Here is a 57,671-nt window from a genome sequence, read left to right as displayed (position 1 = left end):
ACCGCGGCAATCGCATCCAGCTCATATCCCGTACCCGCCGTCGGCTGCGCAGAAGAGAGACGCGCCACTTCGATGATGCCCGCCAGCGACGCCAACAGGCCGCACAGGGAATAGACGATAATTTTGACTTTATTGACGCTGATGCCGGAAAGACGCGTCGCCGCTTCGTTACCGCCCAGGGCATAGATATAACGGCCCAGACGGGTGTGGTGCAGCATGTACCACGCCGCCAGGAAGACGATGCCCATAATCCACACCGGCGTAGGAATACCCAGCGGACGACCGATACCAAACCAGCCAAACAGATCGGCGTTGTCGGTAAAGCCGGTATTGACGGGGCTGCCGTTGGTGTAGACCATCGTCACACCGCGCAGCAGCAGCATCATCACCAGCGTGGCGATGAACGCCTGCACGCGGCCTTTTGCCACAATCATTCCGGTGACCGCACCGACAGCCGCACCTAACGCCAGCGCCGCCGCAATCGCCACCAGCGCGTTGACCTCAATCCCTACAATCGAGGCCGCCACCGCGCCGGTGAGCGCCAGCAGAGAACCGACGGACAGGTCGATTCCCGACGTCAAAATCACCAGCGTCATGCCTACGGCCATAATGGCGTTAACGGATGTCTGCTGAAGAATATTGAACAGGTTATTAACGGTAAAAAAGTTCGGGCTCATGGTCGACACAATCGCGATCAGCACCAGCAGGGCGATCAGCGATTTTTGTTCCAGCAGCCACGCTTTAGTGAAATAGCGGCGACCAGCAACAGCCTGGGTAGTCATCTTCTTACTCCTGATTCACGCGATTAAGCTTGCCCACAGCGGCAGCCATCAGAACTTCCTGGGTGGCCTGCTCGCGAGTGAATTCACCGCCGAGATGCCCTTCATGCATAACCATAATGCGATCGCTCATGCCTAATACTTCTGGCATCTCGGAAGAGACCAGAATGATGCTCAGACCGTCAGCCTTGAACTGGTTAATCAGCTGATAAATCTCTTTCTTTGCGCCGACGTCTACGCCACGGGTTGGCTCGTCGAGGATCAGCACTTTCGGACGCGTCATCAGGCCGCGGGCAATCGCCACTTTCTGCTGATTACCGCCAGAGAGCAGGCCAATCGCCTGTTCCATCGATGGGGTTTTCACGTTAAACAGGCGGATAAAATCACTCACCGCCTGCTGTTCGTCTTTGTGCTTTAAGCTACCGCCGCTGCGGCTGAAGTAGCGCAGCGCCGTCAGGGACATATTCTCTTTCACCGACATCCCGAGTACTAAGCCGTCGCGCTTACGGTCTTCGGAGATATAAACGATGCCGTTTGCCAGCCCATCCTGCGGAGAACGGGTGACCACTTCATGACCGTCGAGAGTGACGTACCCGCTGGCACGCGGCAGTGCGCCATACAGCACTTTCATCAGCTCGGTACGACCCGCGCCCATCAACCCCGCTACGCCCAGAATTTCGCCCTGATGTAGAGTGAAAGAGACGTCATGCACGCCCGGCCCACACAGGTTGTCGACCTTCAGGCGAACAGCACCCGGTGCTTTGTCGAGACGGGGATATTGTTCTTCGAGCTTACGTCCCACCATCATCTCGATCAGCGAATCTTCGGTCAGAGACGACACTTCGCGTTCGGCAATAAACTGGCCGTCGCGGAATACCGTCACGTCATCGCAAATTTCGAAGATCTCTTTCATGCGGTGGGAGATATAGACAATCCCGCGCCCCTGGGCTTTTAGCTCACGAATAACGCGGAATAAAGATTCGGTTTCGGTATCAGTCAATGCATCGGTCGGTTCATCCATGACGATGACTTTCGACTCGAAGCTCAGCACCTTGGCGATTTCAACCATCTGCTGATCGCCGATAGACAGGTCGCCGACCAGACGGTCGCTTTTGAAGCGCAGGTTCAGCTTCGCCAGCAGAATGTCGGCTTCGGCGTACATCTTTTTCCAGTCGATTTTGCCGAAGCGGTTAACGAACTCGCGGCCGAGGAAGATGTTTTCCGCAATGGTGAGCTGCGGGATAAGGTTCAGTTCCTGATGGATGATGCCGATCCCGGCTTCCTGAGAGGATTTCGGCCCGGTGAAGGTGGTCTCTTTCCCCAGCCACAGCAGCGTGCCGGCGTCACGGGCGTAAATGCCGGTCAGCACTTTCATCATCGTGGATTTGCCCGCGCCGTTTTCACCCACCAGCGCCATGACGCGCCCGGAGTAAACATTTAACGCCGCGCCGGAGAGGGCTTTTACGCCCGGGAACGATTTATCGATCCCTTTGAGTTGCAATAATGCGTCCATGATGGCCTCAGAAGGTGACGCCAGCACAGAGAATGATATTCGCATACGGGGAGCATTCCCCGCTGCGAATCACCGCCTGACTGTCTGCGGTTTGTTGTTTGAATTGTTCGTGCGTTGTGTAACGAATTTCTATGGTGTTTCCCTGGTGTTGTTGCAGTTGCTCGATGTGGCTAAGCAACGTTTCGTGGAGCTGCGGATTATGTTGTTTGATTTCCGTCGCGAGAATGGCCGTCTCAACCTGCATCTCCGCCGTCACCACGTTCAGTACCTGCATAAACGAGGGCACGCCCTGTGTTAATGCCATATCAATACGGGTTGTGCTGCGCGGAACCGGTAAGCCTGCATCGCAAACCACCAGCGTATCGGTATGCCCAAGACGGGAAATAACCGACGAGATTTCAGAATTGAGTACCGTACCTTTCTTCATTTTCTTGCTCCACTAGCGAAACGTTTCGCTGAATTAAGTTTAATCTCAACGGTGTTCAGAAAACCATCATGACGTAACAGAATTGTGATCAACGTCGAAACGTTTCGCTAAGTGAAATGGGGAGCAACAGAATTGCCCTGCGGCGCTACGCTTGCGCGGGCCTACGGGTAAAGTAGGCCGGGCAAGCGTAGCGCCACCCGGCATTTTTGGAAGGTATTGCGGATGTTAAATCTCGACCTGCGTCCCTAGCTCAATCACGCGGTTAGGCGGGATTTCGAACTGGTCGGGCGCGCGCAGGGCGTTACGTTGCAGAATGAGATACAGCTTGCCGCGCAGACGCAGATACCACGGACGTTTGCCGACGATCAGTGACTCGTGCGACATAAAGAACGAGGTTTCCATCATTCGACAGCTCAGCCCCTCAAGACCACAGCGGTGGAATACCTCTTCCACGTTTGGCGTTTCGCGCCAGCCGTAGCTCGCCACCACGCGCCAGAAGGTCGGCGAAAGCTGCTCGATCTGTACGCGGCGAACGTTATGCACATAAGGCGCATCTTCGGTGCGCAGCGTCAGCAGAATCACGCGCTCGTGCAGCACTTTGTTGTGCTTGAGGTTGTGCATCAACGCAAACGGGATAACGTTCAACGCACGCGACATATACACCGCGGTGCCCGGCACGCGTACCGGCGGGGATTTTTCCAGCGAGGCGATCATCGCTTCAAGAGAGTTACCGTGCTCATGCATACGGCGCAGCAAGCGGAAGCGCTCGCTCTTCCAGGTGGTCATCACCAGGAACATCACCAGACCCAGGGTCAGCGGCAGCCAGCCACCGGAGACGATTTTGTCGAGGTTTGCGGAGAACAGCGGCACATCGATACACAGGAAACCGACCAGAATCAGCGCCACCAGGAACTTGTTCCAGTGCCAGTTCCGGTACGCCACCGTCGTGGAGAGAATCGAGGTCAGCACCATCGTGCCCGTCACGGCGATACCGTACGCCGCCGCCAGGTTGCTGGAGTGCTCGAAGCTGACAATCACGATCACCACGGCAAAGTAGAGCAGCCAGTTAATGAACGGAATGTAGATCTGCCCGGATTCCATCTCCGAGGTGTGAATAATACGCATCGGCGACAGATAGCCCAGACGAACCGCCTGGCGCGTCAGGGAGAAGACGCCGGAAATTACCGCCTGTGAGGCAATCACCGTCGCCAGGGTTGCGAGGATCAGCATCGGGACCAGCGCCCAGTCAGGGGCCAGCAGGAAGAACGGGTTCTTGATCGCTTCAGGATGTTTGAGCAGCAGCGCGCCCTGGCCAAAGTAGTTCAGTGCCAGAGACGGCAGCACCACGGAGAACCAGGCCAGACGAATCGGCAGCTTACCGAAGTGGCCCATATCTGCGTACAGCGCTTCCACACCGGTAATCGACAGCACGACAGCACCAAGCGCGACAAACGACACGGTTTTGTATTCGAGGAAGAAGTGGACCGCCCACATTGGGTTCAGCGCCTGCAGCACTTCCGGGTTGGAAAGAATACCGCGCAGCCCGAGCGCCGCCAGGATCAGGAACCAGGCCAGCATAATCGGCGCAAACAGCTTACCCACCAGCCCCGTACCGTGCTTCTGAATCGCGAACAGCAATGTCAGCACAATAATGGCGAGCGGCACCACCCAGGTATCCAGCTGCGGCGCGATAATCTCCAGCCCCTCTATCGCTGAGAGGACCGAAATCGCCGGGGTGATAACCACTTCTCCATAGAAGAAGCTGCCGCCAATCAGGCCGATAATCACCAGGAACGAGGTCATTTTTGCCGAGGTATTGCGCCCGGCAAGGGACATGAGCGTCAGGATCCCACCTTCACCGGCGTTATCTGCACGCATGACGAAAGAGAGATATTTAACCGAGACGACCAGGATCAGCAGCCAAAATATAAGTGACAAAAAGCCAAAAACGGCGTCACGTTCAACACCAAAACCAAACTGACCGGATAGACATTCGCGAAGCGTATAGAGCGGGCTGGTACCGATATCACCGTACACAACCCCAATGGCCGCAAGCGTTATAGCGCGTAATGATTGCTTATTATCAGTGCTCATAGACTAGTCTTTTCGTTGTATAACAAATGTGTGCTTAGTCCCTTGGCCCACAAAAAGGCGCACAGTATGCACGATTAATCGCAAGATCGTACCCCTAAATGCAACCACATTAATGTAGCGCAAAGAAAATAGTGCCGCACTTCAGTCTATTACCAGCCCATGCTGAAACGTCTATACTCGCATCAATTAGCTGCGACGACGCCGAAAGGATGCAACACAATTATGGCTCACTCACATTTATTAGCAGAAAGAATTTCCCGCCTCAGCGGTGCGCTGGAGAAAGGCCTTTTCGAACGCAGCCACGCGATTAGGCTCTGTTTGTTGGCAGCGCTCAGCGGTGAAAGTGTGTTCCTGCTCGGTCCGCCCGGCATTGCTAAAAGCCTGATTGCTCGCCGACTTAAATTTGCTTTCCAGAACGCGCGCGCCTTTGAATATCTGATGACCCGTTTTTCCACCCCGGAAGAGGTGTTTGGCCCGCTCTCGATTCAGGCCCTGAAAGATGAGGGGCGTTATCAGCGCTTAACGGCGGGCTATCTACCCGAAGCTGAAATCGTTTTTCTGGATGAGATTTGGAAAGCTGGCCCGGCGATACTGAACACCCTGCTTACCGCTATCAACGAACGCCGTTTTCGTAACGGCGCGTTCGAGGAAAAAATCCCGATGCGTCTGCTGGTGGCCGCATCCAACGAACTTCCTGAAGCCGACAGCAGCCTCGAAGCGCTGTATGACCGAATGCTAATTCGCCTGTGGCTGGATAAAGTGCAGGACAAGTCGAACTTCCGCTCTTTATTGATAAGCCAGCAGGATGAGAATGAAAATCCGGTTGCGCCGTCGCTACAGGTGACAGACGAAGAGTATCAACAGTGGCAGCAGGATATCGGTAAGGTGAAACTTCCCGACGCCGTTTTTGAGCTCATCTTCATGCTGCGCCAGCAGCTGGATGTATTACCTGCTGCGCCTTATGTCTCGGATCGTCGCTGGAAAAAAGCCATTCGTCTGTTGCAGGCCAGCGCATTATTCAGTGGACGGGATGCTGTCGCCCCTATCGATCTTATCCTGTTAAAAGATTGTCTGTGGCACGACGGCGAAGGTATGCATTTGATGCAGCAACAGCTGGACGTTTTGATGACCGGGCACGCGTGGGGGCAGCAGGCGATGCTCACCCAGTTGGACGCTATTACTCAGCGACGCATTCAGCTTCAGCAGCAGCAAAGTGATAAAACGGCGCTGAAGGTCAGCCGCCTCGGCGGGATGTTTTCGCGTAAACCTCACTACGAGTTACCCACCGAACTGACGGAAACCTCGCTGACACTCTTGCTCCAGCAACCGTTAAAACTCCACGATATGCAGGTGGTGCACATCACCATTGAGCGCGACGCGCTGTCACAGTGGCTGGACAAAAACGGCGAAATCCGCGGAAAGCTAAACGGTATTGGCTTTGCCCAGGTACTGAATCTGGAAGTGGATACCAGCTTGCATCTGGTAATCCGCGATGTGAGTTTACAAGGCTCTCGTCTCGCGTTGCCTGGGAATGCCTCGGAGAATGTTCCGGAAGAGATAAAACAGCAGCTCGAAGCACTCGATACTGAATGGCACCAGCAGCACACGCGCTTCAGCGAACAACAAAAATGTCTCTTTATTCATAGCGACTGGTTAGGTCGTATCGAAGCCAGCCTGCAGGATGTCAGCGCGCAGATCAAACAGGCGCGTCAATGCTAACTCTGGATACGCTCAATGTGATGCTGGCAGTCGGAGAGGAGGGGATGATCGAGGAGATCCTGCTCACCTTGCTCGCCTCGCCTCAGCTGGCAGCATTCTTTGAAAAGTTTCCCCGTATAAAAAAGGCTGTCACTGACGATCTTCCGCGCTGGCGGGATAATCTTCGCCGCCGGCTAAAAGAGACCGAAGTCCCGCCGGAACTGACTGAAGAAGTGGTGTGTTATCAGCAAAGCCAACGGCTCTCGACCGCACAATTCATCATCCAGCTCCCGCAGATCCTGACACTACTCGATAAAGTGCATTCTCCTTATGCAGCCCAGGCTCATCAGTTGGTCACGGACAACGCCAGCTTTACACCCGCGCTGCATACACTCTTTTTACAGCGATGGCGACTGAGCCTGGTGGTACAGACTACTTCGCTCAATCAGCAGCTTCTGGAAGAAGAACGCGAGCAGTTGCTCAGTGAAGTTCAGGAGCGGATGACCCTAAGCGGCCAGCTGGAGCAGGTGCTGGTGGAAAACGAAAACTCAGCCGGGCGTCTTTGGGATATGAGCGCCGGGCAGATCCGGCGCGGCGACTATCAGCTGATCGTTAAATATGGCGATTTTCTGGCACAACAACCCGAGCTGATGCAGATCGCTGAACAACTTGGCCGTTCGCGGGAAGCAAAGTCAGTGCCGAAGAAAGATGCGCCGATGGAGACCTTCCGCACCCTGGTGCGCGAACCGGCGACGGTGCCGGAACAGGTCGACGGCCTGCAGCAGAGCGATGATATCCTGCGCCTTCTGCCGACGGAGCTGGCGACGCTGGGCATCACCGAGCTGGAATATGAATTCTACCGTAGGCTGGTGGAGAAACAGCTCCTGACCTATCGCCTGCACGGTGAGTCCTGGCGCGAGAAAATCAGTCAGCGCCCGGTCGTTCATCAGGATTTTGACGAGCAGCCGCGTGGGCCATTTATCGTCTGCGTCGATACTTCCGGGTCGATGGGTGGCTTTAACGAACAGTGCGCCAAAGCCTTTTGCCTGGCGCTGATGCGCGTGGCCCTCGCCGATCGGCGCCGCTGCTTTATTATGTTGTTTTCCAGTGAAGTGGTGGGATACGAGCTGACAGGAGAGCAAGGTATTGAGCAGGCGATCCGCTTTTTGAGCCAGCGTTTTCGTGGCGGCACCGACATCGCCAGCTGTTTTCGCGCCATCGCAGAACGCATGCAGGGCGGAGACTGGTATGACGCGGATGCGGTGGTGATTTCCGATTTTATTGCCCAGCGGCTGCCGGATGATGTGGTCGCGAAGGTGAAATCGTTACAGCGGGATCAACAGCATCGTTTTCACGCTGTCGCCATGTCGCAACATGGAAAACCCGGCATCATGCGCATCTTCGATCATATCTGGCGCTTTGATACCGGGTTGCGTAGCCGCCTGGTCAGACGTTGGCGGCGTTAGGATTACAGCAAGGAACCGACGCTTTCACGAACCTGCTGCGGCCACACGCCACATTGTACTTGTCCGATATGGGAAAGTTGCAGCAACAACATTGTCAGACGCGACTGGCCGATACCGCCACCGATAGTTTGCGGCATTTCGCCGCGCAGCAGGGCCTGGTGCCATTCGAGCTTCAGGCGATCTTCATCCCCCGTTGTCGCCAGCTGGCGCTTCAGCGCGTCGGCGTCCACCCGAATGCCCATTGAAGAAAGCTCGAACGCATCTTCCAGAATCGGGTTCCACACTAAAATATCGCCGTTCAGACCAGCCAGTTCACGCTCATCGCGGGTACTCCAGTCATCATAGTCTGGGGCACGGACGTCGTGGCGTTGACCGTCAGACAGCTTGCCACCGATACCGATCAGGAAGACGGCGCCCAGCTCTTTAGCGATTGCGCGCTCACGGCCTTTGGCATCGAGATCCGGGAAACGGCTCAGCAGATCCTGACTATGAACAAAATGGATCGCGTCTGGCAGGAACGGTGCCAGACCGAACTCTTCACTCACCGCCGCTTCGGTCGCTTTGATCCCCGCGTAGATCGCTTCTACGGTAGATTTCAGCGTACCCAGGTGGCGTTCACCATCACCCATAACACGTTCCCAGTCCCACTGGTCAACGTAAACGGAGTGAATGGCCGTCAGGCGGTCTTCATCGGGGCGAAGGGCTTTCATGTGCGTGTAGAGCCCTTCGCCCGCGCTGAAGTCGTGTTGTCCCAGTGTCTGACGCTTCCATTTCGCGAGTGAATGAACCACTTCGAACTGAGCGTCTGGCAAGGTTTTCACTTTTACCTGTACCGCTTTTTCGCAACCAGACAGGTTGTCCTGCGTCCCATCGCCGACACGGCTTAGAATCGGAGCCTGGACTTCAATCAGGCCAAGCTTCTCTTCGAGCTGACGTGAGAAATGGGATTTAACGAAACTGATCTGGCGTTGTTTTGCGATGTAAGCGGTTTTCATTTTTATACTCCTGCGTCCTGTTGATATTGATTAAGCAACAAAAACGGCACTCAATTCAATATTCAAACAACAAAAAGGCAGCTTAACTTTTGATTCGCTAAAATAAGGCGCTAGAATAGAAGGATTACTCAATCTTCATAAGAAAAATCTATGGAAAATTATCAGATCGACAATCTGGATCGCGGCATCCTGGAGGCGTTAATGGCCAATGCCCGTACCGCCTATGCGGAACTGGCCAAACAATTCGGCGTCAGCCCAGGCACAATTCACGTTCGCGTAGAGAAAATGAAACAGGCGGGGATTATTACTGGGGCGCGGATCGACGTCAGTCCAAAACAACTTGGGTATGACGTGTGCTGCTTTATTGGCATTATTCTGAAAAGCGCAAAAGATTACCCCTCCGCACTGGCCCGCCTCGAAAGCCTGGAAGAAGTCACTGAAGCCTATTACACCACCGGGCACTACAGCATCTTTATTAAGGTAATGTGCCGGTCGATCGACGCCCTCCAGCAGGTACTTATCAACAAGATCCAAACAATTGATGAAATTCAGTCCACCGAGACGCTGATCTCCCTGCAGAACCCTATCATGCGTACCATTCGCCCTTAGCGGGGCAATTTAATTACCACATTTTCCACAGGTAGATCCCAGCTCGCTCACAGCGTATGATGTTCCCCTCTTTATATGAGCGAGCGATCATGGCAGATATTACTCTTATCAGTGGCAGTACTCTTGGCGGCGCGGAATATGTTGCAGAACACCTGGCGGAAAAGCTTGAAGACGCCGGATTCTCAACCGAAACACTGCATGGTCCGTTACTGGAAGATCTCCCGTCTGATGGGACCTGGCTGCTTATCACCTCCACGCACGGTGCCGGTGATATCCCGGATAACCTGCAGCCTCTCTATGATGAGCTTCTCGAACAGCTTCCAGACCTGTCAGCCGTGCGTTTTGGCGCGATTGGGATTGGTAGTCGTGAATACGACACATTTTGCGGTGCGGTAGAGAAAGTAGAAGCCGCGATCGCATCCTGTGGGGCAAAACAGATCGGCCAAACGCTGAAGATCAACATCCTCGATCACGATATTCCAGAGGATCCAGCAGAAGAATGGCTGGGTGAATGGAAAAATTTACTCAATAACGATTAAAGATCACGCGATCAGATGTGGATAAGTCTGGTTAAAAGCTTGGATTAAGCGGTAGTTATCCAACGTATAACTCTTGCTCGGTTTTTGAGCTGTGTATAAGTACCGGATCTAACCCCAGCTTATACGCGGCAGGATCACCGATCATTCACAGCAAACGATCCTTTCTAACCTTATGATCTTTCTTACGAGATCCCGCTTATCCACAGAAGATGGCGATCCTAATAAGAGATCATAGTAAAACAGATCTCTAAATAAGAAGATCTTCTTTTTAATAGCCAAGATCCCAATGCTTTCTCGAAAGACTAAACTTGAGTAGAATCCACGGCCCGGGCTTAAATCCATTTTCAAACCGCTTTACGCAAGGCAGGAAAGCATGTTTTATCAGGATCCTTTTGACGTCATCATCATTGGCGGGGGTCATGCAGGCACTGAGGCAGCAATGGCCGCAGCGCGTATGGGTCAACAGACTCTGCTTTTGACACACAATATCGACACGCTGGGACAAATGTCCTGTAATCCGGCGATTGGCGGCATTGGGAAAGGACACCTGGTAAAAGAAGTCGATGCTTTAGGCGGCTTGATGGCGAAAGCGATCGATCAGGCCGGTATTCAGTTTAGGATACTAAACGCCAGCAAAGGCCCCGCTGTACGAGCCACTCGGGCTCAGGCAGACCGCGTGCTTTACCGCCAGGCTGTGCGTACCGCACTGGAAAACCAACCGAACCTGATGATCTTCCAGCAGGCGGTTGAAGATCTTATCGTTGAGAACGATCGTGTCGTGGGTGCCGTTACCCAGATGGGCCTGAAGTTCCGCGCTAAATCCGTTGTACTGACGGTCGGGACGTTCCTCGATGGTAAAATTCACATCGGCCTGGATAACTACAGCGGTGGCCGTGCAGGCGATCCGCCATCCATTTCGCTGTCTCGCCGTCTGCGTGAACTGCCGCTGCGCGTCAGCCGTCTGAAAACCGGTACGCCTCCGCGTATCGACGCACGTACCATCGATTTTAGCGTGCTGGCTGAACAGCACGGCGACAACCCGATGCCCGTCTTCTCGTTCATGGGTTCTGCTTCTCAGCATCCTCAGCAGGTGCCGTGTTACATCACGCACACCAATGAAAAAACCCATGACGTGATCCGTAATAACCTCGATCGAAGCCCGATGTATGCAGGTGTGATCGAAGGGATCGGGCCGCGTTATTGTCCGTCGATCGAAGACAAAGTCATGCGCTTTGCCGATCGTAACCAGCACCAGATCTTCCTGGAGCCGGAAGGCCTCACCTCCAACGAAATTTACCCGAACGGCATCTCCACCAGCCTGCCGTTCGATGTACAGATGCAAATTGTTCGCTCAATGCAGGGCATGGAGAACGCAAAAATCGTTCGTCCTGGCTACGCTATTGAGTACGATTTCTTCGATCCACGCGATTTGAAACCAACGCTGGAAAGCAAATTTATCCAGGGTCTGTTCTTTGCCGGACAAATCAACGGCACCACCGGATACGAAGAGGCCGCTGCTCAGGGTCTGCTTGCAGGTCTTAACGCTGCGCGCTTCTCGGCGGAAAAAGAGGGTTGGGCACCACGTCGCGATCAGGCCTATCTGGGCGTGTTGGTTGACGATCTCAGCACTCTTGGTACCAAAGAACCGTACCGGATGTTCACCTCACGGGCGGAATATCGTCTGATGCTGCGTGAAGACAACGCCGATTTGCGTCTGACTGAAATGGGCCGCGAGCTGGGTCTGGTCGACGACGAACGCTGGGCGCGTTTCAACCAGAAGCTGGAGCGTATCGAAAGCGAACGCCAGCGTCTGAAAACGTCCTGGGTGAATCCTTTGACTGAATCCGTAGCCGAAGTGAACGCTCACTTGACTGCGCCACTCTCACGAGAAGCCAGCGGGGAAGATCTGCTGCGCCGCCCGGAAATGACCTATGAGAAGCTGGTGCAGATGACACCGTTCGCGCCAGGTCTGGACGACGCCGAAGCGGCCGAGCAGGTCGAAATCCAGGTCAAATACGAAGGTTATATTGCGCGTCAGCAGGATGAAATCGAAAGACAACAGCGTAACGAGAACACGCTGCTGCCTGCGGTGTTGGATTACCGTCAGGTGACGGGGCTGTCCAACGAAGTGATCGCCAAGCTGAACGATCATAAACCTGTGTCGATTGGTCAGGCATCGCGCATCTCAGGTGTGACGCCCGCCGCGATTTCTATACTGCTGGTGTGGCTGAAGAAACAAGGTATGCTGCGCCGCAGCGCTTAATTCCTTGAAAAATTGCCCGGTGGCGCTACGCTTACCGGGCCTACCTAATTCCGTAGGGCGGGTAAGCGCAGCGCCACCCGCCAGTCAGTCCTTCAACAGGTATTCACCGTGCTCAACAAACTCTCTCGTCTGCTGGATGAAGCAGGTATTTCGCTCACCGATCACCAGAAAAATCAGCTGGTGGCCTATGTCGATATGCTGAACAAATGGAATAAGGCGTACAACCTTACGTCAGTACGCGATCCCAACGAGATGCTGATTCGCCATATTCTCGACAGTATTGTGGTTGCACCTCACTTGCAGGGTCAGCGTTTCATTGATGTGGGTACCGGCCCTGGTTTACCGGGTATTCCATTGTCCATCGTGCGGCCTGAGTGCCAGTTCACGCTGCTGGACAGTCTGGGGAAACGTGTTCGCTTCCTGCGTCAGGTACAGCATGAATTGAAGCTCAATAACATTGAGCCGGTCCAGAGCAGGGTAGAAGAGTTCCCGTCAGAGCCGCCGTTCGACGGGGTCATTAGCCGCGCGTTTGCCTCGCTCAACGATATGGTCAGTTGGTGTAAGCATTTGCCCGCGCAAGAGGGGCGTTTTTATGCGCTCAAAGGCCTGGTTCCTGATGATGAAATCGCCCAACTCCCTGATGGATATACCGTCGAATCCATTGTTAAGCTGCGGGTACCGCAACTCGATGGCGAACGGCATTTGGTGATAATTAAGCCAAACAATTTTTAAAAATATAATAAAAAATGTGTAATTCGTGCTGATCCCGGAGTGTTAAAAATCAGCGTTATGAAAGGTGTTTCTCTGAATTGATTTTAACCATGTTGTTACAGTGGTTTTTCCTGAAGTTAACCTGATTTCTATGGTTAAGCCAAAAGATAGTCAACACTGAAAATATCAGCCTGCTAAAAGTCGAATTCAGTAACGAGAAGTGTTGTTAAAGTTTTATTAAAAATGTCAATGAGTGGTTTTTGTTGTGTACAGGACTGTTTTGAAAATAGTTACTGTCATTTATCTTTAATATCATAAAGATGAAATAAACCGATTTATTGATTTGATAAATATGACCTTATCGTAAATGCTTATTTTGTGATCTTGTGCACGCTTTGTATTCAACGTTTCCGCGCTGTTTGCAGTTTAGCCAAACTGTTCAATGTTTGGCGAAAAGTTAAAAAAGAGCGCTGGGGAAAATTATTTAAACATTTATTCACCTTTTCGCTACTTAATGTTTGAATTCACGGGGGCGCACCGTATAATTTGACCGCTTTTTGATGCTTGACTCTGAGCCTTAAAGAACGTTTTATACGACACGCGACATACCTCGAAGGGAGCAGGAGTAAAAACGTGATGTCAGTGTCGCTCTTGAGTCGAAACGTTGCTCGTAAGCTTCTGTTCATTCAGTTTCTGGCTGTGATAGCAAGTGGACTGCTGTTCTGCCTCAAAGACCCCTTCTGGGGCATCTCCGCAGTTTGTGGAGGTTTGGCAGTGGTTTTGCCAAACATGTTGTTTATGATTTTTGCCTGGCGTCATCAGGCGCATACACCTGCCAAAGGCCGCGTGGCCTGGTCCTTCGCTCTTGGTGAAGTGTGTAAGGTGTTGCTGACCTTTACCTTTCTGGTGGTGGCGCTGGCTGTTTTCAAAGTGGTATTTTTGCCGCTGATCGCGACGTGGGTTTTGGTGCTGGTGGTACAAGTTCTGGCGCCAGCTGTAATCAACAACAAAGGGTAAAAGGCATCATGGCTTCAGAAAATATGACGCCGCAGGATTACATAGGTCACCATCTGACGAACCTTCAGATGGACCTGCGTACATTCTCGCTGGTGGATCCGCATAACGCCCCGGCCACCTTCTGGACGCTCAACATTGACTCCATGTTCTTCTCGGTGGTGTTGGGTCTGTTGTTCCTGGCCATGTTCCGTAGCGTTGCTAAAAAGGCGACCAGCGGTGTTCCAGGGAAATTCCAGACGGCTATCGAATTGGTCATCGGCTTCGTTAATGGCAGCGTCAAAGACATGTACCACGGTAAGAGCAAGCTGATTGCTCCGTTGGCACTGACTGTCTTCGTCTGGGTCTTCCTGATGAACCTGATGGACCTTCTGCCTATCGACCTGCTGCCGTACATCGGTGAGCATGTTCTCGGCCTGCCTGCACTGCGTGTGGTTCCGTCTGCTGACGTGAATATCACCCTGTCGATGGCGCTGGGCGTATTCATCCTGATTCTTTTCTACAGCATCAAAATGAAAGGCGTAAGCGGCTTCGTGAAAGAGCTTACCTTGCAGCCGTTCAACCACTGGGCGTTCATTCCGGTCAACTTGATCCTGGAAGGCGTAAGCCTGCTGTCCAAACCGGTTTCTCTCGGTCTGCGACTGTTCGGCAACATGTATGCGGGTGAGCTGATTTTCATTCTGATCGCGGGTCTTCTGCCGTGGTGGTCACAGTGGATTCTGAATGTGCCATGGGCCATTTTCCACATCCTGATCATTACGCTGCAAGCCTTTATCTTCATGGTTCTGACGATCGTCTATCTGTCGATGGCGTCTGAAGAGCACTGATTTTTTTACCACCACTACTACGTTTTTATTGAAACAAACTGGAGACTGTCATGGAAAACCTGAATATGGATCTGCTGTACATGGCTGCCGCTGTGATGATGGGTCTGGCGGCTATCGGTGCTGCGATCGGTATCGGCATCCTCGGGGGCAAATTCCTGGAAGGCGCAGCGCGTCAACCGGATCTGATTCCTCTGCTGCGTACTCAGTTCTTTATCGTTATGGGTCTGGTGGATGCAATCCCGATGATCGCTGTAGGTCTGGGTCTGTACGTGATGTTTGCTGTCGCGTAAGTCGTTTTTAAAAACCCAAGCCACAGAAATTAAAGAGGTATTGTGCTGTGAACATGAACGCAACAATCCTCGGCCAGGCCATCGCGTTTATTCTCTTTGTCTGGTTCTGCATGAAGTATGTATGGCCGCCTTTAATGGCAGCCATCGAGAAACGTCAGAAAGAAATTGCTGACGGTCTGGCTTCCGCAGAGCGCGCTAAGAAAGATTTGGACCTTGCACAGGCCAACGCGACAGACCAGCTGAAAAAAGCGAAAGGTGAAGCTCAGGTAATCATTGAACAGGCTAACAAACGCCGTGCTCAGATCCTGGACGAAGCCAAAGCTGAAGCAGAACAGGAACGTACCAAGATCGTTGCACAAGCGCAGGCTGAAATTGATGCTGAGCGTAAACGTGCTCGTGAAGAACTGCGTAAGCAGGTTGCGATTCTGGCTGTTGCTGGCGCCGAGAAGATCATCGAACGTTCCGTGGATGAAGCTGCTAATAGCGACATCGTGGACAAACTTGTCGCTGAACTGTAAGGAGGGAGGGGCTGATGTCTGAATTTGTTACGGTAGCTCGCCCCTACGCCAAAGCAGCTTTTGACTTTGCCGTCGAACACCAAAATGTCGATCGCTGGCAGGATATGCTGGCGTTTGCCGCTGAGGTAACGAAAAACGAGCAAGTGGCTGAGATGCTTTCCGGTGCACTAGCACCCGAAACCCTTGCTGCATCGTTTATCGCCATTTGTGGTGAGCAACTGGATGACAATGGCCAGAACCTGATTAAGGTCATGGCTGAAAACGGTCGTCTGCGAGTGCTCCCGGATGTTCTCGAGCAGTTCCAGCACTTACGTGCTCTCAGTGAAGCTACCGCCGAAGTTGAAGTAACCTCTGCGAATGAACTGAGTGAAGAACAGCTTGCGAAAATCACCGCCGCGATGGAAAAACGTCTGTCACGCAAAGTTAAGCTGAATTGCAAAATCGATAAGTCTGTAATGGCAGGCGTAATCATCCGAGCGGGTGATATGGTCATTGATGGCAGCGTACGCGGCCGTCTTGAACGCCTTGCAGACGTCTTGCAGTCTTAAGGGGACTGGAGCATGCAACTGAATTCCACCGAAATCAGCGAACTGATCAAGCAGCGCATTGCTCAGTTCAGTGTTGTGAGTGAAGCTCACAACGAAGGTACTATTGTTTCTGTAAGTGACGGTGTTATCCGCATCCACGGCCTGGCCGATTGTATGCAGGGTGAAATGATTTCCCTGCCGGGAAACCGTTACGCTATCGCACTGAACCTGGAGCGCGACTCCGTAGGTGCTGTAGTTATGGGCCCGTACGCTGACCTTGCCGAAGGCATGAAAGTCAAATGTACCGGTCGTATTCTGGAAGTTCCAGTTGGCCGTGGCCTGCTGGGTCGCGTGGTGAACACCCTGGGTGCACCAATCGACGGTAAAGGCCCGGTTGATAACGATGGCTTCTCGCCAATCGAAGTTATCGCACCAGGCGTTATCGAACGTCAGTCCGTTGATCAGCCAGTTCAGACTGGTTATAAATCCGTTGATGCCATGATCCCAATCGGTCGTGGCCAGCGTGAACTGATCATCGGTGACCGTCAGACCGGTAAAACCGCGATGGCAATCGATGCGATCATCAACCAGCGCGACTCCGGTATCAAATGTGTGTACGTGGCTATCGGCCAGAAAGCGTCCACCATTTCTAACGTGGTTCGTAAACTGGAAGAGCACGGCGCACTGGCAAACACCATTGTTGTGGTGGCTACCGCTTCTGAATCCGCTGCACTGCAATACCTGGCGCCATATGCCGGTTGCGCAATGGGCGAATACTTCCGTGACCGCGGTGAAGATGCACTGATCGTGTACGATGACCTGTCTAAACAGGCCGTTGCTTACCGTCAGGTTTCCCTGCTGCTCCGTCGTCCACCAGGACGTGAAGCTTTCCCGGGCGACGTATTTTACCTCCACTCCCGTCTGCTGGAGCGCGCATCCCGCGTTAACGCTGAGTACGTTGAGAAGTTCACCAATGGTGAAGTTAAAGGTAAAACCGGCTCCCTGACTGCGCTGCCGATTATCGAAACTCAGGCGGGTGACGTTTCTGCGTTCGTTCCGACTAACGTAATTTCCATTACCGATGGTCAGATCTTCCTCGAAACCAACCTGTTCAACTCCGGTATTCGTCCTGCGGTTAACCCAGGGATCTCCGTATCCCGTGTGGGTGGTGCTGCTCAGACTAAGATCATCAAGAAACTGTCCGGTGGTATTCGTACCGCTCTGGCACAGTATCGTGAACTGGCTGCGTTCTCTCAGTTCGCTTCCGATCTGGATGAAGCGACCCGTAAGCAGTTAAGCCATGGTCAGAAAGTGACCGAGCTGCTGAAACAGAAACAGTATGCCCCAATGTCTGTTGCACAACAGGGCCTGGTGCTGTTCGCGGCTGAACGCGGTTACCTCGAAGATGTGGAACTGGCGAAAATCGGTAGCTTCGAAGCCGCATTGCTGGCTTACGTTGACCGTGATCACGCTCCGCTGATGCAAGAGATTAACCAGTCCGGTGGCTATAACGACGAAATCGAAGGCAAGCTGAAAGCTATCCTCGATTCCTTCAAAGCAACCCAGTCCTGGTAACGTCCGGCGGCTTGTCTTAGGGCAGGCCGCAAGGCATTGAGGAGAAGCTCATGGCCGGCGCAAAAGAGATACGTAGTAAGATCGCAAGCGTCCAGAACACGCAAAAGATCACTAAAGCGATGGAAATGGTCGCCGCTTCCAAAATGCGTAAATCGCAGGAGCGCATGGCGGCCAGCCGTCCTTATGCAGATACCATGCGCAAAGTGATTGGTCACCTTGCGAACGGTAATCTGGAATACAAACATCCTTACCTGGAAGAACGCGACGTTAAACGCGTGGGCTACCTGGTGGTGTCTACCGACCGTGGTCTGTGCGGTGGCTTGAACATTAACCTGTTCAAAAAGCTGCTGGCTGAAATGAAAGTCTGGTCCGACAAAGGCGTTCAGAGCGATATCGCGATGATCGGCTCCAAGGGTGTTTCTTTCTTTAATTCAGTGGGTGGCAACATTGTCGCTCAGGTGACCGGCATGGGTGATAACCCGTCCCTGTCCGAACTGATCGGCCCGGTTAAAGTGATGTTGCAGGCCTATGATGAAGGCCGTCTGGACAGACTGTATGTGGTCAGCAACAAATTTATTAATACGATGTCTCAGGTTCCGACCCTCACTCAGCTGCTGCCATTGCCGGCATCAGAAGATGAAGAGTTAAAACATAAAGCCTGGGATTACCTGTATGAACCTGATCCGAAACCGCTGCTGGATACCCTGCTGCGTCGTTACGTTGAATCTCAGGTTTATCAGGGCGTAGTAGAAAACCTGGCCAGCGAGCAGGCCGCACGTATGGTGGCGATGAAAGCCGCGACCGACAATGGCGGCAGCCTGATTAAAGAGCTGCAGTTGGTATACAACAAAGCTCGTCAGGCCAGCATTACTCAGGAACTCACCGAAATCGTCGGTGGTGCATCCGCGGTATAACCAGGTTAATTCGTAGAGGATTCAAGATGGCTACTGGAAAAATTGTCCAGGTAATCGGCGCCGTGGTTGACGTCGAATTCCCTCAGGATGCCGTACCGCGCGTGTACGATGCTCTTGAGGTTCAGAATGGTAATGAGAGCCTGGTGCTGGAAGTTCAGCAGCAGCTCGGTGGTGGTATCGTGCGTACTATCGCCATGGGTTCTTCCGACGGTCTGCGTCGTGGTCTGGAAGTTAAAGACCTCGAGCATCCGATCGAAGTCCCGGTTGGTAAAGCAACGCTGGGTCGTATCATGAACGTGCTCGGTCAGCCGATCGACATGAAAGGCGACATCGGCGAAGAAGAGCGTTGGGCGATTCACCGCGAAGCGCCTTCCTATGAAGAGCTGTCAAGCTCTCAGGAACTGCTGGAAACCGGTATCAAAGTAATGGATCTGATCTGCCCGTTTGCAAAAGGCGGTAAAGTCGGTCTGTTCGGTGGTGCGGGTGTGGGTAAAACCGTAAACATGATGGAGCTGATCCGTAACATCGCGATCGAGCACTCCGGTTACTCCGTGTTTGCTGGTGTGGGTGAGCGTACTCGTGAGGGTAACGACTTCTACCACGAAATGACCGACTCCAACGTTCTGGATAAAGTATCCCTGGTTTACGGCCAGATGAACGAACCACCAGGAAACCGTCTGCGTGTGGCACTGACCGGCCTGACTATGGCTGAGAAGTTCCGTGACGAAGGTCGTGACGTACTGCTGTTCGTTGATAACATCTACCGTTACACCCTGGCCGGTACTGAAGTATCTGCACTGCTGGGCCGTATGCCATCAGCGGTAGGTTATCAGCCGACTCTGGCGGAAGAGATGGGCGTTCTGCAGGAACGTATCACTTCTACCAAAACCGGTTCTATCACCTCCGTTCAGGCGGTATACGTACCTGCGGATGACTTGACTGACCCATCTCCAGCCACCACCTTTGCTCACTTAGATGCAACCGTGGTACTGAGCCGTCAGATCGCGTCTCTGGGTATCTACCCGGCCGTTGACCCGCTGGACTCTACCAGCCGTCAGCTGGATCCACTGGTTGTTGGTCAGGAACACTACGACACCGCGCGTGGCGTTCAGTCCATCCTGCAGCGTTACCAGGAACTGAAAGACATCATCGCGATCCTGGGTATGGACGAACTGTCTGAAGAAGACAAACTGGTGGTAGCACGTGCGCGTAAGATCCAGCGCTTCCTGTCCCAGCCGTTCTTCGTTGCAGAAGTCTTTACCGGTTCTCCGGGTAAATTCGTATCGCTGAAAGATACCATCCGTGGCTTTAAAGGCATCATGGAAGGCGAATACGATCACCTGCCAGAGCAGGCGTTCTATATGGTTGGCACCATCGATGAAGCTGTCGAGAAAGCCAAAAAACTTTAACGCCTTAATCGGAGGGTGATATGGCAATGACTTACCACCTGGACGTCGTCAGCGCAGAGCAACAAATGTTCTCTGGTCTGGTCGAGAAAATCCAGGTAACGGGCAGTGAAGGTGAACTGGGTATTTTCCCAGGGCACGCCCCGCTGCTCACCGCCATTAAGCCTGGTATGATCCGCATCGTAAAACAGTTCGGTCATGAAGAGTTTATCTATCTGTCCGGCGGCATTCTTGAAGTGCAGCCTGGTAGTGTGACCGTTCTTGCTGATACCGCTATTCGTGGACAGGATCTCGACGAAGCACGAGCTCTGGAAGCGAAGCGTAAAGCAGAAGAGCACATTAAGAGCTCTCATGGCGACGTGGATTACGCACAGGCCTCAGCTGAGCTGGCTAAAGCGATCGCGAAACTTCGCGTTATCGAGTTAACCAAAAAAGCGATGTAACACCGGCTTGAAAAGCACAAAAGCCAGTCTGGATTCCAGACTGGCTTTTTTTATGGCTGCGTTTCAGATTTTATGGAACTGAAAAGGTGTTTTAATATTTTGTGATTTTCGTCACAAAAATATTGATCGGTTAAAAATTGAGGAGTAGACTTCTTTTTGTGATGTGTGTCACATAATTAACTCCAGCAAAATTGGGATACCAACATGAAACTGATCAATAAAGTCATCGCTCTCTTCAGCAACATGAACGTCTCTTTCGGTACGTTCAACCTGTAATCTGCTGTATGCCGAGTGGCGCCACGCTTACCGTTGTGTGATAAGCGAAGCGCCATCTGGCAGCTCTTCCCCGTTGTTATTCACGCTCTTCCCGTCCGCGATAAAATAGTTCGTCTCATCTATATTCCCGACCACAGCATCATCATAGCGACCGGGCTGCGTGCGTATGGATTTATTCCCGCTGAACACACCTTGCGTTGAAGCGTTGCCATACGGGCTCGGACGAAAGATAAAGTTAAAGCGTTGATTGTCCACCGCCACATTGTTCGTCACCACCAGCTTGCCGGGATTGAAGTTGTCGGTAAATCCATCCAGATGATTCCCTTCCGCTTTGCTGTTACTCACCTCATGCGCCACCGGCTGCCCTTCTCCACCCAGTTTAAAGCCGTTGCTGGTGTTATTGCGGGCGATTGAATTCTCGATCACCACAACGCCGTTTGCGCCATCTTCTATCTTATTAAACAGATCAAAACCGTCGTCGATGTTGTCGTGCGAATAGCAATTTTCCAGACGATTGCCCTCCCCGACACGCATCTTCACTGCAAAACCATCGGCATTGATTTTGCCGGGATCTTCATTGGCGTAGGATTCAGAGTTAATCACCCGGTTATTGCTTGCCCACAGCGCGCGGCCCACGTTATCCGGGGACGATATTTGAATGCCCGTATCGTCGTTACGGTATGCGGTGACATTTTCAATCAGGTTATGGCTGCCCTGTATGCGCAGGCTTTTGTCGGTAATATCCACGCCCTTGATATCCCAGTAGCTGGCATCCACCAGCAGACCGTGAATCACGGCCTTGCCGTCTGCCTGCAATATTTTGCGCCGATCGGCGTTGCCGCTGGCAGACAGTGGAATTTCGCTGCGCGGATAATCCCCGGCTTTAAGGACGATAGTCCCGCCCGGTGCGAGCAGGTCAATTGCTGTGGCTAAATCCAGCGGCGAGGCGAGCGTGCCTTTTCCGTCGGCTTTTCCATCAGGCGCGGCGTGAATTGTCATTTCTGTAAATTCATTCACTTTATCAACGGTAAATTGCTGCTGAATCGCCTCGCCCTGCGCGGGGGTAAAGCTCAGGTTAAAGGTATTATTTTCTGTCAGCGTGGTTGGCAAGGAATACATTTCCCCGGCTTTGACTGCTTTATCATTACCGATCACCACTTCGTTCTGGCGCACACTAAACACGCCATCGTTATTCGCTCGGGCCTGAACAAGGTACTTATCAGAGGTGCTTTTGCTGGCGGAAGTTAGCTGTACGACAACCGGTAGCGCTTTTGCCTGCCAGGGTTTCGAGGCCGAAGTTTCTGCGACCGAGGTGGTCAGCGAGGCGTCCGTTACGGTGATTTTGGCATTACGCGAGGCGAAAAATCCGACGTAATAGTGGTCTTTATCCTGCACCGAGATCAAGTCCGCACGCGGTACGCTTTGGCTGATCCACTCGTCACTTCCTACGGGAGACCAGGCGGTGATAAAGCCGTCGTTGGTGCGTTGCAGCTTCAGGCGAAATTCCGGCGTTTTGCCCAGGTCGATCTCTTCTTTATAGCTCTGCTTTTTGATTGCCGCGCCCGCGTTACCCCAGGGTTGGGAAATCCCTTCGCGGGTGACCGCCTGCATTTTGACTCGCTGATGGTCCTTTTTATCCTGCGTCATAATGGCATTCATTACCAGGTTTGAGGCCGCTGGAAACTCTTCATAACCCTCTTTTAGCGGCTGCTGGCGCGGCACGCCAATGACATCGCGTACCAGAAGTCCGGCCCCTTCCTGCGCGGCGGGTTTTGCGCCATTCTCCGGGCCAAACTGCTCAACTTTGACGGTGGCCAACAATTCGAAATTCTCGCGAGTCGGCAGTTCGGTATAGAAAAAGGTTAACCCGTCGTGAGAATTGGCGATCTTGCCGCCACGACTTTCAATGGTGATGGGTTTTGAGAGATCGGCCATGTCCTGCGGCGTCAGCTTTTTGCCGTCAATGGTGACGTCGTTGACGCCTATTTTTTCCGGCAACACGTTAGACGAAAAGTTAAGATCGGTTGATTGCCCAAAGGCAATCGCTTTCCAGACGTGCTGCCCGGCAGCAGAAACAGCAAAGGAGCTACACATCATTAGGGCCAGAGGTATTTTATAATTCATCTTATTCTCCTGATTGATAATTGAGCGCCATTATCATCAAGATGAAACAGTGTTTCTTTTTTAGGTGTCACAATATTGAATAATTAAAACGCTGTTTTGCTTTGTGCGGATCTTTATTCTTGAGGCGAAAAAATCGCTAACCTGTTGTGAACCCTTGCGACTAGCCTTAAGAAAGCTATTTTCCAGAGAAAAAGTGATTTACTCTGACCGCAAAACTATCCTCAAATAGCGAATATCGCCGGATGTTGAACGTTTTACCAGCGTTCCATTTTATGACGCAAAATATGTAGAATTTTCAACGTCAAAGGGTTTTACTTCTCACTCAAATTACAGTCAGGACGCGTATGTTGAATAATACGATGAGCGTGGTCATCCTTGCCGCTGGCAAAGGTACGCGCATGTATTCCGATCTTCCTAAGGTGCTACACACGCTGGCAGGAAAGCCAATGGTGCAGCATGTCATTGATGCTGCTGGGGAACTTGGCGCAAGCAAGGTCCATCTGGTGTATGGCCACGGCGGAGATTTGCTCAAGCAAACCCTGCGTGATGACAAACTCAACTGGGTCCTTCAGGCAGAACAGCTGGGAACGGGCCATGCGATGCAGCAGGCCGCGCCGTTCTTTGCGGATGACGAAGACATTCTGATGCTCTACGGCGATGTCCCGCTGATCGCGGTAGAAACGCTGACTCGCCTGCGTGAAGCCAAACCGCAGGGTGGAATCGGCTTACTGACCGTAAAACTCGACGATCCCACCGGCTATGGCCGCATCACGCGTGAAAACGGCAAAGTGACCGGCATCGTTGAGCACAAAGATGCCTCAGACGAACAGCGTCAGATTCAGGAAATCAATACGGGTATCCTGATCGCCAACGGCGCGGACATGAAGCGTTGGCTGGCAAAACTGAACAATAACAATGCACAGGGTGAATACTACATCACCGATATCATTGCCCTGGCGCACCACGAAGGGAATGAGATTGTCGCTGTTCATCCCGAGCGTCTGAGCGAAGTTGAGGGCGTGAACAACCGCTTGCAACTTTCCCGTCTGGAACGTGTTTATCAGGCCGAGCAGGCCGAAAAACTGCTGCTGGCGGGCGTGATGCTTCGCGATCCGGCGCGTTTTGACCTGCGCGGGACGCTGGAACATGGGCGCGATGTCGAAATTGACACTAACGTTATTATTGAAGGTCAGGTCACGCTTGGGAATCGCGTCAAAATCGGCACTGGCTGTGTTATCAAAAACAGCGTCATTGGCGATGACTGCGAGATTAGTCCATACAGCGTAGTAGAAGATGCGCACCTGGAAGCGGCCTGCACCATCGGTCCGTTCGCGCGTCTGCGTCCAGGCGCTGAGTTGCTGGAAGGCGCGCACGTTGGCAACTTTGTTGAAATGAAAAAAGCGCGTCTGGGTAAAGGCTCCAAAGCGGGCCATCTGAGCTATCTGGGCGATGCGGAAATCGGCGACAACGTGAATATCGGTGCGGGTACGATCACCTGTAACTACGATGGCGCGAACAAGTTTAAAACCATCATCGGTGACGATGTGTTTGTCGGTTCCGATACCCAGCTGGTGGCTCCGGTGACGATCGGTAAAGGCGTGACCATCGCTGCCGGAACGACCGTGACGCGCGATGTGGCGGATAATGAGCTGGTGCTCAGCCGCGTACCGCAGGTGCACAAGCAAGGCTGGCAGCGCCCGGTGAAGAAAAAGTAACAACAAGGCGGGTGGCGCTTCGCTTACCCGCCCTACAATTTTGTCTGTCGGCGTCGCCGATGGATGTGGGGTGAGGGGATAACATAATCCCCCGCCCAAAGGCAGTACCTAAAAATATAACCCCACTCTCTACAAGGCTCGGGGCGCCCTAAAAAGGCATACTCAAAGGATTTCGCGTTGTGACAAGGCGGCAAACGTGAGAGTCCATGGGAGCTTACTTAAGTAAGTGACCATGGCGAGCACGTGCAGCCAACGCAGTCACAGCGTGAAGGACGAAGAGTAATACAGGTCAGCGACAACGCATGGCATAACGCCATTCTCAGGAAATCTAACTATGTGTGGAATTGTTGGCGCAGTTGCGCAGCGTGATATTGCTGAAATCCTTCTCGAAGGTTTACGTCGTCTGGAATACCGTGGCTACGACTCAGCCGGTCTGGCAGTCGTTGATGCAGAAGGTCATATGACTCGTCTGCGTCGTCTCGGTAAAGTGCAAATGCTGGCGCAAGCCGCGGAAGAAACGCCTCTGCACGGCGGAACCGGCATCGCGCACACCCGCTGGGCGACGCACGGCGAACCTTCAGAAGGCAACGCGCACCCGCATGTGTCTGAACACATTGTGGTGGTGCATAACGGCATTATCGAAAACCACGAACCGCTGCGCGAAGAGTTGAAAGCGCGTGGCTATACCTTTGTCTCTGAAACTGACACCGAAGTTATCGCGCACCTGGTTCACTGGGAGCTTGAGCAGGGCGGTACGCTGCGCGAAGCCGTGTTGCGCGCCATTCCTCAGCTGCGTGGCGCGTACGGTACGGTAATCATGGATTCTCGCGATCCAAGCACCCTGCTGGCGGCACGTTCCGGCAGCCCGATGGTTATCGGCATGGGTATGGGCGAGAACTTCATTGCTTCCGATCAGCTGGCTCTGCTGCCGGTGACGCGTCGCTTTATTTTCCTCGAAGAGGGTGACATCGCGGAAGTGACCCGTCGCAGCGTGACGGTGTTTGATAATTCCGGCGCGCTGGTCAAGCGTCAGGAGATCGAATCGAATCTGCAGTACGATGCGGGCGACAAAGGCGCGTACCGTCATTACATGCAGAAAGAGATCTACGAGCAGCCGAACGCGATAAAGAACACATTGACCGGGCGTATTAACCACGGTGAGGTGGACCTGAGCGAGCTGGGTGCCAACGCCAACGAAATGCTGGCGAACGTCGAGCATATCCAGATCGTGGCCTGCGGCACCTCTTACAACTCGGGTATGGTTTCGCGCTATTGGTTTGAAGCGCTGGCGGGCGTGCCGTGCGATGTCGAAATCGCCTCGGAATTCCGCTACCGCAAATCTGCTGTGCGCCGTAACAGCCTGATGATCACCCTTTCCCAGTCCGGCGAAACGGCGGATACCCTGGCGGCGCTGCGTCTGTCAAAAGAGCTGGGCTATCTCGGTTCTCTGGCGATCTGCAACGTCCCAGGCTCTTCGCTGGTGCGTGAATCCGATCTGGCGCTGATGACCAAAGCGGGCACCGAAATCGGCGTAGCATCGACCAAAGCGTTCACCACTCAGCTGACCGTGCTGTTGATGCTGGTGGCGAAACTGGCGCGTCTGAAAGGCCAGGATGCCTCTATTGAGCACGATATCGTTCACGGGCTGCAGGCGCTGCCGAGCCGTATCGAGCAGATGCTGTCCCAGGACAAACGCATCGAAGCCCTGGCTGAAGATTTCTCTGACAAACACCACGCCCTGTTCCTTGGCCGTGGCGATCAGTATCCTATTGCGCTGGAAGGTGCACTGAAGCTGAAAGAGATCTCTTACATCCATGCGGAAGCCTACGCTGCTGGCGAGCTGAAACACGGCCCGCTGGCGCTGATTGATGCCGATATGCCGGTGATTGTTGTGGCGCCTAACAACGAACTGCTGGAAAAACTGAAATCGAACATCGAAGAAGTGCGTGCCCGTGGCGGCCAGCTGTACGTCTTCGCCGATCAGGATGCCGGGTTTGTCAGCAACGACAACATGCACATCATCGAGATGCCGCACGTCGAAGAAGTTATTGCCCCAATCTTCTACACCGTTCCGCTGCAGCTGCTGGCGTATCACGTCGCGCTGATCAAAGGAACCGACGTCGATCAGCCACGTAACCTGGCGAAATCCGTTACCGTAGAATAATCCCTTCAGGCTCCACTTTCGGGTGGAGCTTTTTTCACCCCCTCCCGTTTTTTTTATTTATGACAATCTGTCATCTTCAGCTACTTTTTTAGTGTCATAGAAATAAAATTTTTCTGAAATCGCACTGTCATATAGTCGGCTAACACGATGATTGTTAATGATAATTTTGCCAATTCTTAAATCAAACTTTCAGTGTCATAAAACTGTCATAATTCGTACATTTATCTGTCACCTGTTTGTCCTACTTTGCTCATCGTAGCCACTCAAACAATGATTTACGAAATCTTGCAGGAGACATTATGAAAGTTATGCGTACCACTGTCGCAACTGTTGTCGCCGCGACCTTATCTCTGAGCGCTTTCTCTGTATTCGCAGAAGCAAGCCTGACTGGCGCTGGTGCAACATTCCCTGCGCCGGTGTATGCCAAATGGGCTGATACTTACCAGAAAGAAACCGGTAACAAGGTTAACTATCAGGGTATCGGCTCCTCCGGTGGCGTGAAACAAATTACCGCGAACACCGTCGATTTCGGCGCATCAGACGCTCCATTGTCTGATGACAAACTGGCGCAGGAAGGTCTGTTCCAGTTCCCAACCGTTATCGGTGGTGTTGTGCTGGCCGTGAATATCCCTGGCCTGAAATCTGGCGAACTGGTGCTGGATGGCAAAACCCTGGGTGATATCTATCTCGGCAAAATCAAAAAATGGGATGACGAAGCCATCACCAAACTGAACCCAGGTGTCAAACTGCCTTCGCAGAACATCGCCGTGGTTCGTCGCGCTGACGGTTCCGGTACCTCCTTCGTCTTCACCAGCTACCTGGCGAAAGTGAACGAAGAGTGGAAATCCAAAATCGGTTCGGGCTCTACCGTGAACTGGCCGACTGGTCTGGGCGGTAAAGGTAACGACGGTATCGCCGCGTTCGTACAGCGTCTGCCTGGCTCAATCGGCTACGTAGAGTACGCTTACGCTAAGCAGAACAACCTGGCTTACACCAAGCTGATCTCTGCCGATGGCAAACCGGTTAGCCCGACTGAAGAGAACTTTGCGAATGCTGCTAAAGGCGCAGACTGGAGCAAAACCTTCGCACAGGATCTGACTAACCAGAAAGGTGACGGCGCGTGGCCAATCACGTCTACCACCTTCATCCTGGTCCACAAAGATCAGAAGAAACCTGAGCAGGGCGCTGAAGTGCTGAAGTTCTTTGACTGGGCGTACAAAAACGGCGGCAAACAGGCTAATGACCTGGATTACGCCAGCCTGCCGGACAGCGTGGTTGAGCAGATTCGTGCTGCATGGAAAACCAACGTCAAAGACAGCAGCGGTAAAGCGCTGTACTAACAGGATATATTTAACGAAGATGGCGGGTGGCGCTACACTTACCCGCCCTACGGTTTAATCTGTAGGCCCGGTAAGCGTAAGCGCCACCGGGCATAATCGTAAAACGTCTCAAAATAGAAGAGTGATTTATGGCTGCAACCAAGCCTGCTTTTAGCCCTCCGGGGAAACATGGTGACAAAATTTTCAGCGCGCTGGTAAGACTGGCTGCGCTGATTGTGCTATTGCTGCTGGGCGGCATTATCGTGTCACTGATATTCTCCTCCTGGCCGAGCATCCAGAAATTCGGTTTTGCCTTCCTGTGGACCAAAGAGTGGGACGCGCCAAACGACATCTACGGTGCGCTGGTGCCGATCTACGGCACGCTGATGACCTCGTTCATCGCCCTGCTGATCGCGGTTCCGGTAAGCTTTGGTATCGCCCTGTTCCTGACAGAGCTGGCACCAAACTGGCTGAAGCGCCCTCTGGGTATCGCGATTGAACTGCTGGCGGCGATCCCGAGTATCGTTTACGGCATGTGGGGCTTATTCATCTTTGCGCCACTGTTTGCGACTTACTTCCAGGAACCGGTGGGGAACATTCTTTCCAATATCCCGTTTGTGGGCGCGCTGTTCTCCGGCCCGGCGTTCGGGATTGGTATCCTGGCCGCAGGCGTTATCCTCGCTATCATGATTATTCCGTACATTGCGGCGGTTATGCGCGATGTGTTCGAACAAACTCCGGTGATGATGAAAGAGTCGGCCTACGGCATCGGCTGCACCACCTGGGAAGTTATCTGGCGTATCGTTCTGCCGTTCACCAAAAATGGTGTGATTGGCGGTGTAATGCTCGGCTTAGGTCGCGCGCTGGGTGAAACTATGGCCGTGACCTTTATCATCGGTAACACTTACCAGCTCGACAGCGTCTCGCTGTACATGCCTGGCAACAGCATCACCTCTGCGCTGGCGAATGAGTTCGCTGAAGCGGAATCGGGGCTGCACGTGGCGGCGCTGATGGAGCTGGGTCTGATCCTGTTTGTTATCACCTTCATTGTTCTGGCGATCTCTAAGTTTATGATTATGCGCCTCGCAAAAAGTGAGGGGGCACGCTAATGACAACGCTCGAAATGCAGTCCACCGCTCAACTGGCTGAATCTCGCCGCAAAATGCAGGCGCGTCGCCGTATGAAAAACCGTCTGGCGCTGACGCTGTCGATGGCGACTATGGCGTTTGGTCTGTTCTGGCTGGTGTGGATCTTGTTCTCTACCGTAACGCGCGGTATCGATGGTATGTCGATTGCGCTGTTCACCGAAATGACTCCGCCGCCGAATACCGCTGGTGGTGGTCTTGCGAACGCCCTGGCGGGTAGCGGATTACTGATCCTGTGGGCGACCGCTGTCGGTACGCCGCTCGGCATCATGGCGGGGATTTATCTGGCGGAATATGGCCGTAAATCCTGGGTCGCAGAAGTGATTCGTTTCATCAACGATATCCTGCTTTCTGCGCCGTCTATCGTGGTCGGTTTGTTCGTTTACACCATCGTGGTCGCACAGATGGAACACTTCTCCGGCTGGGCGGGCGTGATTGCGCTGGCGCTGCTGCAGGTGCCTATCGTGATTCGTACCACCGAGAACATGCTGAAACTGGTGCCGGACAGCCTGCGTGAAGCGGCTTATGCGCTGGGGACACCGAAATGGAAGATGATTTCGGCGATCACCCTGAAAGCGTCGGTGTCGGGGATCATGACCGGTATCCTGCTGGCGATTGCTCGTATCGCGGGTGAAACCGCGCCGCTGCTGTTCACCGCGCTCTCCAACCAGTTCTGGAGCACGGACATGATGCAGCCGATCGCTAACCTGCCGGTCACCATCTTTAAATTTGCGATGAGCCCGTTCGCGGAGTGGCAGCAGCTGGCCTGGGCCGGGGTGCTGATTATTACCCTTTGCGTACTGTTGCTGAACATTCTGGCGCGCGTCATTTTCGCGAAGCAGAAACACGGTTAATTTTGACGGCGCGGCACTACGCGGCGCCGAATGAGGAAATGAGTCAATGAGTATGGTTGATACTGCACCGGGTAAGATTAAGGTTCGTGATTTGAACTTCTACTACGGTAAATTCCATGCCCTGAAAAACATCAACCTGGATATCGCCAAAAACCAGGTCACGGCATTTATCGGTCCATCAGGCTGTGGGAAATCCACCCTGCTGCGCACCTTTAACAAGATGTTTGAACTGTATCCTGAGCAGCGCGCGGAAGGCGAAATTCTGCTGGATGGCGACAATATTCTGACCAATACCCAGGACATCGCCCTGCTGCGTGCCAAAGTGGGGATGGTGTTCCAGAAACCGACGCCGTTCCCGATGTCGATCTACGACAACATCGCCTTTGGCGTGCGTCTGTTCGAAAAGCTCTCGCGTGCTGATATGGATGAGCGCGTGCAGTGGGCCTTGACCAAGGCCGCATTATGGAACGAAACCAAAGATAAACTGCACCAGAGCGGATACTCTCTCTCCGGTGGTCAGCAGCAGCGTCTGTGCATTGCGCGCGGTATCGCCATTCGCCCGGAAGTGTTGCTGCTGGATGAGCCGTGCTCGGCCCTCGACCCGATCTCCACCGGTCGTATCGAAGAGCTGATCACCGAGCTGAAACAGGATTACACCGTGGTGATCGTGACTCACAACATGCAGCAGGCAGCGCGTTGTTCCGACCATACGGCGTTTATGTACCTGGGCGAGTTGATTGAGTTTAGTGACACAGATGCTCTGTTCACCAGGCCCGCGAAGAAACAAACCGAAGATTATATTACTGGCCGCTACGGTTGATTTGGAGTGAATCATGGACAATCTCAATCTTAACAAACACATTTCCGGCCAGTTCAACGCAGAGCTGGAAAGTATCCGCACCCAGGTGATGACGATGGGTGGCATGGTCGAGCAGCAGCTTTCTGATGCGATCACCGCCATGCACAACCAGGACAGCGAGCTGGCGAAGCGCGTTGTCGAAGGTGACAAAAACGTCAACATGATGGAAGTGGCGATCGACGAAGCCTGCGTGCGCATCATCGCGAAACGTCAGCCGACGGCGAGCGACCTGCGTCTGGTGATGGCGATCATCAAAACCATCGCTGAGCTGGAACGTATTGGCGACGTGGCGGATAAAATCTGCCGCACCGCGCTTGAGAAATTCTCCCACCAGCACCAGCCGCTGCTGGTCAGCCTGGAATCCCTGGGCCGTCATACGGTGCAGATGCTGCATGATGTGCTGGATGCGTTCGCGCGTATGGATCTGGATGAAGCGGTACGTATTTACCGTGAAGACAAGAAGGTCGACCAGGAATATGAAGGCATCGTGCGTCAGCTGATGACGTACATGATGGAAGATCCACGCACCATTCCAAGCGTGCTGACCGCGCTGTTCTGCGCGCGTTCTATCGAGCGTATCGGCGACCGCTGCCAGAATATTTGTGAATACATCTTCTACTTCGTGAAAGGACAAGATTTCCGTCACGTGGGCGGGGATGAGCTGGATAAGCTGCTGGCGGGTAAAGACCCGAAAGAGTGATCTTATTGGCGGGTGGCGCTTCGCTTACCCGCCCTACGGGACTTGTAGGCCGGATAAGCGCTAGCGCCATCCGGCTTTTTTCATTAACGCGTAATATCCCACCCGCGCGCCTTCCACAGCTCCGGCAACTGCGCCAGATCGGTAAAGGTCGTCACTTTCGGATGGTTGATCGGCTTGTTATGTGGATCGGCGCAGAAGTAAAACACCTCCATCCCCGCATCAATCCCTGACTGCGCGCCTGCGCTGGAATCATCCACCAGAATGCAGTTCTCAACGTTCACGTTCATCGCTTTTGCGGCGTGGAACATCAGGGCCGGATCAGGCTTCCAGCGCTGGATATCGTAGCCGCTGAACAGTTTTTCCGGGAAATGGTGCAACATTTCAAGCTTGCCGAGGGAGTGCTGCATTTTGCTGACCGGGCCGTTAGACACCACACACATCGGCACCGTCATTGCATTGAGCAGCGCATTCGCTCCGGCAATCACTTCCAGTTCCGAGTCGAAAAGGCGTGCGACCTCGGCGCGGTAAACCGGTTCTAAGTCGGCTTTCGCCAGACTGACGCCGTGCTCAGCGTTGATAATGTCGATGATCTCGTACAATTTGACGCCCTTGAAGCGTTTAAATGTCTCTTCGAGATCGAGCGTAATGCCAAATTCCTGGAACATGCTGACATACGCGCGGGAACAAATGACCTCACTGTCGACCAGCGTACCGTCGCAGTCGAAAAATACCGCTTCAATTCCGGACATGCCTTTCCCTTTTAACAAGTTTAACGTTTACGTAATGCAGTTTTGCGAGACGCAATCGTTGCCGTATAAGCAAAATCAATGAAAAAAAGTATCTCGCAAACGCGCCTATTGTCGCATTTTGGTATAGGATAGCGACGGATTTTTCCCTCCTTGTTCGGAAACTGATGATGAGCCAACAACACACTACCCAGACATCTGGTCAGGGTCTGCTTGAGCGCGTGTTTAAACTGCGCGAGCACGGCACAACGGCACGCACCGAAGTGATCGCCGGTTTTACCACCTTCCTGACGATGGTTTATATCGTTTTTGTTAACCCGCAAATTCTGGGCGTTGCTGGCATGGATACCAGCGCCGTCTTCGTGACCACCTGTCTGATCGCCGCTCTCGGCAGCATCCTGATGGGCGTGTTCGCCAACCTTCCGGTTGCTCTGGCACCGGCAATGGGTCTGAACGCCTTCTTCGCCTTCGTGGTTGTGCAGGCGATGGGCCTGCCGTGGCAAGTGGGAATGGGCGCTATCTTCTGGGGCGCTGTCGGCCTGCTGCTGCTGACCATTTTCCGCGTGCGTTACTGGATGATTGCCAATATCCCGGTGAGCCTGCGCGTGGGTATCACCAGCGGTATCGGTCTGTTCATCGGCATGATGGGGCTGAAAAACGCCGGTGTCATCGTCCCTAACCAGGATACCCTGGTGAGCATCGGCAACCTGACCTCTCACAGCGTACTGCTGGGCGTGCTGGGCTTCTTTATCATTGCGATTCTGGCCTCGCGTAATATCCACGCTGCAGTTCTGGTGTCTATTATTGTGACCACCCTGTTGGGCTGGATGCTGGGCGACGTGCATTACAACGGCATTGTCTCTGCACCACCGAGTGTGACCACCGTGATTGGCCATGTTGATCTGGCTGGCTCCTTTAACCTCGGCCTGGCGGGTGTGATTTTCTCCTTCATGCTGGTAAACCTGTTCGACTCCTCAGGTACCCTTATCGGCGTGACCGATAAAGCCGGTCTGGCGGATGAGAAAGGTAAATTCCCGCGCATGAAGCAGGCGCTGTATGTGGACAGCATCTCGTCGGTAGCGGGTTCTTTCATCGGCACCTCTTCTGTTACGGCGTACATCGAGTCCTCTTCCGGCGTCTCCGTCGGTGGCCGTACCGGCCTGACTGCTGTCGTCGTTGGCCTGCTGTTCTTGCTGGTGATTTTCCTCTCTCCGCTGGCGGGGATGGTTCCACCGTACGCCGCCGCAGGCGCGCTGATCTACGTCGGCGTGCTGATGACGTCGAGCCTGTCGCGTGTGAAGTGGGAAGATTTAACTGAAGCAGTTCCGGCGTTTGTGACTGCCGTGATGATGCCGTTTAGCTTCTCGATCACCGAAGGTATCGCCCTGGGCTTTATCTCCTACTGTGTGATGAAAATCGGTACCGGTCGTTTCCGCGAACTGAGCCCATGCGTTATCGTGGTGGCGCTGCTGTTCGTGCTGAAGATTGTGTTTATCGACGCACACTAAGGTGCGGTTTGTGGTGTCAGGTGGCGCTTCGCTTACCTGACCTACAGAAGAGTGTAGGCCCGGTAAGCGTTAGCGCCACCGGGCTTTTTATTTGGCTTTAACTCGCTGAATATACTCGCCAAACGCGGTCAACTGACCGGTCAGATGATCCAGCGTGCTTTGATCTACCACTTCACCCGTCTGCGTATCAACTTTGTTCTGAATCACGCCGCCCATAAACTCCGGCTTGTTCATCACCATCGCATCCAGGAACACCAGAATCTGACGCAGATGATACTGGCAGCGTGCGCCACCAATTGCGCCCATCGAACTTGTCTGAATTAGCACCGGCTTGCCGGAAAGTGGCTGCTCCGGCAAGCGGGAAAGCCAATCGATCGCATTCTTCAGCCCACCCGGTACCGAGTAGTTATATTCAGGCGTGACAATCACGACGCCATCGGCCTGACGAATCTGCTCTGCAAGCGCTTCCACGCTTTGCGGAAAACCCTCTTCCTGCTGAACATCGGCGTCGTACAGCGGAATATCACCGATTGATGGCAGCGCGGAGACAACCATTCCAGCGGGGGCCAGTTTTGGCAGCGTGCGGGCAACCATCCCGTTAAATGAACCTTTGCGCAGGCTTCCCAGTAACGTAACAACTTTCAACGTATCAGACATGATTACTCCTTTTTCATCATGATGGCCCATGAGCGGGTCAGTTAAAGGTAAGAGCTTTTTCTGCCGGTAAACTGGTTAATCTCATCAGACGTGCGGCGGGTTCGTTAGCACGCGCGGGAACATCAGGAAGGCTACGCCATCCGTCGCGGCTGTCAAATTCCCAGATTTTCAGGCGCTCGATTGCTGGGGTGACGGCAATTGACCAAATAAGCACGTCTTCGGCGTCGCTGAGCGCTTCAACGCGCGCCGCTTTGGTCGCCCGCAGGCGGCCTGAGCCGGGTAATAGCTGTAACAGTCTGGCATCGTCCACCGCGCAGCCTGAGAGCTTTTGAATACTTTGACGTAGGGTAATGAGCTGAGCTTTAGCTTCGTTGGGATCGTTTTGATTACGCACCCACAGATTTTCATTGCTCGATAACGGATAAGCGTCGTGGGCGTTGGGTCCGTGGAAGCCGCGAGTGGCGCGCTGGAGTTCCATATCCAGTCCGCAATCGCCTTCGGTTGTGAGTGCCACGCCAACGATATTCCCCGTATAGGCGATGGAAAAACGCGGCAGTTCAGGATCGGCAAAAACCGGGCGGCCTTCGGGCTGGGTGATCATCTCCGGAAGCTCGCTCGTGCCGTACAGCATGAATAACAGCTCAGCGAGTAACGCCCGTGAAGCCAGAAATCGCGAGCGTCGGTGCTCCGGGAGCTTGTGTGCTTCTTCGTGACAGGATGAGGAGAGTCTGACTGACACCAGGCGTCCTTCGGTCAGAAGTCCTCTTGCAAAATGCGTTGCCATTTTTCGCTCCATGATAATGGTCAGTGACAGGTTAAACGGTTACATGATTATCGCTTAACTTCGCATCTGTTTTAATCGGTAAATCCCGTTATGAGAAGCCTGGGGACCGAACTTTACATTTTTAGAGGGAAAAATCGGATCTCTGACGCAGAGAATCGCAGTACAATGCCTTAATCGTCTCTTTCAGCCAGATAATTTTCGGGTTGTGGCTGTTCCGTTTATGCCAGATCAGCGTAAAGGGAACATTGAGTTTTTCGGCGAGCGCTTCGTCGATCGGTATCGGACGACTGACCAGCTTGCGCTGGTGGAGCTGATTATAGTGATGGCAATAGTGAGGCGCGGTGGCGATATAGTTATGGCCAGGCTGCGCCGCCATAAACATCGACTGCTCAAAGCCTGGCAGGCTCAGGGCAATGTTGCGCTCGCGGCCCATCTCTCTCAGCACCTCGTCCAGCGCCCATGTGTCGCTGCGTTCCCAGAAGATGCTGATGTGGGGATAGCGCAAAAAGGTGTCGAGATTCCACTCTTCCTGGAGCGCCGGATGATCCTCGCGCAGATAGACGCAAGGTCTGTCGCTGAACAGGATTTCGTGGTCGATAAACCACGGCAGAAGCTTTAGCAATTCGCGCGAGCGCGGATGCGTTTCACGCCCGGTAAAGCCGAGATCGACCTCGCCGCGTGTAATGGCATCCAGCGAGTCGTAATCCCAGTGCCGCATCCGCACGGTCGCCTGCGGATAGCGCTGATTCACCTGCTCAAGCAGGGCATTAAAACGGATCAGCATTAGCGGTGTTTCCGCTGCCATTTCGAATTTCAGTCCGCTCGGCGAATCGTGATGGGGCTTGTCGAGGATCTGATTGCCGATTTGCATCCAGTCCGTCAGATCTTGCTCAAGGCTCACCGTCAGCGGTGTCGGCAGCAGGCCCAGCGGCGTTTTCACAAACAGCGGATCGTCAAACCAGTCGCGCAGTTTCGCCAGCGATTTACTCACCGCTGACGGCGTGACGTTCATGCGTTTTGCGGCTTTGGTGACGCTGCGTTCCTGCAGCAACAGCTGCAGGCACAGTAACAGGTTAAGGTCGAGGCTGCTGATGGGCTTCTTCATAGTGCGCTGCGGGCTGTATCGCCATGATTAACAGGATGCAGACCATGCTACAGCCAATCAGTATCCCGATCAGCATATTCAGCGCATTAAGACCGATCACCGCCGCCAGCCAAATCCACAGAGACGAGCCGCATACCTGAGCAATGCCTAGCGCCGAGCTGGCGACACCGGCGCGCAGTGAGAACGGCCCCAGGGCCTGGCTCATCGCCACGCCAAAACCTACCGAGAATCCCGCGCAAATCAGGGTGATACCCGCCAGCATTATGGCGTGCGAACTCGCTGTCGCCAGCACTACGCCAGCAATCAGGAACAGGATTTGCGAGGTCATCATTAGCGTGTGCTGGCTGAAAACGTTCAGGGCAAACGGCGTTGAGAACGACACCGCCATGCTCACCATTGCGGTCAACGCCATCACCGTAGAGTACTCCCCGCGATCAAAACCCATGGTTTCCATCAATAAGACTGGGGAAACGTTTACATAGGTAAGAATGACGACCACGCTCAGTGTGGTAATCAGCAGACGGCTGATAAAAAAGCGGTTCAGGAGCTTTTCTGTTGGCTGAATTGTCGCGGTATTGCCTGCATTATGCGAGCCAGGATGTGTCTCTTTCAGCACGGTGATGGAAAGGATAAAGACCAACAGGCCCATCGCCGCCATCGTCCAGAACAGGCTCTGCCACGGCAGTTTGAGCATAATCAGATAACCGATCACCGGAGCCAGCACCGGGATGATACAAGTGATGCCGTTGAGCATGGAGAGCACTTTTGCGCGGCGCTGAGCGCTGAGGGTATCGCGCAGAATGGCAAACGCCACCACGTAACAGCCACCCGCGCCAATCCCCTGGATGAAGCGTCCTGTCAGGAACAGCGTACTGTCCTGCGCCATAGAACACAGCACAGAGGCCAGGGCGAAGATCACTGCACCGGTAATCGCCACCGGCTGTCTTCCGGCTTTGTCAGCCACTTTACCGGCAAACACCATCGACGATGCCATACCCGCCAGATAAGCGGAAAACGCAATGTGTAGCTGTGCTTCGCTGGCATTCAGATCGCGCGCGATGTGCGGCAAACCAACCAGATACATATCAATGCCCGATGGATAAAGCAGAACCAGTGCAAAACTACAGAACAGAAAACGCGCCATAAACCCCCCATGAATGCAGGCTGGAAGCATAGAGGGAGAATGGGGAAGAAGCGAGTTGCCATTTGGACAATAGTGATTTCCTGTGAGGAAATCACTATTCGGTAGAAGCGGAGTTATTTCCCGATACAGAAGCTTGAGAAAATGCGGCCCAGCAAATCGTCGGAGGTAAATTCGCCGGTGATTTCGCTCAGGCTTTGCTGCGCCAGACGCAGTTCCTCCGCCAGTAATTCACCGGCCCAGGCACCAAGCAGCTGCGCTTTGCCCTGATCGAGGTGATTCGCGGCCTGTTCCAGCGCCTGCAGATGGCGACGGCGTGCCAGGAAGCCGCCTTCCATGCTCGTATCAAAGCCCATGCTCTGTTTGAGATGGTTACGCAGGTCATCCACGCCTTCGCCGGTACGTGCCGACAGACGGATGAGTGAGTGACCGTTCACATCGCTCAGGCCCAGCGTTTCGCCTGTTTTATCGGCTTTGTTACGCACCACAGTGATCGGCAGTTTAGCGGGCAGACGGGCGATAAAGTCCGGCCAGATTTCTGCGGGATCGACCGCGTCGGTGGTGGTGCCGTCGACCATAAACAGCACGCGGTCGGCTTGCTCGATCTCCTGCCACGCGCGTTCGATACCGATGCGTTCGACTTCGTCGCTGGCGTCGCGTAGACCGGCGGTGTCGATGATGTGCAGCGGCATTCCGTCGATGTGAATGTGTTCACGCAGCACGTCGCGGGTGGTCCCGGCGATATCGGTCACGATCGCCGCTTCGCGGCCTGCGAGGGCGTTCAGCAGACTCGATTTCCCGGCGTTTGGACGACCGGCGATAACTACCTTCATCCCTTCGCGCAGCAGGCTACCCTGGCGCGCTTCGGCGCGCACGGCGTCGAGATCGGACATCACGCTGTTGAGCTGCGCTTCGATTTTGCCATCAGAGAGGAAGTCGATCTCTTCATCAGGGAAGTCGATAGCTGCTTCGACGTAGATGCGCAGGTGAGTGAGTGCTTCCACAAGATGATTCACGCGCGCGGAAAATGCACCCTGCAGTGAGTTCAGGGCAGATCGCGCCGCCTGTTCGGAGCTGGCATCGATCAGGTCGGCGATGGCTTCAGCTTGCGCCAGGTCGAGCTTGTCGTTGAGGAATGCACGCTCGGAGAACTCGCCCGGCTTCGCAATGCGCAGCCCCGGCAAGGTTAAAATACGTTTTAACAGCAGATCAAGAATAACCGGGCCGCCGTGGCCCTGTAGTTCAAGCACGTCTTCGCCGGTAAAGGAGTTCGGGCCAGGGAACCAGAGCGCGATGCCCTGATCCAGCGCGGTGCCGTCTGCATCTTTAAACGGCAGATAGTCGGCGTAGCGCGGCTTTGGCAGTTTGCCCAGCACGGCTTCTGCCACCTCGCGCGCCTTGAGGCCGGAGATACGCAGAATGCCTACACCACCGCGTCCCGGTGGGGTTGCCTGGGCGACGATAGTGTCGTTATGGCTCATGGAATGTCTCTTTTTAAAATGTAAAAAGGCGGTCAGATGACCGCCCTTTTTTTACTGTTCCTTCCGCCGGGTGGCGCTTCGCTTACCCGGCTTCAACCGAATCAGGATTTTTTCTTTTCGCGGCTATGCAGGCCACGTTTTTCCAGACCACGGTAGATCAGCTGCTGCTGGATGATGGTCACCAGGTTGCTGACGATATAGTACAGCACCAGACCTGACGGGAACCACAGGAAGAACACGGTGAAGATGACCGGCATGAAGGTCATGATCTTCTGCTGCATCGGGTCGGTCACGGTGGTCGGAGACATCTTCTGAATGAAGAACATCGTCACGCCCATCAGGATCGGCAGGATGTAGTACGGGTCCTGTGCAGACAAGTCATGGATCCACAGAGCGAATGGCGCGTGGCGCAGCTCAACGGAACCCATCAGCATGTAATACAGCGCAAGGAAGATTGGCATCTGAATCAGCAGTGGGAAGCAACCACCCAGTGGGTTCACTTTCTCTGCTTTATACAGGGCCATCATTTCCTGGCTCTGACGCTGTTTATCATCGCCCAGACGCTCACGCATCGCCGCAATTTTTGGCTGCAGCATACGCATCTTCGCCATGGAGGTGTACTGCGCTTTGGTCAGCGGGTACATGATGCCACGAACGATGAAGGTGATAACGATGATAGAGAAGCCCCAGTTACCCAGGAAGCTGTGGATAAACTTCAGCAGCTTGAACAGCGGCTGAGAGATGAACCACAACCAACCGTAATCTACGGTCAGATCCAGGTGCGGTGCCACGGCAGCCATTTTGTCCTGAATTTCAGGACCGACCCACAGGGTGCTGGCTAGCTGAGCGTTTTGACCAGTCTGTACCAGAACCGGCTGGGATTTGTAGCCGATGGCGGCAATGCCATTACCCAGATTCGCGGTATAGAAGTTGTTGGTACCGTTATTATTCGGCACCCACGCTGTTGCGAAATATTGTTGCAACATCGCAACCCAACCGCCTTTAGCACTGACGTTCAGGTTTTCGTTATCCGCGATGGTATCGAATTTGTATTTTTCGTACTTAGCATCTGGCGTGGAGTACGCCGCGCCACGGAAGGTGTGCAGCGCAAAGTTGCTGCTTCCGGTGTCGCGATGCGTCGGCAGATTGATGGACTGCTTCAGCTGGCCAAACGTTGAAACTTCCAGTGGTTTCTCACCGGCGTTCTGTACGTTGTAGCCCACATTCACCGCATACTCACCGCGTTTCAGGGTGAAGGTTTTGGTGAAGGTGTTGCCCGCAGAGTCAGTGTAAGTCATCGGGATCGCGAGTTCGTTCTGGCCATCAGCCAGTACAAAGGTGTCACTCTCGACGTTATACAGTGGGCGAGCGCCATTAGCCGGGTTATCCGGGCCATCACGACCGGTCAGGCCGCTCTGAGCCTGATACAGGAACTCAGGCGTCGTTTCCAGTAACTGGAACGGCTCGTTTGACTTCAGCTCTTTCGGGTAAGTCAGCAGCAGTGCTTGCTCAATATCGCCACCACGGGTGTTGATAGTCAGCTCCAGCACATCGGTTTTCACCGTAATCTGCTTCCCTTGGCCACTGGCCGGTACGCCCTGGTCGGCGGCGCTACCCGCTGCGGTGGTCGTTGTCTGCGTGGTCTGTTGCGGCTGGGGTTGAGGATTTTTATCCTGCTCCCATGCCTGCCAGATCATGAAAGACACGAACAACAAAGCGATGACTAAAAGATTGCGTTGCGAATCCATCGTTAGTGTTCTCTGGTATCAAATGGTCCGGGTGGGACGGGGTCGTCACCACCAGGGTGTAAAGGGTGGCATTTTAATACGCGTTTCACCGTCAACCAACTGCCTTTTATCATTCCAAACCTGCGCAATGCCTCAATTCCGTAGCTGGAACAGGTTGGAGTGAAACGACAATGCGGCCCGAGCAGCGGACTGATCAGGCGCTGATAGACCCGAATACAGGCTATCAGGACCCTTGAGCCAGGCGACAATGGCGGCGCCATAGTTTTTCCAACGCTTCCGAGAGAGCACGGTTATCGAGGTCGGCAACCCCTTTTTTAGCCACCACCACGAAATCCATTGAAGGCAGTTCATGTTGACGTAAACGGAAGCTTTCACGCGTCAGACGTTTAATCCGATTGCGTTCATGCGCACGCTTAACGTTTTTCTTGGCGACAGTTAGACCGATGCGGGGATGCCCCAGCGAATTTTGGCGGCCGAGGATGGTGATTTGCGGCGTGCCAGCCCGTTGTGGCTGCTGGAAGACGAAAGTGAAATGAGTGGGAGTTAACAAACGTAACTCCCTGGGAAATGCTAGCTTAACCACCAGGGGTTAGCTTTATTACTTGGAAACGGTCAGACGAGAACGGCCTTTAGCACGACGACGTGCCAGAACCTGACGACCATTTTTATTAGCCATACGAGCACGGAAGCCGTGAGAACGGTTGCGCTTCAGTACAGACGGTTGAAAAGTGCGTTTCATGGCGATTTCTACCTAAACTTGAATAAATTCACTGACTTGCGCGTATACCCGAACGATTATCGAACGACTAACGCCTCAGCGAGGGTGATTAAAGAGGCCGGATTGTAATAATTGTACACTCCGGAGTCAATTCTCTTTCCTTATTTCCCGCGTATTTCCGCACGTTTTTGCGTGGAAAATGAGCAGCGTTCTGCGCGGAAGTCGAGCGTCACGCGCAGGGGGGAGGATTATACGACCTCCCAACCAAAGCGCAAGGATCGTCCAGGATCTTCATTAGATCATTTAAGCAAAAAATTGTCTGTGCTCATTAATTTTTCCAATATGCGGGCTAAATCGTGGGGCACTCCCTTCAGGATCGATTACACTTACCCGGTTTCGGATCTTCCTGTGGATAAATCGGGAAGAATCTGTGAGAAACAGAAGATCTCTGACGCAGTTTAGGCTATGATCCGCGGTCCTGATCGGGATCCAAAGGGGTCTGGTCAGATAAAATTGCAGATAGCAATTCGCACGTCACCCTTTGCACAGGGTCTTGTCGACGTGTGCCAACAATCACGAATATTCAGTATCTTTCTTTTATTGTTCGAGTGGAGTCCGCCGTGTCACTTTCGCTTTGGCAGCAGTGTCTTGCCCGATTGCAGGATGAGTTACCAGCCACAGAATTCAGTATGTGGATCCGCCCCTTGCAGGCGGAACTGAGCGATAACACGCTGGCTTTGTATGCGCCAAACCGTTTCGTGCTCGATTGGGTAAGGGATAAATACCTAAATAATATCAATGGATTGCTTAATGATTTCTGCGGAACTGATGCCCCGCAGCTGCGTTTTGAAGTCGGCACGAAGCCGGTCACGCAAACTGTCAGAGAGACGGTAAATGTGGCGGCTCCGGCCCAGATTCATGTCCCGACACCGCGTATTATTCAGCCCGCTCGTTCTGGCTGGGACAACGTTCCGGCTCCGGCTGAACCGACCTATCGCTCTAACGTAAACGTCAAACACACCTTCGATAACTTCGTTGAAGGTAAATCAAACCAGCTGGCACGTGCTGCGGCCCGCCAGGTGGCAGATAACCCAGGTGGAGCCTACAATCCGCTGTTTCTGTATGGCGGCACCGGTCTGGGTAAAACTCACCTGTTGCACGCGGTGGGTAACGGTATTGTGGCACGCAAGCCCAATGCGAAAGTGGTGTATATGCACTCCGAGCGCTTCGTTCAGGACATGGTAAAAGCCCTGCAAAACAACGCGATCGAAGAGTTTAAACGCTACTACCGTTCCGTTGATGCGCTGCTGATCGATGACATCCAGTTCTTTGCTAATAAAGAACGATCCCAGGAAGAATTTTTCCACACCTTCAACGCCCTTCTGGAAGGTAATCAACAGATCATTTTGACCTCGGATCGTTACCCGAAAGAGATCAATGGTGTTGAGGATCGTTTGAAATCTCGCTTCGGCTGGGGTCTGACCGTAGCGATCGAGCCGCCGGAGCTGGAAACCCGCGTCGCGATCCTGATGAAGAAAGCCGATGAGAACGACATTCGCCTGCCGGGTGAAGTGGCGTTCTTTATCGCCAAGCGTCTACGCTCAAACGTGCGTGAACTCGAAGGTGCACTGAACCGTGTGATTGCCAACGCCAACTTTACTGGCCGGGCGATTACCATCGATTTTGTGCGTGAAGCGCTGCGCGATTTGCTGGCGCTGCAGGAAAAATTGGTCACGATCGACAATATTCAGAAGACCGTGGCTGAGTACTACAAAATCAAAGTGGCTGATTTGTTGTCTAAACGTCGTTCCCGCTCAGTAGCGAGGCCGCGTCAGATGGCGATGGCGCTGGCGAAGGAATTAACCAACCACAGTCTGCCGGAAATCGGTGATGCGTTTGGTGGCCGTGACCATACGACCGTGCTGCACGCTTGTCGTAAGATTGAGCAGTTACGTGAAGAAAGCCACGACATAAAAGAAGATTTCTCCAATTTAATCAGAACATTATCATCGTGATGCTATGAAATTTACCGTTGAACGTGAACATTTATTAAAACCGCTGCAACAGGTGAGTGGCCCATTAGGTGGCCGCCCGACACTGCCTATTCTTGGAAACCTGCTGCTTCAGGTCGCTGACGGTACGCTGTCGCTGACCGGAACAGACCTCGAAATGGAAATGGTCGCGCGCGTGACACTTTCGCAACCGCATGATGCGGGGGCAACCACGGTTCCGGCGCGGAAGTTCTTTGATATTTGTCGTGGGCTGCCGGAAGGCGCAGAAATAGCTGTTCAGCTGGAAGGCGACCGTATTCTGGTGCGTTCTGGGCGCAGCCGTTTTTCGCTCTCGACGCTGCCTGCTGCCGACTTCCCGAACCTGGACGACTGGCAGAGTGAAGTCGAATTCACCCTGCCGCAGGCGACGATGAAACGTCTGATTGAAGCGACCCAGTTTTCGATGGCGCATCAGGACGTTCGCTACTACTTAAACGGCATGCTGTTCGAAACCGAAGGTGAAGAGCTGCGTACCGTGGCGACAGACGGCCACCGTCTGGCAGTCTGTTCCATGCCGATTGGCGTGACGCTGCCAAACCATTCGGTGATCGTACCGCGTAAAGGCGTGATTGAATTGATGCGAATGCTCGACGGTGGTGAAAACCCGCTGCGCGTGCAGATCGGCAGCAACAACATTCGCGCTCACGTGGGTGATTTTATCTTCACCTCGAAGCTGGTTGATGGCCGTTTCCCGGATTATCGTCGCGTATTGCCGAAGAACCCGGACAAAACGCTGGAAGCGGGCTGCGACATTCTCAAGCAGGCATTTGCCCGTGCAGCGATCCTCTCTAACGAGAAGTTCCGTGGCGTGCGTCTGTACGTGAGTGAAAATCAGATCAAAATCACCGCCAATAACCCGGAGCAGGAAGAGGCAGAAGAAATTCTGGACGTCACCTACGCCGGTACCGAAATGGAAATCGGCTTTAACGTTAGCTACGTGCTGGATGTGCTTAATGCACTGAAATGCGAAAACGTACGCATTCTGCTGACCGATTCCGTTTCCAGCGTACAGATTGAAGATGCTGCCAGCCAAAGCGCGGCTTATGTTGTCATGCCAATGAGACTGTAATGTCGCTCACCCGCTTGCTGATCCGCGACTTTCGCAATATTGAAAGCGCGGATCTCGCTCTCTCCCCCGGCTTTAATTTCCTGGTTGGCGCTAACGGCAGCGGCAAAACCAGCGTGCTGGAAGCCATCTACACGCTCGGCCACGGCCGCGCGTTTCGTAGCCTGCAGATTGGTCGCGTTATCCGCCACGAACAAGATGCTTTTGTCCTGCACGGTCGGCTTCAGGGCAACGAACGTGAAACCTCGATTGGCTTGACGAAAGACAAGCTGGGCGACAGCAAAGTGCGCATCGACGGCACCGACGGCCATAAAGTGGCTGAACTGGCGCTGCTGATGCCGATGCAGCTGATTACGCCGGAGGGGTTTACGCTGCTCAACGGCGGCCCCAAATACCGCAGAGCCTTCCTCGACTGGGGATGCTTTCACAACGAAGCGGGCTTCTTTACCGCCTGGAGCAACCTGAAACGGCTGCTCAAACAGCGCAACGCCGCGCTGCGTCAGGTGACTCGCTATGCCCAGTTGCGTCCGTGGGATATGGAATTGATTCCGCTTGCGGAACAAATCAGCCGCTGGCGTGCCGAATACAGCGCCGGTATCGCCGCAGATATGGCGGATACCTGCAAACAGTTTTTGCCTGAGTTTTCTCTTACCTTCTCTTTTCAGCGCGGCTGGGAGAAAGAGACAGAGTATGCCGACGTGCTGGAGAGAAGCTTCGAGCGCGATCGCATGTTGACCTACACCGCGCACGGCCCGCACAAAGCGGATTTCCGCATTCGTGCCGACGGTGCGCCGGTGGAAGATACTCTGTCGCGCGGGCAGCTTAAGCTGCTGATGTGCGCCCTGCGCCTGGCACAGGGTGAATTTTTAACTCGCGAGAGTGGGCGACGTTGCCTGTATCTACTAGATGATTTTGCCTCGGAACTCGACGACGCGCGGCGCGCGCTGCTTGCCAGCCGCTTAAAAGCCACGCAGTCGCAGGTTTTCGTCAGCGCCATTAGCGCTGAGCACGTGATGGACATGTCGGACAAAAATTCGAAGATGTTCACCGTGGAAAAGGGTAAAATAACGGATTAACCCAAGTTTAAATGAGCGAGAAACGTTGATGTCGAATTCTTATGACTCCTCCAGTATCAAAGTCCTGAAAGGGCTGGATGCGGTGCGTAAGCGCCCAGGTATGTATATCGGCGATACCGATGACGGCACCGGTCTGCACCACATGGTATTCGAGGTCGTGGATAACGCTATTGACGAAGCGCTCGCGGGTCACTGTAAAGATATTATCGTCACCATCCACGGCGATAACTCCGTTTCCGTACAGGATGATGGCCGTGGTATTCCGACCGGCATTCACCCGGAAGAGGGTGTCTCCGCTGCGGAAGTGATCATGACCGTCCTGCACGCAGGCGGTAAATTCGATGATAACTCTTATAAAGTGTCCGGCGGCCTGCACGGCGTAGGTGTTTCTGTGGTGAACGCCCTGTCGCAGAAGCTGGAGCTGGTCATCTATCGCGAAGGCAAAATTCATAACCAGATTTACACTCACGGCGTGCCTCAGGCCCCGCTGGCTGTGACTGGCGAAACTGAAAAGACCGGGACCACCGTGCGTTTCTGGCCGAGCCACGAAACGTTCTCTAACGTGGTTGAATTCGAATACGACATTCTGGCGAAACGCCTGCGCGAGCTGTCGTTCCTGAACTCTGGTGTCTCCATCCGCCTGCGCGACAAGCGCGACGGTAAAGAAGATCATTTCCACTACGAAGGTGGCATCAAAGCGTTTGTTGAGTACCTCAACAAAAACAAAACCCCGATCCACCCGAATATCTTCTACTTCTCCACCGAAAAAGACGGTATCGGTGTTGAAGTCGCGCTGCAATGGAACGATGGTTTCCAGGAAAACATCTACTGCTTCACCAACAACATTCCACAGCGTGATGGTGGTACCCACCTGGTCGGCTTCCGTACGGCGATGACCCGTACCCTGAACGCCTACATGGATAAAGAAGGCTACAGCAAAAAAGCGAAAGTCAGCGCCACCGGTGACGATGCCCGTGAAGGCCTGATTGCTGTGGTTTCCGTTAAAGTACCGGACCCGAAATTCTCCTCTCAGACCAAAGACAAACTGGTCTCTTCCGAGGTGAAAACAGCAGTTGAGCAGCAGATGAACGAACTGCTGAGCGAATACCTGTTGGAAAACCCGTCAGACGCGAAAATCGTCGTCGGCAAAATTATCGATGCGGCACGTGCTCGCGAAGCGGCGCGTAAAGCCCGTGAAATGACCCGTCGTAAAGGTGCTTTGGATCTGGCTGGTCTGCCAGGCAAACTGGCGGACTGTCAGGAACGCGATCCGGCTCGCTCTGAACTGTACCTTGTGGAAGGGGACTCTGCGGGCGGATCTGCCAAGCAGGGCCGTAACCGTAAGAACCAGGCGATTCTGCCACTGAAAGGTAAAATCCTTAACGTTGAGAAAGCGCGCTTCGACAAGATGCTCTCTTCTCAGGAAGTGGCGACGCTTATCACCGCGCTCGGTTGCGGTATCGGTCGCGACGAGTACAACCCGGACAAACTGCGCTATCACAGCATCATCATCATGACCGATGCGGACGTCGATGGTTCACACATCCGTACCCTGCTGCTGACCTTCTTCTACCGTCAGATGCCAGAAATCGTTGAACGCGGCCATATCTACATTGCACAGCCACCGCTGTACAAAGTGAAGAAAGGCAAGCAGGAACAGTACATTAAAGACGACGAAGCGATGGATCAGTACCAGATTTCTATCGCTCTGGATGGCGCGACCCTGCATGCCAATGCCCACGCTCCGGCTGTGGCGGGTGAGCCACTGGAAAAACTGGTCTCTGAGTACAACGCAACGCAGAAAATGATTGGCCGTATGGAGCGTCGCTTCCCGCGCACGCTGCTGAAAGAGCTGGTTTATCAGCCGACGCTGGCTGAAGCCGATCTGAGCGATGAGCAGACTGTAACCCGTTGGGTGAACGCACTGGTGACCGAGCTGAACGAAAGCGAGCAGCACGGCAGCATGTGGCAGTTCGACGTTCGCGAGAACGCTGAGCAGCATCTGTTTGAGCCGATTATCCGTGTGCGTACTCACGGCGTAGACACCGACTATCCGCTGGATCACGAGTTTGTGACCGGCGGTGAATACCGTCGTCTATGCACCCTGGGCGAGAAACTGCGCGGTCTGATCGAAGAAGACGCGTTCATCGAACGTGGCGAACGCCGTCAGCCAGTTGCCAGCTTCGAGCAGGCGCTGGACTGGCTGGTGAAAGAGTCCCGTCGTGGCCTCTCCATTCAGCGTTATAAAGGTCTGGGCGAAATGAACCCGGATCAGCTGTGGGAAACGACGATGGACCCGGAAAGCCGCCGTATGCTGCGCGTCACCGTGAAAGATGCGATTGCTGCTGACCAGCTGTTCACGACCCTGATGGGCGACGCCGTTGAACCGCGCCGCGCCTTCATCGAAGAGAACGCATTGAAAGCAGCGAATATCGACATTTAATTCCTGGTGTCGTCTGTGTTCCCCGGTGGCGCTAAGCTTACCGGGGCTACAGAACCCGTAGGCCCGGTAAGCTTAGCGCCACCGGGCTTTTCTTTGCCTGCAAAAGAGGAATCCCCCTCTTAACCCCATCCCCCTTTATCCACGACTCTTTTACTGTTTTCTGTGCTAAATCGCGTTAGCATGAGGACAGACTCATTTAAATCGGGGATCTCATGGCCATCAAACTCATTGCAATCGATATGGACGGCACGCTGCTGCTGCCAGACCACACTATCTCTCCTGCCGTTAAGAACGCGATTGCCGCCGCTCGCGCCAAAGGCGTGAACGTCGTGCTGACCACGGGTCGTCCGTATGCCGGAGTTCACAGCTACCTGAAAGAGCTGCACATGGAACAGCCGGGCGATTACTGCATCACCTACAACGGTGCGCTAGTGCAGAACGCCAGCGACGGCAGCACGGTCGCGCAAACAGCGTTGAGCTATGACGATTACCTGTATCTCGAAAAACTGTCCCGCGAAGTGGGTTCTCACTTCCACGCGCTCGATCGCAACACGCTTTACACCGCCAACCGCGATATCAGCTACTACACGGTGCATGAATCCTTCGTGGCGACCATTCCGCTGGTGTTCTGCGAGCCGGAAAACATGGACCCGGCGACGCAGTTCCTGAAAGTGATGATGATTGATGAGCCCGCGATTCTGGACCAGGCTATTGCCCGCATTCCGGCTGAAGTGAAAGAGAAATACACCGTGCTGAAAAGCGCGCCGTACTTCCTCGAAATCCTCGATAAACGCGTCAATAAAGGCACCGGCGTAAAATCGCTGGCCGATACGCTGGGTATCAAGCCGGAAGAGGTAATGACCTTAGGCGATCAGGAAAATGACATCGCGATGATCGAATACGCAGGCATGGGTGTGGCGATGGAAAACGCGATCCCGTCCGTGAAAGAGGTGGCTAACTTCGTCACCAAATCGAACCTTGAAGATGGCGTGGCGTACGCGATCGAGAAGTTTGTGCTGAATTAATCACTGCTCATCCATCAGCCCCGGTTATCCACCGGGGCTTTTTTTTGTCTGTCGATCGTTGGGTTGTTCTTTTTGTGATCTGGATTGTAGTACAACACAATATGATTGTACTACGATGTGCTCATGGAATTGACGAATGGCTTCACGTTTGTACTGCAAAAGTGAGGCGAAACTCAGCGGTCGCGGTAAAGTAGTGATGGATAAAACGAAATCAGGACTCTCCATGACTCTCAATAAAACCGACCGCATCGTCATCACGCTGGGCAATCAGATTGTCAGCGGAAAATACGTACCGGGTTCGCCGCTGCCCGCCGAGGCAGAGCTGTGCGAGGAGTTTGAAACCTCGCGCAACATCATCCGCGAAGTGTTTCGCTCGCTGATGGCGAAACGGCTGATCGAAATGAAGCGTTATCGCGGGGCTTTTGTGGCACCGCGTAACCAGTGGAACTATCTGGATACTGACGTTCTGCAATGGGTGCTGGAAAACGACTACGACCCGCGCCTCATCGGGGCGATGAGCGAGGTGCGTAACCTGGTGGAACCGGCCATTGCCCGCTGGGCAGCGGAAAGAGCGACATCGGGTGACCTGGCGCAGATTGAAGCGGCGCTCAACGACATGATCGCCAACAACCAGGATCGGGACGCCTTTAACGAAGCGGATATTCGCTACCACGAGGCGGTGCTGGAGTCGGTACATAACCCAGTTTTACAGCAGCTTAGCGTGGCAATCAGCTCGCTACAGCGCGCAGTATTTGAACGAACCTGGATGGGTGATGAGGCCAACATGCCCCAGACGCTCCAGGAACATAAAGCGCTGTTCGATGCGATACGGCATCAGGACAGCAATGCGGCAGAGCAGGCGGCGCTCCACATGATCGCCAGCTCGACACGAAGGTTAAAGGAAATCACATGACATCTCGCTACATCGCAATCGACTGGGGATCGACCAATCTGCGCGCCTGGCTGTATGAAGGCGACAGATGCCTGGAGAGCAGACAGTCCGAAGCAGGCGTCACGCGCCTGAACGGTAAATCCCCGCAGGCGGTGTTAGCAGAAGTCACAGAAAACTGGCGCGAAGGCGCCACCCCGGTGGTGATGGCAGGAATGGTCGGCAGTAACGTGGGCTGGAAAATGGCTCCGTACTTGCCGGTTCCTGCTCATTTCGACGCCATTGGTCAGCAGTTAACGTCCGTTGGCGACAATATCTGGATTATTCCAGGGCTGTGTGTCTCCCGCGACGATAACCACAACGTGATGCGTGGCGAAGAGACACAGCTGCTTGGCGCGCGCACCCTTTCTCCTTCTTCTGTCTATGTCATGCCCGGAACGCACTGCAAATGGGTGCAGGCCGACACGCAGCAAATCCACGACTTTCGTACCGTGATGACGGGTGAATTGCACCACCTGCTGCTGCGTCATTCTCTGGTGGGCGCGGGCCTGCCAGAACAGGAATCGTCTCCTGAGGCCTTTGCTGCCGGGCTGACGCGCGGTCTCGCCTCGCCTGCCGTTCTGCCACAACTTTTTGAAGTTCGCGCTTCACACGTGCTGGGAAATCTCCCGCGTGAACAGGTCAGCGAATTTCTCTCCGGTCTGCTGATTGGCGCTGAAGTCGCCACCCTGGGCGAAAAGTTCGCCGGGCAGCAGGCCATCACCCTTGTCGCGGGTTCATCCTTAGCCGCTCGCTACCAACAGGCGTTCCGCGCTTTTGGTCGTGAAGCAGCAGTGATTGAAGGCGACGTGGCATTTCAGGCAGGTATAAGGAGCATCGCTCATGCAGTGGCAAACTAAACTCCCTCTCATCGCGATTTTGCGCGGCATCACGCCGGATGAAGCCCTCGCGCACGTCGGCGCGGTCATCGACGCTGGTTTTGACGCGGTGGAAATCCCGCTCAATTCGCCGCAGTGGGAAAAAAGCATCCCGGCGGTCGTCGACGCGTTTGGCGATCAAGCGCTGATTGGCGCAGGCACGGTCTTAAAACCAGAGCAAGTTGATCAGCTCGCCAAAATGGGCTGCAAACTGATCGTCACGCCCAATATTCAGCCGGACGTTATCCGCCGTGCGGTGAGCTACGGCATGACCGTTTGCCCAGGCTGCGCGACGGCGACAGAAGCTTTTACCGCGCTGGATGCAGGCGCTCAGGCGCTGAAAATTTTCCCGTCGTCGGCCTTCGGCCCTGACTATATCAAAGCCTTAAAAGCGGTACTTCCTGGGGACGTTCCGGTCTTTGCCGTGGGGGGCGTAACGCCAGAAAACATGGTGCAGTGGCTCAATGCCGGTTGCGCCGGAGCGGGTCTGGGCAGCGATCTCTATCGCGCCGGGCAGTCCGTTGAGCGAACCGCCGAGCAGGCCGCCGCCTTTGTTAAAGCGTACCGGGAGGCGGTGAAATGAAAATTACCAATATCACGACCTACCGCTTACCTCCGCGCTGGATGTTTTTGAAAATCGAGACCGACGAAGGCATCGTTGGCTGGGGCGAGCCGGTGATTGAAGGTCGCGCGCGTACCGTAGAAGCGGCAGTCCATGAGCTGAAAGAGTTTCTCATTGGTCAGGACCCGGCACGTATCAACGATCTGTGGCAGGTGATGTATCGCGGCAGTTTCTATCGCGGCGGCCCGATCCTGATGAGTGCCATCGCCGGTATCGACCAGGCGCTGTGGGATATCAAAGGCAAAGTGCTGAATGCACCGGTGTGGCAGCTGATGGGCGGCCTGGTGCGCGACAAAATCAAAGCCTACAGCTGGGTCGGGGGTGACCGTCCGGCTGAGGTGATCGACGGCATCAAAACCCTGCGCAAAATCGGCTTTGATACCTTCAAGCTTAACGGCTGCGAAGAAATGGGGGTGATTGATAACTCCCGTGCGGTGGATAACGCCGTGAATACCGTGGCGCAAATCCGCGAAGCCTTCGGCAATGAGATTGAGTTTGGCCTCGATTTCCACGGTCGCGTGAGTGCGCCGATGGCGAAAGTGCTGATTAAAGAGCTGGAGCCGTACCGCCCGCTGTTTATTGAAGAGCCGGTGCTGGCGGAGCAGGCGGAGTACTATCCGAAGCTGGCGGCACAAACTCATATTCCAATCGCGGCGGGTGAACGCATGTTCTCGCGCTTCGAATTCAAACGCGTGCTGGAAGCGGGCGGCCTGGCGATTCTGCAGCCGGATCTGTCCCACGCCGGGGGCATCACCGAATGCTACAAAATCGCCGGTATGGCTGAAGCCTACGACGTGGCGCTGGCACCGCACTGTCCGCTCGGACCGATTGCGCTGGCCGCCTGTCTGCATATCGACTTTGTTTCACGCAACGCGGTGTTGCAGGAGCAGAGCATGGGCATTCACTACAACAAGGGCGCAGAACTGCTCGACTTTGTGAAGAACAAAGAAGACTTCAACATGGAAGGCGGCCACTTCAAACCGCTGATGAAGCCGGGCCTGGGCGTTGAAATCGACGAAGCCAAAGTCATCGAAATGAGCAAACAGGCTCCGGACTGGCGCAACCCGCTGTGGCGATACGAGGACGGTTCTGTCGCCGAGTGGTAATTCGCCGGATGGCGCTGCGCTTATCCGGCCTACGGTTTAAGACCTTGTAGGCCCGGTAAGCGCAGCGCCACCGGGCAAAAAATCGTAAACAAAAAACATAACCCTCTGTAACTTACAGGGCATGGTGACGTGTATCGCTATGCCCAAAATCTGGAGACAGATTAATGGATATTTCTGTGACTACCGCAAAAACAGGCCGTCGTCGTTACCTGACGCTGCTGATGATTTTTATTACTGTGGTGATTTGCTACGTTGACCGCGCCAACCTGGCCGTGGCCTCCGCGCATATTCAGAAAGAGTTTGGCATTTCGAAAACGGAGATGGGCTACATCTTCTCGGCGTTTGCCTGGATGTACACGATTTGCCAGATCCCCGGCGGACGCGTGCTGGACCGCCTGGGCTCCCGCACCACCTATTTCATTGCCATTTTCGGCTGGTCCGTCGCGACCCTGCTCCAGGGTTTTGCCACCGGTCTGCTGTCGCTGATTGGTCTGCGCGCCATTACCGGTGTCTTCGAAGCGCCCGCTTTCCCGACCAATAACCGCATGGTCACCAGCTGGTTCCCGGAGCAAGAACGTGCCTCGGCGGTGGGGTTCTACACCTCCGGGCAGTTCGTCGGCCTGGCGTTCCTGACACCGCTGCTGATCTGGATCCAGGAGATGTTGAGCTGGCACTGGGTATTTATTATCACCGGTGGGATCGGCATTATCTGGGCGCTGATCTGGCATAAAGTTTATCAGGCTCCGCGCAAAACCAAGGGTATCACTCAGGCGGAACTGGATTACATCGAGCAGGGCGGTGGGCTGGTGGACGGCGATGCGCAGGTCGAAAACAAGGTACGCGCGCCGCTGACCAAAGCCGACTGGAAGCTGGTTTTCCACCGCAAGCTGGTGGGCGTTTACCTGGGTCAGTTCGCTATTGCCTCCACGCTGTGGTTCTTCCTGACCTGGTTCCCGAACTATCTGACCCAGGAAAAAGGCATCACCGCGCTGAAAGCCGGTTTCATGACCACGGTGCCGTTCCTGGCGGCGTTCGTCGGCGTGCTGCTCTCGGGCTGGATTGCCGACAGATTAGTGCGCAAAGGTTTCTCAATTGGTTTCTCGCGTAAGCTGCCGATCATCTTTGGCCTGCTGATCTCCACCTGCATCATGGGTGCAAACTACACCAATGACCCGGTGTGGATCACGGTGCTGATGGCAGTTGCCTTCTTCGGTAACGGTTTTGCGTCGATCACCTGGTCGCTGGTTTCTTCGCTGGCACCGATGCGCCTGATTGGCCTGACCGGGGGCGTGTTTAACTTTGCCGGCGGTTTAGGCGGCATCACCGTTCCGCTGGTGATTGGTTATCTGGCTCAGGCACACGGATTTGCGCCTGCTCTGACTTACATCTCCGTTATCACCCTGATTGGCGCGCTCTCTTACATCCTGCTGGTCGGCGATGTTAAACGTGTAGGCTAATTCTTCACGATGCTTTACCCTGATGCGATAACCGCGCATCAGGGTCTCCTCATGAAACAAATCACCTTCGCTCCCCGCAATCATCAGCTTACGAACATCAACACCTGGACACCTGACAGCCACTGGCTGGTGTTTGACGTGCGTCCGTCCGGCGCATCTTTTACCGGTGAAACTATCGAACGGGTTAACGTGAAAACGGGCGAAACCGAGGTGATCTATCGCGCCGGAAATGGTGCGCACATCGGCGTGGTGACCGTTCATCCCTCGGATGACCAATACGTCTTTATTCATGGCCCGGAAAACCCGGATGCGAGCTGGAAGTATGACTTTCACCACCGTCGCGGTGCGATCGTCCAACACGGCGAGGTGACGAATCTGGATGCGATGGATATCACCGCGCCTTATACCCCTGGTGCATTGCGTGGCGGCACTCACGTTCACGTCTTTAGCCCTGACGGGACGTTCGTCAGCTTTACCTATAACGATCACGTTCTGCACGAGCGCGATGCAGCGCTGGATTTGCGTAACGTCGGCGTCGCCGCGCCGTTCGGCCCGGTCACACCGCAGGGCAATCATCCGCGTGAATATGCAGGTGCATTCTGGAGCGTACTGATTAGCCGTACGACGCCAACGCCAAAGCCAGGCAGTGATGAGATCAATCGCGCTTATGAAGAGGGCTGGGTGGGGAATAACCGGCTGGCCTTTATCGGCGACACTTTGTCTGAACGCGGCGAAAAAGTGCCGGAACTGTTTATCGTTGATTTGCCTAAAGATGAGGCTGGCTGGAAACGCGCAGGCGACGCGCCGCTGGAAGGCACAGCGGAAACCTTGCCCGCGCCGCCTGCTGGCGTTATGCAGCGCCGTTTAACCTTTACTCACGGCAATCGTTATCCAGGCCTGGTGAGCGTGCCGCGCCACTGGGTGCGAAGCAATTCTCAGGGCAGCGAAATCGCGTTTCTGATGCGCGATGAAAACGGCATTGTTCAGCTGTGGCTGATCGCGCCTGAAGGCGGTGAGACGCGCCAGCTAACGCACAACCAGAGCGATATTCAGTCGGCGTTTAACTGGCATCCGTCGGGCGATGCGCTCGGATTTGTGCTGGATAATCGCGTTGCCTGCTGCGATGCGCGAAGCGGAGAGGTAACGTTTCTGACGTCCGATCACGGCAATCCGCCATCAGGCGATGCGGTTGTGTTCTCACCGGACGGGCATTGGGTTGCGTGGATGGAAGAGATCGCCGGTTTCCGTCAGCTTTGGGTGACAGAAACCGGGATGTAATCAGGGGGCAGGCATTGCGGCGGGCGGGATAACAGAATTGGTCGCCATATTCTGCTTCTCGCTTTTTTCCACGCGTGAACGCACCGAGCTATCGGTGCGGAACAGATCCCAGGGGACTAATAGCGTATCCAGTACGGCCGTAAACGGCAGGTCCAGAATCGCCAGGGATTTGGTGCCCCAGTTCGTATCATCATCCGAAATCATATTCGCGCTGGCGCGCGTGCCCGGATATGTTCCTTCTTTACCGCCGGTGTGAGACATCACGCTCGAACACCCGCAAAGTAAAACCACTATGCTGCACGCGGTCAGCTTTATCAGAACATTTTTCATCATCTGTTAATCAATGTTAATGGCGCGACATAACTGCAATATCGTTTTATATCGGGCCATGTGCGAAAAGAATAGTTGGAAAGCGCCGCACTGTGGCAGCCATCGCAATTTAACCCTTTGTGCTGTAGTCCCAGTCTATGCGAGTGTCAGCAAAGTGCAAAAAAATCTCGCATTTAAGCTCTTGAAAAGACCGAAAGCAGACCCATTTTATGTTTGTAGCCGAAGAACGAACACGCCTGATGGGTGTTTGGTGGCTCAATGGCCTGTCCATAGTGGAAGGCAAATATTACTCGCTGATTTCAGGAGCTTTGATCTATGCGTAATTTCGATTTTTCCCCGCTGTACCGTTCAGCCATTGGTTTCGATCGCCTGTTCAACCATATAGAAAATAACCAAAGCCAGGGTAACGGTTACCCTCCATACAACGTTGAGCTGGTAGACGAAAACCACTACCGCATCGCAATTGCCGTCGCCGGTTTCGCCGAAAGCGAACTGGAAATCACCGCGCAGGACAACCTGCTGGTGGTGAAAGGGGCGCATACCGCAGAGCAGAAAGAGCGTACCTACCTTTATCAGGGTATCGCGGAGCGCAACTTCGAGCGCAAATTCCAGTTAGCCGAGAACATCCACGTTCACGGTGCGAACCTGGTTAACGGCCTGCTGTTTATCGATCTGGAACGCGTGATTCCAGAAGAGAAAAAACCGCGCCGTATCGAAATCAACTAATTAAGCGGGTCGCTTATGCGGCCCATCCAGAACTTGCTTGCCGTAATGGGAGCAGATGCGAATCCATCAGGATTTGCAGGAACAACTGCGCACAAAATAACTGCGCTTAACTCGCTTCTTAGAAGGAGAATAACCATGCGTAACTACGACTTATCCCCTCTGCTGCGTCAGTGGATTGGCTTTGACAAACTGGCTAACGCTCTGCAAAGCACCGCTGAACAACAAAGTTTTCCGCCGTACAACATCGAAAAAAGCGATGACAACCACTATCGCATCACGCTGGCGCTGGCCGGGTTCCGTCAGGAAGATCTCGATATCCAGCTCGAAGGTACGCGCCTTACTGTAAAAGGCACGCCAGAAAAACCGCAAACCGAGACACAGTGGCTGCATCAGGGCCTGGTCACTCAGCCATTTAGCCTGAGCTTTACCCTGGCCGACCATATGGAAGTTTCCGGTGCGACCTTTACCAACGGGCTGTTGCATATCGATCTGACGCGTAACGTTCCGGAAGCGCTGGCCCCGCAGAAAATCGCGATCAGCGAGCGTCCGGCGTTGAATAGCTAATACGTTGTGTTGCTCTTCTCCCTCTCCCTGTGGGAGAGGGCCGGGGTGAGGGCACCAGACCGCACCTCCCCTGGGCCCGCGCAAGCGGGCAAAACAAACGACTCAGCCCCGCTTCGGCGGGGCTTTTTTGTGCGCCATCACCCATACATTCCCCGCAACCTCTGCGAGAATCCACTCAATCACTAAGGATATGCGCAGGGAAAAGGTCATGAGTGATATCGCGTTAACGGTTAGCGTGTTGGCCCTGGTTGCGGTGGTTGGGCTGTGGATTGGCAATATTAAAATCCGCGGTGTCGGATTTGGCATTGGCGGGGTGCTGTTTGGCGGCATTTTTGTCGGCCATTTCGCCGATCAGCTTGGGTTGACGCTCAGCGCGGAAATGCTGCACTTCATTCAGGAATTCGGCCTGATCCTCTTCGTCTACACCATCGGCATTCAGGTTGGCCCTGGGTTTTTCGCCTCCCTTCGT

53 protein-coding genes, 1 pseudogene and 1 other annotated feature (2 of these 55 only partly in view) are annotated in these 57,671 nt (G+C 54.0%); of the genes and pseudogenes, 37 read left to right on the top strand and 17 right to left on the bottom strand.

Features of this window, described 5'->3' with window-relative positions:
* From rbsC to kup, 4 genes are all read right to left on the bottom strand, one after another.
* A protein-coding gene (rbsC, locus tag JBO43_RS20385) for a ribose ABC transporter permease (protein WP_095284073.1) crosses the window boundary here: on the bottom strand, positions 1-782 show its 5' portion. The gene continues 184 nt to the left of window position 1, outside the view; the window shows 782 of its 966 coding nt (coding positions 1-782); its start codon is at positions 780-782; its stop codon lies off the left edge, out of view.
* A gap of 4 nt (positions 783-786) precedes the next feature.
* On the bottom strand, positions 787-2,292 hold the full coding sequence (gene rbsA / locus JBO43_RS20380; RefSeq protein WP_095284074.1) for a ribose ABC transporter ATP-binding protein RbsA: 1,506 nt from the start codon (positions 2,290-2,292) through the stop codon (positions 787-789).
* A gap of 7 nt (positions 2,293-2,299) precedes the next feature.
* On the bottom strand, positions 2,300-2,719 hold the full coding sequence (gene rbsD / locus JBO43_RS20375) for a D-ribose pyranase (RefSeq protein ID WP_095284076.1): 420 nt from the start codon (positions 2,717-2,719) through the stop codon (positions 2,300-2,302).
* A 225-nt stretch (positions 2,720-2,944) separates the two neighbouring features.
* Entirely contained in the window at positions 2,945-4,813 is a 1,869-nt protein-coding gene (gene kup, locus JBO43_RS20370) for a low affinity potassium transporter Kup (RefSeq protein ID WP_095284078.1), read from the bottom strand.
* 222 nt (positions 4,814-5,035) lie between these two features.
* On the opposite strand from kup, the gene ravA reads away from it, so the two are divergent.
* Both ravA and viaA read left to right on the top strand, forming a co-directional pair.
* Positions 5,036-6,532, top strand: a complete 1,497-nt coding sequence (gene ravA / locus JBO43_RS20365) for an ATPase RavA (protein WP_202674931.1) — start codon at positions 5,036-5,038, stop codon at positions 6,530-6,532.
* On the top strand, positions 6,526-7,977 hold the full coding sequence (viaA, locus tag JBO43_RS20360) for an ATPase RavA stimulator ViaA (RefSeq protein WP_095284081.1): 1,452 nt from the start codon (positions 6,526-6,528) through the stop codon (positions 7,975-7,977). Before ravA ends, viaA begins: the two co-directional genes overlap by 7 nt.
* A 2-nt stretch (positions 7,978-7,979) precedes the next feature.
* On the opposite strand, the gene asnA is transcribed toward viaA, so the two are convergent.
* On the bottom strand, positions 7,980-8,972 hold the full coding sequence (asnA, locus tag JBO43_RS20355; protein ID WP_095284083.1) for an aspartate--ammonia ligase: 993 nt from the start codon (positions 8,970-8,972) through the stop codon (positions 7,980-7,982).
* Positions 8,973-9,122: 150 nt separating this feature from the next.
* Between asnA and asnC the strand changes: the two genes are divergently transcribed.
* The 13 genes from asnC (at position 9,123) to JBO43_RS20290 (ending at position 20,608) form a co-directional block, all read left to right on the top strand.
* On the top strand, positions 9,123-9,581 hold the full coding sequence (asnC, locus tag JBO43_RS20350) for a transcriptional regulator AsnC (RefSeq protein WP_041689565.1): 459 nt from the start codon (positions 9,123-9,125) through the stop codon (positions 9,579-9,581).
* An 89-nt stretch (positions 9,582-9,670) separates the two neighbouring features.
* Positions 9,671-10,120 (top strand): FMN-binding protein MioC, encoded by a 450-nt coding sequence (mioC, locus tag JBO43_RS20345; protein WP_202674930.1) that lies wholly within the window; start codon positions 9,671-9,673, stop codon positions 10,118-10,120.
* 373 nt (positions 10,121-10,493) lie between these two features.
* Positions 10,494-12,383: a tRNA uridine-5-carboxymethylaminomethyl(34) synthesis enzyme MnmG gene (gene mnmG / locus JBO43_RS20340; protein WP_103947857.1), complete on the top strand. Its 1,890-nt coding sequence runs from the start codon at positions 10,494-10,496 to the stop codon at positions 12,381-12,383.
* A gap of 108 nt (positions 12,384-12,491) precedes the next feature.
* Complete coding sequence (rsmG, locus tag JBO43_RS20335; protein ID WP_202674929.1) at positions 12,492-13,115, top strand: 16S rRNA (guanine(527)-N(7))-methyltransferase RsmG; 624 nt, start codon at positions 12,492-12,494, stop codon at positions 13,113-13,115.
* A gap of 615 nt (positions 13,116-13,730) precedes the next feature.
* A complete protein-coding gene (gene atpI / locus JBO43_RS20330) occupies positions 13,731-14,111 on the top strand; it encodes a F0F1 ATP synthase subunit I (RefSeq protein WP_095284089.1) in 381 nt (126 codons plus the stop codon).
* Between the two features lie 8 nt (positions 14,112-14,119).
* Complete coding sequence (atpB, locus tag JBO43_RS20325) at positions 14,120-14,935, top strand: F0F1 ATP synthase subunit A (protein WP_095284090.1); 816 nt, start codon at positions 14,120-14,122, stop codon at positions 14,933-14,935.
* A 50-nt stretch (positions 14,936-14,985) separates the two neighbouring features.
* A complete protein-coding gene (atpE, locus tag JBO43_RS20320; protein WP_000429386.1) occupies positions 14,986-15,225 on the top strand; it encodes a F0F1 ATP synthase subunit C in 240 nt (79 codons plus the stop codon).
* Between the two features lie 47 nt (positions 15,226-15,272).
* Positions 15,273-15,743, top strand: coding sequence for a F0F1 ATP synthase subunit B (gene atpF / locus JBO43_RS20315; RefSeq protein ID WP_095284091.1), 471 nt, complete (start codon positions 15,273-15,275; stop codon positions 15,741-15,743).
* A 14-nt stretch (positions 15,744-15,757) separates the two neighbouring features.
* On the top strand, positions 15,758-16,291 hold the full coding sequence (gene atpH, locus JBO43_RS20310) for a F0F1 ATP synthase subunit delta (protein ID WP_095284092.1): 534 nt from the start codon (positions 15,758-15,760) through the stop codon (positions 16,289-16,291).
* Positions 16,292-16,303: 12 nt separating this feature from the next.
* Positions 16,304-17,845 carry a F0F1 ATP synthase subunit alpha gene (atpA, locus tag JBO43_RS20305; RefSeq protein ID WP_095284094.1) on the top strand — a complete coding sequence of 514 codons (1,542 nt, stop codon included), beginning with the start codon at positions 16,304-16,306 and terminating at the stop codon, positions 17,843-17,845.
* A 50-nt stretch (positions 17,846-17,895) separates the two neighbouring features.
* The gene (gene atpG / locus JBO43_RS20300; protein WP_095284095.1) at positions 17,896-18,759 is read left to right on the top strand and encodes a F0F1 ATP synthase subunit gamma; all 864 of its coding nucleotides are present in this window, start codon (positions 17,896-17,898) and stop codon (positions 18,757-18,759) included.
* A 26-nt stretch (positions 18,760-18,785) separates the two neighbouring features.
* On the top strand, positions 18,786-20,168 hold the full coding sequence (gene atpD, locus JBO43_RS20295; protein WP_095284097.1) for a F0F1 ATP synthase subunit beta: 1,383 nt from the start codon (positions 18,786-18,788) through the stop codon (positions 20,166-20,168).
* A 20-nt stretch (positions 20,169-20,188) separates the two neighbouring features.
* The gene (locus JBO43_RS20290) at positions 20,189-20,608 is read left to right on the top strand and encodes a F0F1 ATP synthase subunit epsilon (RefSeq protein WP_003023809.1); all 420 of its coding nucleotides are present in this window, start codon (positions 20,189-20,191) and stop codon (positions 20,606-20,608) included.
* Positions 20,609-20,911: 303 nt separating this feature from the next.
* Here the strand turns inward: JBO43_RS20290 and JBO43_RS20285 are convergent, their stop codons facing one another.
* Entirely contained in the window at positions 20,912-23,008 is a 2,097-nt protein-coding gene (locus JBO43_RS20285) for a right-handed parallel beta-helix repeat-containing protein (protein ID WP_202674928.1), read from the bottom strand.
* A gap of 344 nt (positions 23,009-23,352) precedes the next feature.
* On the opposite strand from JBO43_RS20285, the gene glmU reads away from it, so the two are divergent.
* The 7 genes from glmU to phoU all read left to right on the top strand — a co-directional run bounded on the left by glmU (position 23,353) and on the right by phoU (position 31,764).
* Entirely contained in the window at positions 23,353-24,723 is a 1,371-nt protein-coding gene (glmU, locus tag JBO43_RS20280; protein WP_095284100.1) for a bifunctional UDP-N-acetylglucosamine diphosphorylase/glucosamine-1-phosphate N-acetyltransferase GlmU, read from the top strand.
* Positions 24,724-25,057: 334 nt separating this feature from the next.
* On the top strand, positions 25,058-26,887 hold the full coding sequence (glmS, locus tag JBO43_RS20275) for a glutamine--fructose-6-phosphate transaminase (isomerizing) (protein ID WP_202674927.1): 1,830 nt from the start codon (positions 25,058-25,060) through the stop codon (positions 26,885-26,887).
* Positions 26,888-27,186: 299 nt separating this feature from the next.
* A complete protein-coding gene (gene pstS / locus JBO43_RS20270) occupies positions 27,187-28,227 on the top strand; it encodes a phosphate ABC transporter substrate-binding protein PstS (protein ID WP_095284103.1) in 1,041 nt (346 codons plus the stop codon).
* 128 nt (positions 28,228-28,355) lie between these two features.
* Positions 28,356-29,315, top strand: coding sequence for a phosphate ABC transporter permease PstC (gene pstC, locus JBO43_RS20265; RefSeq protein WP_095284105.1), 960 nt, complete (start codon positions 28,356-28,358; stop codon positions 29,313-29,315).
* Positions 29,315-30,205 (top strand): phosphate ABC transporter permease PstA, encoded by an 891-nt coding sequence (pstA, locus tag JBO43_RS20260; protein ID WP_095284106.1) that lies wholly within the window; start codon positions 29,315-29,317, stop codon positions 30,203-30,205. The genes pstC and pstA overlap by 1 nt, the downstream gene beginning before the upstream one ends.
* A 46-nt stretch (positions 30,206-30,251) precedes the next feature.
* Entirely contained in the window at positions 30,252-31,025 is a 774-nt protein-coding gene (gene pstB, locus JBO43_RS20255; RefSeq protein WP_095284108.1) for a phosphate ABC transporter ATP-binding protein PstB, read from the top strand.
* A gap of 13 nt (positions 31,026-31,038) precedes the next feature.
* Positions 31,039-31,764, top strand: a complete 726-nt coding sequence (phoU, locus tag JBO43_RS20250; RefSeq protein ID WP_095284109.1) for a phosphate signaling complex protein PhoU — start codon at positions 31,039-31,041, stop codon at positions 31,762-31,764.
* Between the two features lie 83 nt (positions 31,765-31,847).
* Here the strand turns inward: phoU and yieH are convergent, their stop codons facing one another.
* A complete protein-coding gene (gene yieH / locus JBO43_RS20245; RefSeq protein WP_202674926.1) occupies positions 31,848-32,513 on the bottom strand; it encodes a 6-phosphogluconate phosphatase in 666 nt (221 codons plus the stop codon).
* A gap of 167 nt (positions 32,514-32,680) precedes the next feature.
* Here yieH and adeP point away from each other — a divergent pair, with 167 nt between their 5' ends.
* On the top strand, positions 32,681-34,018 hold the full coding sequence (gene adeP / locus JBO43_RS20240; RefSeq protein WP_146052597.1) for an adenine permease AdeP: 1,338 nt from the start codon (positions 32,681-32,683) through the stop codon (positions 34,016-34,018).
* An 87-nt stretch (positions 34,019-34,105) separates the two neighbouring features.
* On the opposite strand, the gene JBO43_RS20235 is transcribed toward adeP, so the two are convergent.
* The 9 genes from JBO43_RS20235 to rpmH all read right to left on the bottom strand — a co-directional run bounded on the left by JBO43_RS20235 (position 34,106) and on the right by rpmH (position 41,673).
* The gene (locus JBO43_RS20235) at positions 34,106-34,675 is read right to left on the bottom strand and encodes an NADPH-dependent FMN reductase (protein WP_202674925.1); all 570 of its coding nucleotides are present in this window, start codon (positions 34,673-34,675) and stop codon (positions 34,106-34,108) included.
* A 37-nt stretch (positions 34,676-34,712) separates the two neighbouring features.
* A complete protein-coding gene (locus tag JBO43_RS20230) occupies positions 34,713-35,459 on the bottom strand; it encodes a 4'-phosphopantetheinyl transferase family protein (RefSeq protein WP_202674924.1) in 747 nt (248 codons plus the stop codon).
* Between the two features lie 121 nt (positions 35,460-35,580).
* Positions 35,581-36,564, bottom strand: coding sequence for an HTH-type transcriptional regulator YidZ (gene yidZ / locus JBO43_RS20225; RefSeq protein WP_103947847.1), 984 nt, complete (start codon positions 36,562-36,564; stop codon positions 35,581-35,583).
* The gene (locus JBO43_RS20220) at positions 36,533-37,708 is read right to left on the bottom strand and encodes an MFS transporter (protein WP_202674923.1); all 1,176 of its coding nucleotides are present in this window, start codon (positions 37,706-37,708) and stop codon (positions 36,533-36,535) included. Before JBO43_RS20220 ends, yidZ begins: the two co-directional genes overlap by 32 nt.
* Before the next feature lie 113 nt (positions 37,709-37,821).
* Positions 37,822-39,186 carry a tRNA uridine-5-carboxymethylaminomethyl(34) synthesis GTPase MnmE gene (gene mnmE / locus JBO43_RS20215; RefSeq protein WP_095284122.1) on the bottom strand — a complete coding sequence of 455 codons (1,365 nt, stop codon included), beginning with the start codon at positions 39,184-39,186 and terminating at the stop codon, positions 37,822-37,824.
* A gap of 101 nt (positions 39,187-39,287) precedes the next feature.
* Complete coding sequence (gene yidC, locus JBO43_RS20210; protein ID WP_202674922.1) at positions 39,288-40,934, bottom strand: membrane protein insertase YidC; 1,647 nt, start codon at positions 40,932-40,934, stop codon at positions 39,288-39,290.
* 2 nt (positions 40,935-40,936) lie between these two features.
* Positions 40,937-41,194: a membrane protein insertion efficiency factor YidD gene (yidD, locus tag JBO43_RS20205; protein ID WP_095284126.1), complete on the bottom strand. Its 258-nt coding sequence runs from the start codon at positions 41,192-41,194 to the stop codon at positions 40,937-40,939.
* A complete protein-coding gene (rnpA, locus tag JBO43_RS20200; protein WP_095284128.1) occupies positions 41,158-41,517 on the bottom strand; it encodes a ribonuclease P protein component in 360 nt (119 codons plus the stop codon). Before rnpA ends, yidD begins: the two co-directional genes overlap by 37 nt.
* A 15-nt stretch (positions 41,518-41,532) precedes the next feature.
* The gene (rpmH, locus tag JBO43_RS20195; protein ID WP_003023858.1) at positions 41,533-41,673 is read right to left on the bottom strand and encodes a 50S ribosomal protein L34; all 141 of its coding nucleotides are present in this window, start codon (positions 41,671-41,673) and stop codon (positions 41,533-41,535) included.
* Between the two features lie 599 nt (positions 41,674-42,272).
* Here rpmH and dnaA point away from each other — a divergent pair.
* From dnaA to JBO43_RS20140, 11 genes and pseudogenes are all read left to right on the top strand, one after another.
* The gene (gene dnaA, locus JBO43_RS20190; protein WP_100778280.1) at positions 42,273-43,667 is read left to right on the top strand and encodes a chromosomal replication initiator protein DnaA; all 1,395 of its coding nucleotides are present in this window, start codon (positions 42,273-42,275) and stop codon (positions 43,665-43,667) included.
* A gap of 4 nt (positions 43,668-43,671) precedes the next feature.
* Positions 43,672-44,772, top strand: a complete 1,101-nt coding sequence (gene dnaN / locus JBO43_RS20185; protein WP_095279983.1) for a DNA polymerase III subunit beta — start codon at positions 43,672-43,674, stop codon at positions 44,770-44,772.
* Positions 44,772-45,845 (top strand): DNA replication/repair protein RecF, encoded by a 1,074-nt coding sequence (gene recF / locus JBO43_RS20180; RefSeq protein ID WP_202674921.1) that lies wholly within the window; start codon positions 44,772-44,774, stop codon positions 45,843-45,845. The genes dnaN and recF overlap by 1 nt, the downstream gene beginning before the upstream one ends.
* A 28-nt stretch (positions 45,846-45,873) precedes the next feature.
* Positions 45,874-48,288, top strand: coding sequence for a DNA topoisomerase (ATP-hydrolyzing) subunit B (gene gyrB, locus JBO43_RS20175; protein WP_095279985.1), 2,415 nt, complete (start codon positions 45,874-45,876; stop codon positions 48,286-48,288).
* 212 nt (positions 48,289-48,500) lie between these two features.
* Positions 48,501-49,313: a sugar-phosphatase gene (yidA, locus tag JBO43_RS20170; protein ID WP_095279986.1), complete on the top strand. Its 813-nt coding sequence runs from the start codon at positions 48,501-48,503 to the stop codon at positions 49,311-49,313.
* Between the two features lie 223 nt (positions 49,314-49,536).
* The gene (gene dgoR, locus JBO43_RS20165) at positions 49,537-50,226 is read left to right on the top strand and encodes a D-galactonate utilization transcriptional regulator DgoR (protein WP_095284130.1); all 690 of its coding nucleotides are present in this window, start codon (positions 49,537-49,539) and stop codon (positions 50,224-50,226) included.
* Positions 50,223-51,101 carry a 2-dehydro-3-deoxygalactonokinase gene (locus JBO43_RS20160; protein ID WP_095279987.1) on the top strand — a complete coding sequence of 293 codons (879 nt, stop codon included), beginning with the start codon at positions 50,223-50,225 and terminating at the stop codon, positions 51,099-51,101. The genes dgoR and JBO43_RS20160 overlap by 4 nt, the downstream gene beginning before the upstream one ends.
* Positions 51,085-51,702 (top strand): 2-dehydro-3-deoxy-6-phosphogalactonate aldolase, encoded by a 618-nt coding sequence (locus tag JBO43_RS20155; RefSeq protein ID WP_202674920.1) that lies wholly within the window; start codon positions 51,085-51,087, stop codon positions 51,700-51,702. Before JBO43_RS20160 ends, JBO43_RS20155 begins: the two co-directional genes overlap by 17 nt.
* Positions 51,699-52,847, top strand: coding sequence for a galactonate dehydratase (dgoD, locus tag JBO43_RS20150; RefSeq protein WP_103947842.1), 1,149 nt, complete (start codon positions 51,699-51,701; stop codon positions 52,845-52,847). The genes JBO43_RS20155 and dgoD overlap by 4 nt, the downstream gene beginning before the upstream one ends.
* Positions 52,848-52,968: 121 nt before the next feature.
* Positions 52,969-54,304, top strand: a pseudogene (locus JBO43_RS20145) (MFS transporter).
* Between the two features lie 51 nt (positions 54,305-54,355).
* Positions 54,356-55,582, top strand: a complete 1,227-nt coding sequence (locus tag JBO43_RS20140; RefSeq protein WP_202674918.1) for a YidR family protein — start codon at positions 54,356-54,358, stop codon at positions 55,580-55,582.
* On the opposite strand, the gene JBO43_RS20135 is transcribed toward JBO43_RS20140, so the two are convergent.
* A complete protein-coding gene (locus JBO43_RS20135; protein WP_095279993.1) occupies positions 55,583-55,915 on the bottom strand; it encodes a YceK/YidQ family lipoprotein in 333 nt (110 codons plus the stop codon).
* 246 nt (positions 55,916-56,161) lie between these two features.
* Positions 56,162-56,234 (top strand) — a sequence feature (ROSE (Repression Of Heat Shock gene Expression) occurs in the 5'-region of heat shock genes and acts as an RNA thermometer to modulate expression.).
* On the opposite strand from JBO43_RS20135, the gene ibpA reads away from it, so the two are divergent.
* The 3 genes from ibpA to JBO43_RS20120 form a co-directional block, all read left to right on the top strand.
* Positions 56,228-56,638, top strand: coding sequence for a small heat shock chaperone IbpA (ibpA, locus tag JBO43_RS20130; protein WP_103947840.1), 411 nt, complete (start codon positions 56,228-56,230; stop codon positions 56,636-56,638). (Overlaps the previous feature by 7 nt.)
* A 135-nt stretch (positions 56,639-56,773) precedes the next feature.
* Positions 56,774-57,202: a small heat shock chaperone IbpB gene (ibpB, locus tag JBO43_RS20125; RefSeq protein WP_103947839.1), complete on the top strand. Its 429-nt coding sequence runs from the start codon at positions 56,774-56,776 to the stop codon at positions 57,200-57,202.
* A 208-nt stretch (positions 57,203-57,410) separates the two neighbouring features.
* Positions 57,411-57,671: the start of a putative transporter gene (locus JBO43_RS20120; protein WP_103947838.1), read on the top strand. The gene runs 1,401 nt beyond the window's last position; 261 of the gene's 1,662 nt are visible here — the first part of the coding sequence; the start codon lies at positions 57,411-57,413; the stop codon falls past the right edge of the window.

The organism is Lelliottia jeotgali (genome assembly GCF_016771845.1).
GTDB classification, from domain to species: Bacteria; Pseudomonadota; Gammaproteobacteria; order Enterobacterales; family Enterobacteriaceae; genus Enterobacter; species Enterobacter jeotgali.
The sequence above is the reverse complement of the archived record's forward strand: the minus strand, read 5'-3'. Positions and strand labels throughout refer to the sequence as shown.

Coding starts and splice junctions, on each gene's coding strand:
- viaA (WP_095284081.1), top strand. CDS start 6,526: ATGCTAACTCTGGATACGCTCAATGTGATGCTGGCAGTCGGAGAGGAG.
- dgoD (WP_103947842.1), top strand. CDS start 51,699: ATGAAAATTACCAATATCACGACCTACCGCTTACCTCCGCGCTGGATG.
- mioC (WP_202674930.1), top strand. CDS start 9,671: ATGGCAGATATTACTCTTATCAGTGGCAGTACTCTTGGCGGCGCGGAA.
- ravA (WP_202674931.1), top strand. CDS start 5,036: ATGGCTCACTCACATTTATTAGCAGAAAGAATTTCCCGCCTCAGCGGT.
- JBO43_RS20290 (WP_003023809.1), top strand. CDS start 20,189: ATGGCAATGACTTACCACCTGGACGTCGTCAGCGCAGAGCAACAAATG.
- rbsA (WP_095284074.1), bottom strand. CDS start 2,292: ATGGACGCATTATTGCAACTCAAAGGGATCGATAAATCGTTCCCGGGC.
- asnC (WP_041689565.1), top strand. CDS start 9,123: ATGGAAAATTATCAGATCGACAATCTGGATCGCGGCATCCTGGAGGCG.
- rpmH (WP_003023858.1), bottom strand. CDS start 41,673: ATGAAACGCACTTTTCAACCGTCTGTACTGAAGCGCAACCGTTCTCAC.
- recF (WP_202674921.1), top strand. CDS start 44,772: ATGTCGCTCACCCGCTTGCTGATCCGCGACTTTCGCAATATTGAAAGC.
- atpA (WP_095284094.1), top strand. CDS start 16,304: ATGCAACTGAATTCCACCGAAATCAGCGAACTGATCAAGCAGCGCATT.
- gyrB (WP_095279985.1), top strand. CDS start 45,874: ATGTCGAATTCTTATGACTCCTCCAGTATCAAAGTCCTGAAAGGGCTG.
- glmU (WP_095284100.1), top strand. CDS start 23,353: ATGTTGAATAATACGATGAGCGTGGTCATCCTTGCCGCTGGCAAAGGT.
- JBO43_RS20220 (WP_202674923.1), bottom strand. CDS start 37,708: ATGGCGCGTTTTCTGTTCTGTAGTTTTGCACTGGTTCTGCTTTATCCA.
- atpG (WP_095284095.1), top strand. CDS start 17,896: ATGGCCGGCGCAAAAGAGATACGTAGTAAGATCGCAAGCGTCCAGAAC.
- JBO43_RS20140 (WP_202674918.1), top strand. CDS start 54,356: ATGAAACAAATCACCTTCGCTCCCCGCAATCATCAGCTTACGAACATC.
- pstS (WP_095284103.1), top strand. CDS start 27,187: ATGAAAGTTATGCGTACCACTGTCGCAACTGTTGTCGCCGCGACCTTA.
- mnmG (WP_103947857.1), top strand. CDS start 10,494: ATGTTTTATCAGGATCCTTTTGACGTCATCATCATTGGCGGGGGTCAT.
- JBO43_RS20135 (WP_095279993.1), bottom strand. CDS start 55,915: ATGATGAAAAATGTTCTGATAAAGCTGACCGCGTGCAGCATAGTGGTT.
- asnA (WP_095284083.1), bottom strand. CDS start 8,972: ATGAAAACCGCTTACATCGCAAAACAACGCCAGATCAGTTTCGTTAAA.
- adeP (WP_146052597.1), top strand. CDS start 32,681: ATGAGCCAACAACACACTACCCAGACATCTGGTCAGGGTCTGCTTGAG.
- phoU (WP_095284109.1), top strand. CDS start 31,039: ATGGACAATCTCAATCTTAACAAACACATTTCCGGCCAGTTCAACGCA.
- ibpA (WP_103947840.1), top strand. CDS start 56,228: ATGCGTAATTTCGATTTTTCCCCGCTGTACCGTTCAGCCATTGGTTTC.
- dnaN (WP_095279983.1), top strand. CDS start 43,672: ATGAAATTTACCGTTGAACGTGAACATTTATTAAAACCGCTGCAACAG.
- mnmE (WP_095284122.1), bottom strand. CDS start 39,186: ATGAGCCATAACGACACTATCGTCGCCCAGGCAACCCCACCGGGACGC.
- atpI (WP_095284089.1), top strand. CDS start 13,731: ATGTCAGTGTCGCTCTTGAGTCGAAACGTTGCTCGTAAGCTTCTGTTC.
- atpD (WP_095284097.1), top strand. CDS start 18,786: ATGGCTACTGGAAAAATTGTCCAGGTAATCGGCGCCGTGGTTGACGTC.
- yieH (WP_202674926.1), bottom strand. CDS start 32,513: ATGTCCGGAATTGAAGCGGTATTTTTCGACTGCGACGGTACGCTGGTC.
- rbsD (WP_095284076.1), bottom strand. CDS start 2,719: ATGAAGAAAGGTACGGTACTCAATTCTGAAATCTCGTCGGTTATTTCC.
- yidZ (WP_103947847.1), bottom strand. CDS start 36,564: ATGAAGAAGCCCATCAGCAGCCTCGACCTTAACCTGTTACTGTGCCTG.
- yidA (WP_095279986.1), top strand. CDS start 48,501: ATGGCCATCAAACTCATTGCAATCGATATGGACGGCACGCTGCTGCTG.
- kup (WP_095284078.1), bottom strand. CDS start 4,813: ATGAGCACTGATAATAAGCAATCATTACGCGCTATAACGCTTGCGGCC.
- yidC (WP_202674922.1), bottom strand. CDS start 40,934: ATGGATTCGCAACGCAATCTTTTAGTCATCGCTTTGTTGTTCGTGTCT.
- pstA (WP_095284106.1), top strand. CDS start 29,315: ATGACAACGCTCGAAATGCAGTCCACCGCTCAACTGGCTGAATCTCGC.
- JBO43_RS20155 (WP_202674920.1), top strand. CDS start 51,085: ATGCAGTGGCAAACTAAACTCCCTCTCATCGCGATTTTGCGCGGCATC.
- ibpB (WP_103947839.1), top strand. CDS start 56,774: ATGCGTAACTACGACTTATCCCCTCTGCTGCGTCAGTGGATTGGCTTT.
- atpB (WP_095284090.1), top strand. CDS start 14,120: ATGGCTTCAGAAAATATGACGCCGCAGGATTACATAGGTCACCATCTG.
- dgoR (WP_095284130.1), top strand. CDS start 49,537: ATGACTCTCAATAAAACCGACCGCATCGTCATCACGCTGGGCAATCAG.
- JBO43_RS20230 (WP_202674924.1), bottom strand. CDS start 35,459: ATGGCAACGCATTTTGCAAGAGGACTTCTGACCGAAGGACGCCTGGTG.
- atpE (WP_000429386.1), top strand. CDS start 14,986: ATGGAAAACCTGAATATGGATCTGCTGTACATGGCTGCCGCTGTGATG.
- JBO43_RS20285 (WP_202674928.1), bottom strand. CDS start 23,008: ATGAATTATAAAATACCTCTGGCCCTAATGATGTGTAGCTCCTTTGCT.
- JBO43_RS20235 (WP_202674925.1), bottom strand. CDS start 34,675: ATGTCTGATACGTTGAAAGTTGTTACGTTACTGGGAAGCCTGCGCAAA.
- JBO43_RS20160 (WP_095279987.1), top strand. CDS start 50,223: ATGACATCTCGCTACATCGCAATCGACTGGGGATCGACCAATCTGCGC.
- pstB (WP_095284108.1), top strand. CDS start 30,252: ATGAGTATGGTTGATACTGCACCGGGTAAGATTAAGGTTCGTGATTTG.
- atpH (WP_095284092.1), top strand. CDS start 15,758: ATGTCTGAATTTGTTACGGTAGCTCGCCCCTACGCCAAAGCAGCTTTT.
- yidD (WP_095284126.1), bottom strand. CDS start 41,194: ATGGCGCCGCCATTGTCGCCTGGCTCAAGGGTCCTGATAGCCTGTATT.
- glmS (WP_202674927.1), top strand. CDS start 25,058: ATGTGTGGAATTGTTGGCGCAGTTGCGCAGCGTGATATTGCTGAAATC.
- pstC (WP_095284105.1), top strand. CDS start 28,356: ATGGCTGCAACCAAGCCTGCTTTTAGCCCTCCGGGGAAACATGGTGAC.